This window comes from Pseudomonas peradeniyensis (assembly GCF_014268935.2).
GTDB classification, from domain to species: domain Bacteria; phylum Pseudomonadota; class Gammaproteobacteria; order Pseudomonadales; family Pseudomonadaceae; genus Aquipseudomonas; species Aquipseudomonas peradeniyensis.
The window spans coordinates 1,025,082-1,081,028 of the sequence record NZ_JABWRJ020000003.1; the positions used below are offsets into that span (position 1 = coordinate 1,025,082).

The window sequence follows — 55,947 nt, forward strand, 5'->3', positions numbered from 1 at the left end:
GACGGTGCAGTCGGCGTTGCTGGCCAGCGAGGAGCAGTGGATCGACAGCTCGGCGGCGGTGTCGCAGGCGCTGGTGGGGCTGTACAAGGCACTGGGTGGCGGCTGGCAGGCGTTCGATCAGGTCTGAACAGCATCGCGGGGCAAGCCCGCTCCCACGGGGGCTCCCAGGTATGCGTGGGAGCGGCGGTGCGCCGATGCGACTTGCCCCGCGATGACGTCAGAGCGGTCGCAACAAACCGAAGCGCTTGCGCAACACCCAATCCAGCAGGCGCTGCGGCAACAGGCGGGCCATCAACGGCAAGGTCGTGCTGCCATTGCCGATACGCACCAGCGCAGGCACAGGCGACTTGCGCGTCGCCGCCAGCAATCCCTGGGCGAACACCGCCGCCGACGTCGGCCGATCCTGCGACGCCCGAGCCCGGGCCTGTACCTGCTCGCGCAACGGCCACCACGGCGAATCGCTTGCCAACACCTGCTCGGCCTGCTGCTGCGCATTGCTGGCAAACTGCGAGGCGATCGCCCCCGGCTGCACCTCCATGACCCTGATCCCGAAAGGCGCCAGCTCCAGGCGCAGGGCATCGCTCAGCCCATGCACGGCGGCCTTGGAGGCACAGTAGGCACCGGCGAAGGGCGTCACCAGCACACCGGACACGCTACCGATGTTCACCACCAGCCCGCGGGAGCGGCGCAGCAGTGGGAACAGCGCCTGGGTCACGCCGACCAGGGCGAAGACATTGGTCTCGAATTGCTGGCGCATGGCCTCGACGCCGCCGTCGAGCAGTGGGCCCATGGCGCCGTAGCCGGCGTTGTTGATCAGGATGTCGAGGCTTTGCAGTTCTTCGGCCAGGCGGGCGAGGGCATTGGCGTCGTTCACATCCAGTTGCCGGGCATTGAAGCCGGCAGCGGCCAGTTGTTCGACATCCTGTGCCTTGCGGGCGGTGGCCCAGACTTCATGGCCGGCATCGCGGAAGGCGTCGGCCAGGGCGCGGCCGATGCCGCTGGAACAACCGGTGATCAGGACGGTGGGCATGGGGCGGGCCTGTGTTCAGTTGGACATGGGGGCGTGGCTACCGGCCTCATCGCGGGGCAAGCCCGCTCCCACGACACCGACTCAAGGCATAGTGGGAGCGGGCTTGCCCGCGATGAGGCGGGCTCAATTGGCGAATGTACCTTGCAGATGCTCGGCACGAAACTCCAGGGTTTGTGGCCGATAACCTGAGCGCAGTGGCGGCAATGGCAAGCAATCGCTCCATTCGGCGCCCGGCTGCAACTCACCGGGGCCACGATAGCGCGGGGCGGCGTAGGTGTTCTCGGCCAGGTTCACGGTATCGCCGGGGGCATAGGCGCCGACGCGCCAGCGCAGTTCGCTGAGCGGGGCCTTGTTGCCGTTCTTCATGCGCACCTGCAGGGCACGGTCGGCGGGACACTGGTCGGGGGCGTAGGCCAGGCGGATATCGAGGCGGGCCAGTTGCGAGGCTTCGCGGGTGTCCTGCCAGACCACGTACAGCGCCACCAGCCCCAGGCCACAGACGGCGGCCATGGATATCGGCAGGGCCTTGGCCGGGTAACGCAACAGCAGCACCAGCCAGGTGAGGATAAGAAAGGCACCGATGATCATGTGGTGAGTAGGCCTTGATTACACGAGGTTTGACCATCGTAGCGCCAAAATACATGAGCCCGAAAGGCCGGAGGGTGGCCCAAGTGGCATCGACGCTTTGCCTCCAGCGACCTGATAATTCTGCTAGTTGTTCAAGTTTTAGGGCGCCGATATGTTGTTCGGACGATGAATGTGATGGGGAGTATGTTGCTCGCATTGCGGCTGTCGTGGTTTGTAAGTCACCTGGGATTTCGCCGAGGAATGATCAATGAAAACGCAACATGATGATGAGGCTAAAAAACGGCTTGCTGAACTTGAAGGATATCAAAAAAAGGGCGATAGGTTGAAGGCGCTCACGGGTACGTCTGATGGAAAGTTTTCAGGCGACAAAGGATTTCGCGGTCGGCTGGAGTACGCTACGGACCAGCTTCGTAGTACTGGTGATACGCTGCCCTTGTTCGTGATTGCGCAGCAGGATTTTGAGGATGCTGGAGATTTTAGGGGGCTTCTGGGGGCGGCATTTTACATCGTCGGTACAGAACAGGAACCACGTGTGGTCAATGCTTTTTTGGTAGTTAAAAATGGCGCTCATATCGATACCACCCCAACAATAACTGAAATAGAAGTGGTAGGAAACGAGCTCAAGTTCAAGTTTGCATTTACTGTCAGAGTCGATACAGGGAGCGGGCACGAGCTTACCGTTGACGGGAATATGAGACTCCAACTACCGAATAGGTAAAATTTTGGCTTCATGGCGTGATGTATTTAAAACAGGCCCCGTCAAGGGGCCTGCTGGCTCTACTTATTGCGCAATAGTTTTCACAGATACCCCACGCTCAACCGGCGTGGATGTCCGCCCATACACATCCTCGAACCGTTCGATATCATCCTCGCCCAGGTAGCTCCCGGACTGCACCTCGATGATCTCCAGCGGGATCTTGCCCGGGTTGCGCAGGCGGTGCACCGAGGCGATGGGGATATACGTGGACTGGTTCTCGGTCAGCAGGAACACGTTCTCGTCGCAGGTCACCTCGGCGGTGCCGGACACCACGATCCAGTGCTCGGCGCGGTGGTGGTGCATCTGCAGCGACAGGCTGGCGCCGGGCTTGACGGTGATGTGCTTGACCTGGAAGCGCCCGCCCATGTCCACCGAATCGTACGAGCCCCACGGGCGGTACACCTCCAGGTGGTTCTGGGTTTCCGTGCGGCCCTGGGCGTCGAGGGTGTTGACCAGCTGCTTGACCCCCTGAACCTTGTCCTTGTGGGCGATCATCATGGCGTCCTTGGTCTCGACCACCACGATGTTCTCAAGGCCGATCACCGACACCAGCTTGCCGTTGCCGTGGATCATGCAGTTGCGGCTGTCCTGCACCACCACGTCACCCTTGGTGACGTTGCCGTCGGCGTCCTTCTCGTGCACGTCCCACAGCGACGACCAGCAGCCGACGTCGCTCCAGCCGGCCGACAGCGGCACCACGCAGGCGCGCTGGGTCTTCTCCATCACCGCGTAGTCGATGGAGTTGTCCGGGCAGCAGGCGAAGGTGGCTTCGTCGATGCTCAGCACATCGGCGTCCTCCTGGCTGCGCTCCAGGGCCAGCAGGCAGGTGTCGTAGATGTCCGGGTCGTGCTTTTTCAGCTCTTCGAGGAAGCGGCTGGCGCGGAACAGGAACATGCCGCTGTTCCAGAAGTAGCCGCCGGCGCGGACGAACTCGTTGGCGCGCTTCTCGTCGGGCTTCTCGACGAACTGCGCGACCCGCGCCACGCCTTCGGGCAGCAGCGCGTCCTGGCTGGAGCGGATGTAGCCGTAGCCGGTCTCGGGCTTGGTCGCCGGCACGCCGAACAGCACCATCTCGCCGCGTTCGGCGGCCACGGTGGCCAGGGCCAGGGCGCGCTGCAGGGCCTTTTGGTCCTCGATCACATGGTCGGCCGGCAGTACCAGCATCAGCTCGTCACGGCCCTCGTTGACCAGCTTCATCGCGGTCATGGCCACCGCCGGCGCGGTGTTGCGGCCGAACGGCTCCATGAGGATGGCCTGGGTTTCCAGCTTCAGCGCGTTCAGCTGCTCCTGGACGATGAACTTGTGGTCCTTGTTGCAGACCACGATGGGGGTGTCCATGCCGTCGAACACCAGGCGCTGGATGGTCTGCTGGAACAGGGTGTGCTCGCCGGTCAGGGCCAGGAACTGCTTGGGGAACTGCTTGCGCGACAGAGGCCACAGACGCGAACCGCTACCACCAGAAAGAATTACCGGGATCATGATGTTTCTCCAATAGTCGTTTAGAGGCAGGGGAATTAGTTGCTAGCCACGGGGCGAGTGACCCACACCGGCGACAGGCTGTTGCCGGAACCGGTGACATACAGCACGGCGGCTTCGCCGCGCGCCAGGGCGACGGGTTTGACGTCGCCGACTTTCTTGTCGCCTTGATACAGGGCCAGGTTGACCTTGACCGGGTTGATCTCGCGCTCGCCACGACCCTTGGCGGCCACCGGGCTGACCACTTCGGTCTTGCCGTCAGCGGTCTTCAGGGTCAGCGACTGGTCGCTGAGGTTCTGCACCCGCACCAGGGCCTTCTGCTTGTTCTTGAACGGCGGCTCTTCGATCAGCTGCGGGTTGCCGCTGCTGCTGTTGACCAGGGTGTAGTACTTGTCGGCGGCGAGCTTCACCGGGACGCTCTTGCCGCCGACCTGGGCGGTGTAGTCACCGCCGGGCAGGAAGCTGAAGTCGCTGCTGGCCTGGGCGCCAACCTGCTTGATCTGGGTGTTGCCGACCGACGCGGCGGTGGGGATTGCGGCGGCGTTGTACAGGCGCACGAAGGTCGAGCCCTTCGGCGCGCTCGGGCCATAGAGGGCGGCATCGGCGCCGGCGAAGGCCTGCAGCGAGGCCAGGGACAGGCCGGCGGCGAGGGTGAGGGCTTTGGCAATGGAAGTCTTGGTGGTCATGTGCGTATTCCTCTCTATCTTCAGTGGTCCGTCCGATTGGACGACAGGGCCAGGTTTTCTTCGGATTGGCGGGATTTCTTCAGCTGCGCGATCCACTGCGGATCGAAGGCGCTGAGGTCGTTTTTCATTGGCAGATACCGTTCGGGGAATTCCCACACCACGACCTGTGGCGGGGCGTTCTTGAAAGCGTCGCTCTGCAGGTACTTGAGCATCGGCAGCAGCGGGCCGTGGCCGTCCTCGGCGTAATTGGCGACGTCGCTGCGCAGCGCCTGCTGCAGGGCGCCGAGGAAGTTCCAGTGCGGGTTGGCGCTGTAGCTGGTGCCCACCAGCGCCACCGGGATCCGGCTGTCGGCGAACAGCGCGTCGTCGCCTTCGTCGTCGGCTTGCACCGGGTGGGTCTTGCGCTGCTGCAGGGTGTCCGGGGTCGGCAGCAGGTTGCTGAACAGCGGATCCAGTGGCAGGAAGTTGGTCAGGTCGCCCTTGTACGGCGCGGTGGCGCCGGCCTCGGTGATGAACGCCTGGGGTTCGCCGTCGAGCAGGTTCTGACGGCTGACCGCCTCGGCGATGGACTGCGCGACCACCTCGGCGCCCATGGGCGTCCAGTGGGTGTCGGTGCGCAGGAACACCTGGCCGCGGGCCTTGGCCTGCTCCAGTGGCGCCAGCAGGTCGGGGGCGAACACATTGGCCTGGCGCGCCTGGGCGTGGAAGCGGTTGAACAGCTCGTCGTGCAGGCTGGCCGGCGTCTCCTTGCCGATGTACTCGGCGTACAGGCGCGCCTTGGCCGGCACGATCGCCAGCACCAGCTGGCTGCCGTGGCGCTGCAGGGCGTCGCGGATGCCGCGCACCAACGCCAGGTTGTCCTGCATCAGCTGCTCGGCGCCGGCGGTGGGCTTGAACTCCTCGTCGCTGAACAGCCACTGGTCGCGGCCCAGCACCACGCCGGGACGGCCTTCGTTGAACAGCTTGAAGTCCAGCGCGGCCCACAGGTTGGTGCCCAGGCGCTTGATCGGGAACTGCTCGTCGTAGTGGGTCTCGGCGGCCTTGGCCAGCTTGCCGTCGAGCAGGGTCATGTGCCCGGTGCGGTTGAAGCTTTCCAGCCCGCCGAGTGAGGCCACGCCCAGGCCGACCAGCAGGCCCATGAACGACAGCGAATAGGTGATGCGAAGTGTCCGGTTCATGATCGGGGCCTCAGAACTGGAAGTAGAGGAACGGTGAGTAGCTCTGCGCCGAGAGCTTGAGCACCGAGGCGGCGAACAGCAGCAGGACCAGGGCGCGGGTCATGATCCGCGTCCAGTCCAGGCCCACCGAGCCGTCGGTGTTGACCTGCACCGGGGTGGCCTTGGGCGCTGGCGTTGCATTGCGGTAGAAGTCGCGCAGGCCGAAGAACGCCAGGGTCAGGTAGGCGACGATCAGCGTGGCCACCTGCAGGCCGGTGAGGTTGGCGCGGTTGAGTTCCGACAGCTGCCAGTCGCCGAAGCTGAACATGGCGCCGTACATGCGCGCCGCCACGTGCAGGTTCTCGGCGCGGAAGATCACCCAGCCGACCACCACCAGGAGGAAGGTGAAGGCCCATTTCACCGGGTTGAAACGCTGCGGGTTGGTGTCCAGGCCCAGCGCCCGTTCGATCGCCAGCCACATGCCGTGCCAGGCGCCCCAAATGATGTAGGTGAAGTTGGCGCCGTGCCACAGCCCGCCCAGCAGCATGGTCAGGAACAGGTTGCGGTAGGTGTTGAAGGTGCCTTTGCGGTTGCCGCCCAGGGTGATGTACAGGTAGTCGCGCAGCCAGGTCGACAGGCTGATGTGCCAGCGCCGCCAGAACTCGGTGATCGACTGGCTGATGTAGGGCTGCTTGAAGTTTTCCATGAAGCGAAAGCCCATCATCAGGCCCAGGCCGATGGCCATGTCGCTGTAGCCGGAGAAGTCGAAGTACAGCTGCGCGGTGTAGGCCAGCGCGCCGAGCCAGGCGTCACCGGTGGTGGGGTTCTCCAGGGCGAAGCAGTGGTCGGCGACCACCGCCAGGGTGTCGGCGATGAACACTTTCTTGATGAAGCCCTGCATGAAGCGGGTGCAGCCTTCGGAGAACTTGTCCAGGGTGTGGGTGCGGTTGTTGAACTGGTCGACCAGGTCCTTGAAGCGCAGCACGGGGCCAGCGATCAGGTGCGGGAAGATCGCCACGAAGGCGGCGAAGTCGATCAGGTTGCGGGTGGCCGGGGTGTCGCCGCGGTACACGTCGATGATGTAGCTGATCGACTCGAAGATGTAGAACGAGATGCCGATCGGCAGCAGCACGTGGGTGAGGATGAACGGCTCCAGCCCCATCGAGGTCATGATCGCGTTGAGGCTGTCGACGCCGAAGTTGGCGTACTTGAAGTAGCCGAGGATGCACAGGTCGACGCCCACGCCGAGCAGCAGCCAGCGCTGCGCGGGTTTGGTGCGTACGCCGGCGGCGCCGACTTTCAGGCCGATCCAGTAGTTCCACAGGGTGACCCCGGCGAACAGGGCGAGGAAGTCCACCCGCCACCAGGCGTAGAAGATGTAGCTGGCAACCAGCAGCAGCAGGTTGCGATAGCGGTTCCCGCTCACGTAGTACAAGCCGAGGAAAACCGGCAGGAACAGGAACAGGAACACGTTGGACGAGAAGACCATCCCGGTTCTCCTTGTTGTTCACAGCATCCGGGGCACAGCGCCCCCCAAACCCCCCACACGAATGTGGAAGATCACCATGGCGTGGGAGCGGCGGTGCGCCGATGCGACTTGCCCCGCGATGGCGTCGGCAGAGCCAACACCATTGCCCTTGCGGGCCTCATCGCGGGGCAAGCCCGCTCCCACGCAAACGACTTACTTTTTCTGTTCGGCTTGCGGGTCATAGACCCGCGTCACATCTCCACCCAGCCTGAAACTGTTGAACGGCTGCATGTCATGCTTGCGCTCCAGGGTGTCGCCGACGCACTGGTACAGCGCGCACCACGGCTCGAGCCAGGCGTACTTGCTGTCGATCTTCAGGTCCTTGAGGTCCTGCTTCACGCCGGCGCGGGTGTTGAAATGAACAGGATTGCGGGCACCGGCCAGCACGCCTTCACCGAGGCGCTGCAGGGCGAAGTTATTTTCCTTGCGCAGGTCCACGCCGTTGGCCTGGGCGAAGCTGGCGATCATCGCCAGCGGCGGCAGGGCATAGTTGTGGTAGGCCAGGGCGCGCTGGCGGCGCTTGAGCTCGTTGGGCAAAAAGCCCTGTTCATCGACCTGGTTGGCGCCGACCTTGTATTCCTTCACCGCCCAGTCGAAGAGGTCCTGGCGGTCGGTGGCCACCGCGGTGGCCATCACCGACCAGGCCGCCCAGTAGCTGTGGTTGTTGATCTTCTCCAGCGGCAGGTCGCTCCAGTCGCGCACGGTCTGCCGCGCCAGGCGCACGAACCATTTCTCAATCTGCTCGGCCTCGGCCCGGTGCGCCGCCAGCGGCTGTGAGTTGGAGAATTTCAGGCGCAGCCACGACCCGCTCATGCTGCCCAGCGCCCATTTGCGCATGGACTTGCCGGTGTGGTTGTAGTCGGTGGACATCAGCGCATCGGCGCGTGCCCAGGTGTCGAGCCAGGTCAGGGCGCAGTCCAGCTGCGCCGGGCGGCCGTCGCGCATGTACTGGCCGACCATCTTGCTCACGCCCTTCTCGAGGGTGGTGATGTCCTCGGTGGATTTGCGAAAGGCTTTCTCCGAGGCAGCATTGAGTGTCGCCCGGGCCTTGTCCGAACCTTCGTACTTGCTGCGGAACACCAGCGCGCCGGTGTAGGGCTTGGGCGCGGCCTCGCAGCGAAAATTGCCGTCGCCGGTCTTGAGTTTCTCGATGCCCTCGTAGTACCCCTGGGGCGGTACCAGCGCGGCCTGCGCCGCGCCGCCGAACAGGGCGAGGGCGAGCAGGGCGGGTGCGGTCTTGCGGTGGATGGCTGTCATGCTTGCCTCACTGGCCGGCCTGCGCGGTGTGCTGCGCGGGGCTGGCGAAGTTGTTGCGTTTGCAGAGTTTGGCTTCGACTTTCTGCGTGCCGCTTTCCGGCCCCTGGACCTCCAGGGCGAGCAGGTTCTGGCCTGCCCAGTCTTCGTCCTCGCGCATCTGGAAGACGAAGCGCCCATCGGTGTCGGAGGTCTCGGGCTTCTCGATCTTGATGTCCTCGTGGCGGCCGTTGAGGTACCACAGGGTGGCCTGCAGCACTTTCACCGAGGTGTCCTCGAACTTGATGTCGAGCTGGTGGTTGCGGTTGACCAGGTCCTTGATCACGCCACCCTTGCCGTTGACCATCAGCTCGTTCTTGCCGGGCTTGAGGGTGGCGCTGGCGCTCATCTGCGCGGGACGGTCGTCGCAGCCGTCGTCGAGCAGGCCGAGGATCTGCCGCCAGATGGTTTCCTGGTCGAGGCGGTAGAGCGGGGAGAACTCCCAGACCAGGATCTTCGGCGGGTTGTTCTGGAACTCCTCGCTGCCCAGGTACTGGATCATCGAGCCTTCCAGGCCGCCCCCGGGGAAGGCGACGTTGAGCACATCGGCACCGATGTACTGCTCGAGGAAGCCGGAGAAGTTGTAGTTCTTGCCACTGTGGCTGGTGCCGACCAGGGTGATCTGCGCGTTGCCCGAATCGCCGAACAGGTCGTCGCCGCCGCTGGCGCCGCCCTTGGGCTCGGTGGCGAACTGGTCCATGTACTGCACCGCATAGCTGGTGCCGCACAGCTGGCCGGCGACGTTGTGCAGGGTGCCGGTCTTGCCCATGCGTCCGGACTTCTTCGTCTCGAATTCCTTGCGCGGGATGCCTTCGAAGGCCGGCATCTGGTGCACGGTGTCGGCGACGATCTTCGCCGCGCGCTCGGCGCCGTAGGGCGTCCAGTGCTGGTCGCCGCGGAAGTAGAAGTCCTTGCCCTGGTCGGCCGCGGCCAGTTGCTCGTTGGTCAGCGGCGACAGGTCGGGCACGTTGTAGCCCATCTTGGCGAAGCGCTGGAGCATGGCCTGGTAGTTGCGCAGGGCCTTCTGGTAATCGAAGGCGGCCTTCTCTTCGGGCTTGAGCATGTTGCGGTTCACCAGGCCGCGGGTCGGCTGGTACACCACCACCAGCTCGACGCCGCGCTTCTTGAACGCGTCGTGCACCTGCTGCAGGCGCTTGTAGCCGCCCGGGGTGGTGTCGAATTCGGTGCGCAGGTCTTCGCGGGTGCGGAACAGCCAGTCGCCCTGGGCTTGCACCAGGGTGGTGAAGTTCTGCTGGTAGCGCGTGGTGTAGCGGCTGGCGTCGTGGGCCTCGGGGCACAGCTGGCAGCAGGGCTCGGCGCTGAAGGTCGGCGCCTTGACCTCATCGGCGCGCACGCCCTGGCTGATGGCCAGGAGGGCGGCGGACAGGCCCAGCAGTTTCATCAGGTGTGGAGTCATGGTCTGGGCTTCCTTAGTCGATCATTTCGGTCTGGCGTTCGACCGGGTCGATCAGCACGGCCTTCTGCTGGCGCACCAGCAGGTCGAGGATTTCGTCCTGGCGCTCGCCGAGCACACCGTTGAAGCTGATGCCGTTGGCCTTGCGCGGCATCAGCATCGACACCTTGTACAGCTCCACCGACAGCGGCGAATCGATCGACAGCGGGCCGGAGCCGTTGGCCGCCAGCTCTCCGCCGACCACGATCAGCGACACCTTGGTGTCGAACGGGTCGAGGGCGATGTCGCGGTCGGTGTCGGAGAGGTCCTTGATGTGCCCGTATACGCCCACCAGGCCGTTGGCCATGGCGACGTTCTCGTACAGGCGGATGTTCACGCTGTTGCGCACGCGGATGCCGTGGCGACGGTTGTTGATCAGCTTGTTGCCCCAGATCAGGTTGTCGCCGCTCTCGTACAGGGTGATGCCGTCGGTGTGGTTGCGGTAGATCTCGTTGTAGGCGATCAGGTTGTTGACGCTGTTGCGGTCGATCACCACGCCCGAGAGCTTGTTGTCGTAGCTCTTGTTGTTGATGATCCAGCTGTCGTTGACCTCACGCGAAACAATGATCCCGTGCTTCTTCTTGGTGCCGTAAACGGTGTTGCCGGCGATGATCAGGCGGTGCGAGCGGTCGTGGGGGTCGATGCCGTAGACGATGTTGTCGCGGTAGGTCGAGTCCTTGATCACGAAGTCCTGGGTCTCGTAGCAGTAGAAGCCGTACCACATGTCGCTGAACTCGGAGCCGATGATCCAGCCGGTGGGTTCCGGGCGGCCCATCTGCTTGGCCATGTTCGGCGTGTACTGCGAGATGCTCACGCCGTACGACTTGGACTTGGCATAGCCGAAGCTGGCCATCTTGCTGTTGACGATGTAGGTCTCGGTGCCGCCCCAGCTGAGCAGGAACGGGCGGAATTGGTCGGGCTTGCGGAAGGTCGCCGGGCCGTTGGCCTGCTCGCGCCAGCCGGTCACCCGGGTATCGCTGACGAACAGCTTGCCGTCGTTGACGATGAACGAGCCGGCCTCTTCGGACAGGCGCAGTTCCTTGACCTTGCCGTCAATCTCCAGCACGCCCTTGCGCCCGACCACGATCGGCAGGCGGGCGAGGTATACCCCAGGCGCGGTCTCGCGCAGGTACTGGTCGGGCACCTTTTTGCTCAGTTCGACCAGATCGACATGCCCGTCGTCGACGAAGATCGCCTGGGGAATGCCGTGCTGGCGACGCACCCACTCGGCGCCCTTGTTGTCGCCGCCGATGAACTCCTTGAGGGTGTCCTCCTGGAGCATGCGGCGCACGCTGACCTTGCCTTTGTGGCGGCGGTCGATCTTCTTCTGCACGGCCTCGGCGGTGTAGCCGGACAGGTCGGGCAGCTTGGGCGGGTCCATCAGCAGCGGCTCGATCGGCGCACTGGCAACGGTGTAGGTCTTGGCCTGTTGCAGCCCCTTGGCCATTTCCGGCTCGGCGGCCTGGGCCAGGCCCGCGGCCAGCAGCAGGGCGCTGGCCAGCAGGCTGTGGCGAAGGTTCGGGTGCAGGTTCATGTCAAATCCTCTCCCGGCCTCAGTAGCGCCAGATCACGTCGACGAAGGCGCGATGCATGTACGAGTCGGCCTCCTTGCCATAGGCGTCGCCCGGCTTGAACACGCCAGCGCGCAGGCGCACCAGCGCCGACGGCTCATCGATCGACTGGCTGATCGAGGCCGGCAGCAGGCCTTGCTTGAAGTACTTGGTGACGACCACGTCCATCTCCTGGCCCAGGTCTTTCTCACCCTGCACCAGCGGACGGCTGATGCCGCCGTCGTCGACCACCGCGTTGATGCCGCTGGAGCCGATGTTCTGCTTGCCGTCGACGCGCCAGAACTTGTGGTAGATGAAGCTGGCGTCGTAGTCGTCGCGCAGCTGCCAGGAGGCGAACAGGGTGGCCGCCTGCAGGTTGCCCAGCTCGCCGCGGAACGCTTCGCCGAAGCGGTGCACGCGCGAGCGGGTGCCGGTGAAGTTGGAGCGGTTGCTCTCAAGGCCGGTCTGCTCGAAGTTGTTCGAACCGTCGCTGCCGCCACCGCCGCTGCCCCGGGCATAGGCCGCGCCGACCTGCCATTGCGGGTCCAGGCGCAGGCGGATGCCGAGGTCGGTGGCCCAGGCGTTGACGTCGCCGCTCTGCTTGCCGGTGGCGACCTGGTCGTTGCCCACCGCCTGGCTGCTGAGGGTGTCGCGATCGCCGGTCAGCCAGGTGACGCTGCCCCAGTAGTTGACGGTATGGTCGTTGCGCCAGTTGTAGGCGTCGCTGTTGGCCTCCAGGCCCAGCCAGGTCAGGTCGCCCGTGCGGGTCTTGTCGAGGGCGTCGACGGTTTCGCCGGGGCTTTTCAGGCTGCCGCCGTCATGGCTGTGGTGGGCGCGCAGGCCGACCCAGTGGCCGGGTGTCCACTGCGTGGCGACGTTGCCATAGACGTGGGTGCGGTCCTTGTCCTCCGGGGCCAGCTCGGTGAGGTCGGTGCGGTATTCGCTGAAGCGCTGGGCCACGCCCAGGTCGGCCTTGAGCAGGGTGGTGTCGAAGGTCCAGTTCAGCGCCTCGATGTTGGTGTCGCGCCACATGCCGTCGTCGCTGCGCAGGCGCTGTCGGCCGAAGCGCAGCTGCTCGCCGGGGTAGGGGGTCAGGCCGCTGTAGCCGATCCAGAACTCGCGCATGGCCAGGTAGCTCTTGTCCGGCTTGCGGCTGTCGTCGCCGTTGTCGCTGGTGCTGCCGTCGTCGTTCTGGCGCAGGGTGTCGGTCTCGATGATGTCGGTGGCGGCCACCGCCTGGCCCATGGCGAAGGCGCTCCAGTGGCCGCGTTCGCCGTACACCCAGGGCCGCAGGTCCAGGCCCAGGCCGTTGACGTCGCCGCCGGAGCGGGTGCCCAGGTCGCGGTCGTCCTCGGACTGGCCGGTGATCTTCACGTCGAGGCCGAAGTTCTTCTGCGCGGTTTCGGCCGCCAGGGTCGGCATCGACCACAGCAGGGCGAAGCCCAGGCCGATGCCGGCTTTCACGAAGGGGTTGAGCGTCATAGCGAATCCTCGGCGTCTACGTCGTCTTTCTCGTCCTGCAGCGCTTCGATGGCCAGGGTGCTGTTGGCGCCCTGAGCCATGCTGCCGCGTGCCTGCTTCTCCTGCGCCAGCAGGTTCTGCGCCTGGCTGCGCTGGTCGGGCGTGAGCTGCTGGTCGAGCTGTTGCAGCAGTTCGGTCGACTGTGGGGTCGGGTTGACCTGTGACAGCTGGGCGAATACCCAGGCATTGGTCGGCGCCGGGCGGATGCCGTGACCTTCGCTGAACAGTTGGGCCAGGGCGTAGTCGGCGCTGTTCTGGCCGCCGCGGGCGGCGGCCAGCAGGTGGTCCACGGCCTTCTGCGGCTCGACCTGGCCCAGGTAGCCACGGCGGTAGAGCTGGCCGAGGTAGTAGTCGGCGCTGACCTCGCCGGCATCGGCGGCGGCCTGCAGGTGCTCCTGGGCTTTCTGGGCGTCGGCGGGCACGGTCTTGCCTTCGTAGTAGAGGCGGCCCAGCAGCAGTTCGGCGCGGGGTTGCTCGGCCTCGCGGCCCTTGTCGATGTAGGCCATCAACTGGTCGGTGTCGCCCAGCTCGGGGAAGTCGTAGAGCAGTTGCGCCAGGCTCACCCACGAGGCCGGGTTGGCCGGGGCGATGTGTTCGAGCAGGTCCTTGGCGGTCTTCTCGTCGGTCTGGCCGAGACTGCGGTCGGCCAGCACGCGGGCGACGCTGTCGACCCGGGTGGCTGGCACGGCGCCACGGGCATGGGCGGCCTTCAGTTGTTCGAGCAGGGCGGCCTGCTGGTCGGGCTGGGCGCGTTTCTGGTAGACGGTGGCGAGCTCCACGTAGCAGATGTCGGTGCTGGCCAGTGCCGCCTTGCAGATTTTCTCCACATCGCCCAGGTGCTGGTCGTAGGTGCCCTGGGTGCGGTACAGCAGGACCTGGGCAAGGCCCGCCTCGGGGTTGCCGGCAGCGCGCCACTGGTCGATCTGCTGCTGGGCGTTGACCTTGGGGAAGCTCTGCGGGTACTGCAGGTAGAGCATCGCCAGCGGGATCAGGGTGTTGCTTTCGCCCTGTTGTGCGGCGTGCTTGAGCAGGGTTTCGGCCTCCTCGCGTTCGGCCTGTGTGCTGTCGGGCTTGGCCACCAGCAGGCGGCCGAGACGCGCCTGGGCACGGGGCGAGGTGGTGGCGGCGGCGCGATAGGTGGCTTCGGCCTCCTCGAGTTTCGCCGGGTCGCGGGTGGCGACCTGGATATCGGCCAGGCCTACCTGGGCATCGCTGTAGCCGAGCTCGGCCAGGGCCTTGTAGTTGCGCTCGGCGGTGGCGGTGTCGCCGCGCTTGAGCGCTTCATTGGCCAGGCGCTGGTCGGGCAGGCCGGCGCAGCCGGCCAGGGTGATGGCCAGGGCCAGGGTGCATAACCCGAGGCTGAAGGAATCACTGTGGGAGCCGGCTTGCCGGCGATTGGCCAGTGCAGGCGCTACATCCGTTGGGCGAGTGCTGCGCACTCGATCGCCGGCAAGCCGGCTCCCACAGGTATCGGGGTGTCTGCTGGTCATCGGCATGATCCTCTTACAACCCACGGGCCACGGCCTTGTCGATCAGCCAGTTCAGCGACGGACCACGGTCGCTGTTGACCGCGGCCGGGCGCCCGGCAAGCTCGGCCGGCAGGCCGCCGTCGGGCTTGATCTGCACGCGGATGTCGGAGGCCAGGTTGTCGGTGTCCAGGCTCGAACTGCCGGTGATCCGTCCGGTGCGCACTTCGTCCTCGCCGGCGATCTGGAAGTTGACCCGGGTGCCCGGCTTCACTTCGTCGAACTGGCGATAGCTGAAGCGCGCCTCGATGGTCGGGACGCTGGTGCGCGGGATCAGCGCGAACACCGGCTGGCCCTTGCTGGCGTACTGGCCGTCATCCACCAGCTGGCGCGAGACCACGCAGTCGCACGGGCTGGTGAGGGTGCCGGAGAGCTGCTTGCCGAACAGCTCCTCGACCTTGGCCGGCTCCAGCTGCGAGTCGTCCAGGTGGCCCTTGAGCAGGTCGAGCATGCTGGTGTTGAAGGTCGCCAGCGGTGCGCCCTTGGCCACGGTCGCGCCGCTTTCCACCAGGCTCTGCAGACTGCCGTCGCGGGGCATGGTGACGTTGGTGGTGGGCACCGCGACCACGCCGGCCTCGGCATGGCTGACGAAGTACAACCCGTACAGCGACTTGGCGACGAAGCCGAAGGCCACCAGGCCGACCACGAACACCCCGGCTGTCACGCTGACCGCGCGCAGGCGGCCGAAGGCGGAAAGGCCCGAGCCACCGTCCTTCTGCTTGCGCGCCTTGGTGAAGTTGTCGCGCTGCAGGGTACTGAGCACATCGCCGACGCTGATCAGCTCGCCGGACAGGTGGCTGGTGATGATGTGGCGCAGGGTGGCGATGTCGCGCGGTTCGAGGTTCTGGAACTCGGCGCCGGTGCGGGCGGTCTCGCGGCTGCTGGTACGCACCAGCAGTTCGACGTCCATCGACAGGCCGAGGTTGTCGACCACGAACTGCAGGCGACCGCGCAGCACTTCGCCTTCAGGCAGCGGTTTCTTGGCGTGGAAGGACAGGCCTCCGGCGGACAGGTCGTCAACCTTCACCTCGTGCGCTTCGCGGTTGCCGTCCAGGTAGCGCAGCTTGGCGGGGATGCGCACCCGGGCGTGCTGGCGCTGCGCTTCGGATTCATGCACGACATTGACGTTCACGGCGGTATTCATGGCGATATTCGTTCCTGTTGTCCGATCCGGGGGCTCACACGACCATGAACAGCACGGCGACGAAGATGCTCGCGGCCGAGAAGGTCATGGTCCGCGAGGACCAGGTGTTGAACCATTGTTGAAAACTTGCGAGGTCGCGCTTGAGGGCAGTGGGCTGGCGGGTCCAGGACTGCCTGTCGAGGCGGAAGAACACGTAGATCTTCATCACCGCGCCGACGATCTGGTTGTAATAGAGAATCAGCGGGTAGGCCGGGCCGACGTTGTGGCCCGAGCACAGCAGCATGACGGTGAGGATCAGGCGGGTGATGCCGATCCACAGCAGGTACACCAGCAGGAACTGCAGGCCGAACTTGAAGCTGGCGATCACCGCCACGGTCAGGCCCAGCAGGCTGGTCCACATCGACACGCGCTGGTCGAGCAGCACGATGCTGGTGAACAGCCCCAGGCGATTGAGGCCCAGGCCCAGGGCGCGGGAGTTCTGCCGCAGGTTGTTGCCGTACCAGCGGTACATCAGCTTGCGGCTGGCCTTGACGAAGCTTTTTTCCGGCGGGTGCTCGACCGTGTTGATCGCGGCATCGGGCACGTAGAAGGTGTCGTAGCCCAGGCGCATCAGGCTGAACCAGCTGGACTTGTCGTCGCCGGTGAGGAACTTGAAGCGGCCCAGGCGCCAGTGCATCAGCGAGTCGCTCTCGACGTCGGCGATGAACTCGGGGTTGGTCACCACGCTTGCGCGGAACATCGACATGCGCCCGGTCATGGTCAGCACGCGCTTGGACAGGGCCATGGAGCACATGTTGATGTGGCGCTGGGCGAAGCGCAGCTTGTGCCACTCGCTCATGATGTAACCGCCGCGCACTTCGCAGAACTCGTTGGTGGTCAGGCCACCGACGTTGGGGTACAGGCGGAACCATGGCACGGTCTTGCGCACCACGCCCTCGGCCAGCACGGTGTCGCCGTCGATCACCGCCACTACGGCGTTTTCGTCCGGCAGCATCCGCGAGATGGCGCGGAAACCATAGGCCAGGCCGTCACGCTTGCCGGTGCCGGCGATGCGCACGATGTCGAGGGTCACGTGGGACGGCGGGTTGTACTTGGCCCACAGGCTTTTCACCAGCAGCTCGTCGGACTTCTCCACCAGCGAGCAGACCACGGTGGTGGGAAAGCCGCAGTCGATCGCCTCGCGGATCACCGAGCTGTACACCTGGGCGGTGGTCAGGGCCTCGATGCGAAAGCTGGTGACCATCAGGTACACGTGCGACGGGTCGGCGGCCTTGCCGAGTTTCTGCACCTTGCGGCGCAGGTAGGGGTACACGATGTACAGGAAGATCATGCCGCGGATGAAATGGGTGGCGCCCATGGAGTAGCGCCAGATGCCGACAGCGCCGACCAGGAAGATGAAGTGCTTCGACTGCGAGTCGAAGATATCGCTGGGCAGGGCCAGGGCGATCAGCATGAGCAGGCTCATGTAGAGCAGCCAGCCGGCGCATTGCAGCAGCATGGTCTGGAACCTTTGCATGTTCGGCATCCGTCGAGAATTCGGGGGAGGGCGGGCGGCGCGCTGGGGAGGGACGCGCCGCCCGGCCGGGTTTACCAGCAGATACCTTCGGTGCGGCTGGTGGCGCAGGTCGGCTTGCTCATGAAGCCGACCAGGTCGATCACCTGCTTGCCTTCCGGCGCCTGCTGGGCCAGGGCACGGAACTGCTCGTCACGGTTGCCCAGGATGATGATCTCGGCGTTGTCCACCACCTGCTCGAAGTTGGCGTTGAGCAAGGAGGAAACGTGGGGGATCTTCGACTCGATGTAGTCCTTGTTGGCGCCGTGGACACGGGCGTACTCGACGTTCTGGTCGTAGATGTCGAGCTGGTAGCCCTTGCCGATCAGGCGTTCGGCCAGCTCCACCAGCGGGCTTTCGCGCAGGTCGTCGGTGCCGGCCTTGAACGAAAGGCCGAGCAAGGCGACCTTGCGCTTGTCGTGGCTCTCGATGATGTCGAAGGCGTTCTGCACCTGGGATTCGTTGCTGCGCATCAGCGAGTCGAGCAGCGGGGCACGCACATCGAGGCTGGCGGCGCGGTAGGTGAGGGCGCGCACGTCCTTCGGCAGGCACGAACCGCCGAAGGCGAAGCCCGGGCGCATGTAGTACTGCGACAGGTTCAGCGCCTTGTCCTGGCAGACCACGTCCATCACCTCGCGGCCATCGACGCCGACGGCCTTGGCGATGTTGCCGATCTCGTTGGCGAAGGTGACCTTGGTCGCGTGCCAGACGTTGCAGGTGTACTTGATCATCTCGGCCACTTCGACCGGCTTGCGGATGATCGGCGCATCGAGTTCTTCGTACAGGGCCTGCAGCACGTCGCCGCTGGCGCTGTCCAGTTCGCCGATGACGGTCATCGGTGGCTGGTCGTAGTCCTTGATCGCGGTGCTTTCGCGCAGGAACTCAGGGTTGACCGCGACGCCGAAGTCGACACCGGCCTTCTTGCCCGAGCAGTCTTCCAGAATCGGAATGACCACGTTCTTCACGGTGCCCGGCAGCACGGTGCTGCGCACCACCACGGTGTGACGGCTGGCCTTGTCGCGCAGCACGTAGCCGATCTCGCGGCACACCGACTCGATGTACTCCAGGCCCAGGTCGCCGTTCTTCTTGCTCGGCGTGCCGACGCAGATCATCGACACGTCGCTGGCACGGATGGCCTCGGCGAAGTCGGTGGTGCCGCGCAGGCGGCCGTTGGCGATGCCTTGCTGCAGCAGCTCTTCCAGGCCCGGTTCGACGATGGGCGACTTGCCCTTGTTGATCAGGTCGATCTTGGTGCTGGACACGTCCACACCAATCACTTCGTGGCCTCGTGCCGACAGGCAACCTGCACAGACTGCACCCACATAACCCAAACCAAAGATGCTGATACGCATCGCATTCACCTCGTGTGTTTATCACGCCAGCCCTTCAGCGAAGAGCCGACCGGGTTGATTGACCAGCAGTTTTCGGGCGCACGGATCCATGGCGAATTGACACTTCACCGAACGCAGGCATGAATAAATCCGGAGCGCAAAAAGTTATGCACTCAAAGTTGGCAGTCAAAGGCCAGTATTAAAAGTGGCGTGCCCTGAAATGCAGCCGTCTTTATTGCAATTCACCGTTGGTGAAGTGCTGTGCTTGTTTTTTCAAGTGGATAAATCCTTTGAAATCAACCACTAGGACGAATTTTAGGGGCGCTTGTCTCCTGCATGGATCATGGCTTTTGGCACTTCCTGTACCGCCGTTGAAGTTTTCGGGCCGGTTGAGAATGGCGGCCCTTTGTCATCTGTAAGTCATCTCTCACGCCGGGCGCTTGAAACTCGTTACGGGTGCTATGAGCCATCTCCCTTGGCAGAAGTTCCGGGGGCGGTTTCGTCACGATGAAAGATTTCTAAATATTTTTTCAGAGGGAAATACTTTCAATCTGATAGCACGCAGCAGTTTCGTCCCCGTATATAAAGGGCGAAATCGCAGGGGGATGGTTATAGGCCAGCATGCGAAATTTTTTTTCAAATTTCGTCAAAAAACTACGAACGGTCTTATGGCGTTTTGCAATAAGGATGTGAGTGTTGGTTTTTTGGCGCTGAAAATTTGGCTTGATGGCAATTTGCAGCGCGCCCCGTTGCGGGGCTTAAGGCCTCATCGCGGGGCAAGCCCGCTCCCACGATGAGCCCTGGAACCTGAGGCGTAAATCGTGGGAGCGGGCTTGCCCCGCGATGAGTTGCGAAGCGGCTCTGAAAAATCAGCCCTCAGCGTGATCGCGCAGGAACACCAGATGATCCGGCTTCGACTGCTCGGCACTGTAGTAGTAACCCTGCACATCGAAGCGCTTGAGCTGCTCCGGATCGTTGATCCGCTCCTGGATCACGAAGCGGCTCATCATCCCGCGGGCCTTCTTGGCGTAGAAGCTGATGATCTTGTACTGGCCGTTCTTCAGGTCCTTGAAGTCGACATCGATCACCCGCGCCTTCAGCGCGCTCTTCTTCACCGCGCTGAAGTACTCGTTGCTGGCCAGGTTCAGCAGCACGTCGTCACCCTGGTCGGCCAGGGCCTGGTTCAGCCATTCGCTGATGCGCGTGCCCCAGAAGGCGTACAGGTCCTTGCCGCGGGCATTGGCCAGCTTGGTGCCCATTTCCAGGCGGTAGGGCTGCATCAGGTCCAGCGGGCGCAGCAGGCCATACAGGCCCGAGAGCATGCGCAGGTGGTCCTGGGCGTAGCTGAAGTCGTCCTCGCCCAGGCTCTCGGCGTCGAGCCCGGTGTATACGTCGCCCTTGAACGCCAGCAGTGCCTGCTTGGCGTTGGCCGGGGTGAAGTCCGGGGTCCAGCTGCCGAAGCGGGCGGCGTTGAGGCCGGCGAGCTTGTCGGAGAGGTGCATCAGCTCGGCGATCTGCGCCGGCGCCAGTTCGCGCAGTTGCACGATCAGTTCCTGGGAATCATCCAGGTACTGGGGCAGGGTGTGGCGCTGGGTTACCGGCGGGGTGTCGTAGTCGAGGGTCTTGGCAGGGGAAATCACCGTCAGCATCGGGTCGGCTCCTGGAATCGTCGGGCGAATTCTACGGGGCCGCTGGCACAACGCCAAACTATGGCGACGATAGTCACCGAACATCGCCACATTAAACCGCGGGCGGTCGCGCTATAGTGCGCGCCATGCCTTCAAGGAGATTGCTCATCGTGCGTATCGCGTTTGCCCTGTTCGCCGGGCTGCTCAGCCTGGGCGCGCAGGCGGCCCCGGCGGATTTCGTCAGTTTTGACCGTGAGCTGTGGCCCGAGCAGCTGGACAGCCCGACGCTGTTCGACGTGGCGTCGCGGGCGGAGATCCTGTCGTTCGCCCGGGTGTTGCACGAAAGCGAGATGCTCGACGAGCAGGCGCTCAAGGCCCGGTTGGGCCTGCGCCAGATCAACCTGACCGTCGTGCGGGCCGTACGGGCACGTCTGTGGCAGCGCCTGTGGACAAGTTATCAACAGGCGCAGAAGAGTTGCGAGCAGGATGCCTCGTTCTGCTACCCGGTCGAGTCCATGGCCGATCTGCGCACGCAGTCCGCCGTTTTCGCCGAGGATGTCGGCACGTTCTATACCGGATGGGTCGAGCCCAGTCACCAGTTCCACACTCGATACCTGGATGAGCAGTTGCGCAAGGCCGCGCTGTTCCCGCAGACCACCAGCGAGGTGGCCAAGCTGTCCGGTCGCGAGCGCAATGGCGAGGAGCTCAACGACCGGATGTTCCTCCTGACCTTCGCCGGCGGCCCGGGGCCCCAGGGCGGCAGCACCGATGCGGTGGCCGACTACCTGCGGCGGCAAAAGCTCGACGGGATTTTCTTCGTGCTCGGCAATCGCCTGCAGCAACGTCGCGACGCCGGCCCGGTGAGCGACCTGTATGCCGGCCAGTGCGTGGGTATCCAGGGTTGGGAGTACCGCTCCCACGCCCAGTGGCAGGACTGGCAGGACTCGCTGCGGCGCAGCCAGGCGCGGGTCCAGGCCGACCTGGCGGAGCAGTATGTGCCGTTGTTTCGTCCGCCCTACGGCCAGCGCCGCGCCGATGGCGAGGCATTCATGGACAGCCAGCAGATGCAGGTTTCGCTGTGGGACATCGATGCCCAGGATGACGGGCCGCTGACCGCCGAGGCCTCTGCACAGCGGGTGCTGACGCTGATGCTGCTGTGGCGCAAGGGCGTGATCCAGTTCCGCGACAATCAGCCCAAGACGCAGCCGGCGCTGGAGTGGTTGTTGCAGCACACGGCCCAGAGTGGGATCGGCTGGGAGAATTGCCGGGAGTATGCTCGGCGGGGGTAGGTTTGCGAGCGGTGGGGGCGTTGCGAGGTGTTCGGCGAGATTTCTGCAGCGCCTGGGAGATCGAGCGCCGCCCGCGCGGCGCATCGCGGATGAATCCGCTCCTACATTTGTCGCAACGTACCGAACCTGTCAGGCCATGGTTGTCAGCCTTGGCGCAAGGCTTGAGGCAGGTGGGGCGGCAGCAATGCCCACCGAGAAATTGCGTCGAGCGCACAAGGCTTACAACCATGGCCTATCAGGCATGGCCACGTTGCAACAAATGTAGGAGCGGATTTATCCGCGATGCGCCGCGCGGGCGGCGCTCGATCTCACGGATGTGGGAGGACTATCGTCGAACACTTCGCGTCCACATTGCGCCTCCCGCTGCATCGACTCCAGGTTACGTTCGATCGTCTCGCAGATCGTGTCCATCGGAATCTGGTGCTCGCTGAAGCGGAACGGGCTCTGCAAGTCCGTGCCGATCCGCTCGATGGCCAGCAGCATGAAGCCGACCACCGTCGAAGCTAGCGGTGTGAACCAGCCCAGCGACTCCACCAGCCCCACCGGCACGATCAGGCAGAACAACGTGATGAACAGCCGCGGGAAGTACACATAAGGGTAGGGCAGCGGCGTATTGGCAATCCGCTCCATCCCACCCTGGGCGTTGGACATGTCCACCAGGGTCGATTCCAGCCGCGCCAGGCGAATGCTGTCCAGCCGCCCAGCCTGGTATTCCTGGGCCAACAACGCCGCCGAGCCGCCGAGGATGTCATTGGCGAAATTGTTCGAACGATTGCGCCGCTCGAACTCCCCGGGCGGTATGAAGGCCATCAGCTCATCTGGGCATTTCTCGCCTTTGAGGTGCGCCGCCAGGCAGTTCACGTAGGCGATATGCCGGCGCAGCAAGGTCGCCTTCACCGGGTTCGGCCCGTCGGCCGGATCGTCGACCAGCGTCAGCACCTGCCGGGCGAAGCTGCGCGAACTGTTCACCAGCGCGCCCCACAGCGTGCGCGCCTCCCACCAGCGGTTGTAGGCGCTGCTGTTGCGAAAGCTCACCAGCACCACCAGCGCCGAGCCCAGCAAGGTGAGCGGGATCAACGGCAGGCTGAACTTGCTGTTGAAGAACAGCATGAAGTCGATGGTGACCAGCACGTCCCAGATCAGCAGCCAGAACAGCGACCAGCCGATGTAGCCGAAGGTCTTGACCACCAGGCGGTATTTGCGGGCGAGGAGGGCTTTCACGTGGGGGGAACCTCGATGCGGGGGATGCAGGTTCCGACGCGGGATCGGGGAGCAAGGTTCCTGAGTGGGGTGTTGCAAAAAATTTTCGAGACTTGGATGACGCGGACTTGGGAAGACTCCCTGTATTGGATCTGGTGCCACTCCTGCATTGTGAAGGCTCGCAAGGTACCCGACACATGGTTGCCTTCAGTATTGATAGTTAGTATCTATTCGGATACAGTTCGGAGGGCCTGGTGAGCTACGAAGTCGAACAAACGAAAAGCTTTGCCACCTGGTTGGCCAATCTACGGGACTTGCGTGCGCGAATCGCTATCGCCCGCAGGATTGAACGACTCTCACAGGGTAACCCTGGGGACTTCAAACCCGTTGGTGGTGGTATCAGTGAACTACGCATTGATGTATCAGGTGGATACCGCGTCTATTTCACCAGCAGGCAGGGCAGGTTGATTTTGCTTCTGGTGGGTGGAGGCAAGTCCTCGCAGGCGGGTGACATCCTCAAGGCAAAGGCACTGGCGAAGGAGCTGAAATGAACGAGAAACTCGTACCATTTGACATGGCTGATCTGTTGGACAGCGATGCTGCGATCAGTGAGTACCTGAGCCAAGTGCTTGCGGATGGGGACACTGACGAAATTCTTCGTGCGTTGGGTCATATTGCCAAGGCACGTGGTATGTCACAGATCGCCAAGGAGACGGGCTTGGGTCGTGAGAGCCTTTACAAGGCGTTCGGTCCTGGAGCCAAACCGAGATTCGATACGGTACTCAAGGTCATTCGCGCATTGGGAATCGATTTGCAGGCTCAGCCCCACGTCCTACCGCGTTGAGTCGTGAGGCGGCGCCCAGGCTGATGGCAGTTTCATCTGAATCAGCGCCACCCGGGACCCATCCGGCGCCCGCCGCTCCTCGATCCCGAACGGCACAAAACCGAGCTGTGGATAAAGCAGCAGCCCTGCGGTGTTGTGATTGAAACACGAGACCCAGACCTCCCGCGCCGCGAAGGCTTGGTGAGCCAAGTCGATCATGCACTGCACCAGATAACGTGCCACGCCCTGACCCCGCGCAGCCGGCGCCACGACCACATTACCCAGCGCGCAGACACCACCCTGTTCGGCTTTGTAGAAATTGGCGAAGCCAACGATCACCCCGTCAATTTCGACCACCGTTGAGCCGCTGCGCTGGGCAATGGCTTCGCTCAGTTGTGCGGGTGTGAGCGGGTAGGTGGCTTTGGGGAACATATAGAACAGTTCGTCCGAGCCCTGAGGGAAGCTACAGAGCGTGGCGATGTCGGCAGGTTGGACAGGGCGATGGCTTAGTGGCACGGGGAATGTTCCGATGGGACCAGAAGCTATTTACCCTGTGCGGCCGGTAACGTGAAGTCAATGCTGTGGCTCTACAGTAAATCGCACTAAGTGTGATTTTCTGTGCAGTCAGGAATGTCGCAAAGGCTTGGCTAGAGGCTAACGCGTAGGCGGGCGAGCCCACTCCCATAGGGCTTTGTCGAGCTTGTGGGAGCGGGCACAGCCGATTTAGACGGTAGACGTTGGGTCAGGGCTATTCAGTCGAGCCCCGTTGGCGACCCAGCTCCACATCATCCATCACCGCCTTGGCCATATCGCTCATCAAGTGCGCACCCCAGCCAAGGTTGGCCTCACCATCAGTGGCTGCGAGCAAAGTCATGCGCTTCACGCAGGCCATGATCGCAGAGGCTTGTTCCATGGCTGACTTTCCGTCCTGCCCCGGTTCGACCCGGAACAGTGGTTGCTCTCCATCGCCATAGCCGAATCCGGTCACGCCGGCAGTCTTGTCGTTCATTGTGTTTTCTCCCTGTTCAGTGCTTGATCTGCAGCTTGCTCAGTGCCAGCTCCACCAGCCCGCGTGCGGCCTCGATTTCGTGCATCGTTGCCATGGACATACCGCGCGCTGTGCTGGTGACCTGGGTGAGGGCGTTCTGGTGGGTGATGGAGAGGGCGCAGAACAGACGTTCCGAGATCTGGATGAGCAGGTCTTCGAGCGAGTGTGCTGTTTCGGGAGAAAGCGGTGGATCGGGGACAATCTTCAACATGGTGTGATCCTTACTGAAGGGCCGTCACCATTGCTGTCAAACAAGAGGGTGGCAGCGGTACGTGGGTTGACAGACCGGTCAGTAAGGAAACCCGGCGCACCCGAAGGTGCCCCACGTACAGCCGCCATAGGTGGCAAAGCTGTGCGAGTTAATTACTGGAGCGGCCTGTCAAAGCCGGTCGCTGATTTGGCAGCGACGGGTCGAGACTAGAGGCCGATCCAGACCATCGCAATGGCTTGAAAGGGGTTGGGAGTATGTTTGGGAAATGGACTACAGGGAATGGGGAAAGTCTTAAAGGACTGGGCGTGAAACGAGCCTGAAGTCGTAGCATTTGCCAGGGGCGCAGGTAGGAGCGGTACAAGACCGCTCCTTGAGGAGCGAGTAAGTCGAGCTAGCTGGTGTGGCAAGGATTACAGCAATAGTAACAACCATTAATCCTTAGGGTGGGGTTCGCAACTCGAGCGGTATTGACAGCACCGGTACACGATAGGTGGTTCCCGAGAGGTACCTGATTTTCCGGCTGCGGCATATAGCGGCAGCCAATCGTAGTGTTGTGCACTTCGTAGTCGCCGTTCGCTTGAACGTTTCTGTTAACGATAAATGATTGCATGTGCTAGTCCTTGCTTCCGTGTGTCGGATCGGTAATGACTTAACATCTATGCGCGGGTGATATGCTTTTTGGCTGCGAAATCACCAAGCATCGAGGAGGTTAGCTTGATGATGGCAAAAAGCAATCGAAGGGGAGCGCCAGTCATCCTGTGATTGCTTGAGGGGTGCGGGATCGGAACGCACACCGTCTTGACCTGTTGAAGCTGAATCAGATGTTTATTGGTCGAAAGTGTTGGATATGAACTGGTGGAGGTTGCACCGTTGTCGTGTCGTTCGCTTACGGTCTACCGCGCAAAAAACCTTCCAGCAGATCCTGCCGCCCGGGCTGAACCTGCCCCGGGGAGCGAAAGGGGACCAGTCTGACAGCACAATGAGGCCTGTCAGCAGCGAACGGATGCTGACTGGCCAACCGCGAGCAGCTCCAGAGCCACATCAGGAACGTGGACGACCACTCGACCGAGACAGTGGGCAGGGTGAAGAAGGTCAAGGCGTTGGGCGCGCTTAAGCTGCTGTCCGGCGGATATGCGAGCCTGGCCGCAGTCGATGACCTACATCAGGCCACCGGGCGCGACCTCATCCAGGTAAGTGGGGCAGAAGCTCAACGCGACGGTGAGCTGCGGTGTCCAGGAGCGCATCGAGGGATTGCGGAAAAGCGTGGCGGGCGTCAGTCAGCGCCTGCAGGCGCCGAAGACGTTGCTGGGTTCGGAAGGGGTGAACGTGCTGCAGGTGCTGTGTGACCTGCTCGACCTGGTCCAAGAGATGAACACCCAGCTGGTTGAGCACGTTCATGGACCGACGCCGCTGCCGAGCAATGCCGTTGCGTTTGGTATTGCGGCAGCTTCACCACTTACCATGGGTACGAAGCTGAAGTTAAAAAAACGCCAATTTGGCGGCTTTGTCGGTCTGCGGTGAAGACGAAGTATTGCTACTCTTCAAGGTTTGTGAGCTCACAAATATCCCTGATAGTAGATGCAAATTCTTTAGCAAAGAGCAAGACTGCGTGACGTGTTTCGATGAAATAGATTTCGTATGTCTCGCCGAGTGTCACGAATGCGATGGCGGCCGGGGGTTTTTCTTGGTGCTGGTTTATATGTATCTCAAGTTCTGCTAGATGCTCCCGCCCAATGTGAATGGCAGGGTGGTAGTTGAGTGAAATTAAGACGTCCTCAATGTGATTTTTGCCAGACTATTTAAGAAAGTTGTACGATATTTCTGGCAGGACTTCGGTGATCACTCCTGAGTTCTTAACGTATAGCATTGTTTTCCTACCTCTCCCATCAGCGAAGTCATTTTCATGTTAGCTCTGTCAGCCAGTCAGATGAGGTTTTCTACAAATACCCTTATGGTTAAGAGAAAGCAGTCAGTATGGGGGTGATCTAGCCGATATGTTCATCGAATAATAAGTTAAGCCCATATTATGCTATTTTTTGTTTATAGGAATTCAGTTCGTCATAAAGAAATTCAGCTATGCCCGAGCATAGCTTGATAATTTGATCACAAAATCCGCTGAGTTCTGCAGGTGTGACCTGCTCACCCCAATTTTCGCCATGAGCGATTTTGTTTCTTTTTTTAAGCAGTTCCTGAATCACACCAACATAGCCCACGTCTCGACGTTGTTTTTTTGGAGTCCATTTGTTGTCTATTATTTCAAATATCTTCTGGCTAGAAGCCAAATCCCCGCCTAGGGCAGCCTCAATATGTCTCTGCAACTGCTGGCTATGACTAACTGTCACATATGTGTTGTCAAGCGAGAAGTCTCTCACGCTTAATTTATCTATGATCTCAGGGATGCCCAGCCGTAGAAAAAGGCTTTCTACGTTATCAACGCTCGGATTTCCACCGGTTTTTCCCGCGGTCTCAAGCATTAGGGGATAGTGCCCATCTCCAGCAATACAAGATTTCAACTCCATTGCCTTCGGCATCGTCTTTGCTCGATCTACACCTATACTGTGCTGGAGCACTGATAAAAGAAGCTCATCTCCCGCCAAGTTAAGAGGAAGTTCGAGATCGTTGAGCTCCCCAACAAATTCTTCAATAAGCTTTTTTAAGAATCCTTCAAAGTATCCGGTAAGCAGTACGAGTGCCGCTTTGGTCATAGTATTAGCTGTTGACCTCCGACAAGGAGCTTCGGCCATTTCACCCAGTACATTGCCGATCTCGGGGCCATCAAGAATTGTTTTTGCAAGCTTTGCAGTAAGTTTAATTTCCGATATTTTTAGATCAAGTTCCGTCACGCACCGAAAATTCATGCCGACAATCCTTTACGACAGGAGGAATTTTGTAAGATCTTCGGTACGGCGCAATGCTGTAGCCTTTTTGGCTGTGCTTTGGAATAGCGTACCCCAGTATCGCTCTTCTTCGAACGCAGCTATCACTTTTTCTTTGCTAATACGATCAATAATCCCTTGCTCAATGGCTCGGGAGAAAACGATCATCTGCGACTCATATATAGCACCGTTTATCGAGGTGTGAGCAAATTTTACGACACCATCTTTAGAAACGGGACGACGGAATGCTGTTCCAGGCCCCAATATTTCCCAGACTGCATTCACAGTCGATTCATATAAGCTACGCAGCTCATCAAGACGATTCTGAGTCAGGGAGCGATTCTCCTCCATGTATTTATTCAAATACTCAGTGTAGTTTCCAAGGTACTCTGTAGCGTCGGTTAAATCCCTATATGCAAAGAATCGCAGAATCAGCTCCTCGGCCTTCATGTTTTTTTTGTTTTGTTCGGGTAAGGCAATCATCTCTAAGAATTTCTGGTTGCGAGCCAAAAGTTTTATCAGGTCATTAAAATTGCCATGATAAATAGAGTTCCTAACCTCCTGTTCTGTAAGCTTTGAGCTGCCGGTGTTCAGTCGTTCAAAAACCTCAAATTTCAATGTTTGGTCAGATTCGTTAAGGACGACGATGCAACGGATAGGTCGTTTAACTAGAGCGGAGCGATCGACCCTATTTAGTTCGTTGAAACTCATGCCATTTAAATCAGGCCTCAGCTGAAGTCCAGTCAATACCAGTCCTTCACCCTCATTCGGGCGAATAAAGTTCAAAAGTGATGTAAGTCTCTGTTGTCCATCAATAACACTAAAGACTCCGTTTGCTTCCTCTGCAAAATAAACCACCGGGACCGGGATGTTCATCAAGATGGATTCTATAAATCTAGAGGCCTTGTCGGGTGACCATCGGTATTGACGCTGATAATCAGGGTCTAAAATCAAATCGCCTTCAACGATTTGATCGACTAATTGCCGCACCGCGTAGTCGTACTGTTGAATCAAAACTTTACGTTCATTAACTGGCGAATAAGGTGCTACGTCAGGGACTTCCAGGCTGTCTGGCATTTCCTCTTCAATTTTATTTTCACTCATAAATTACTCGTAATTTTCGGATTGCTATAAAAGGTTCTGGGATGCATGGTAGCAAAATGTAACCAGGCATGCGCTCCTAGTCGCATGCACGCCTATGGCTGAATGCGTTAACCATGGATCAAGCCACATGGAAGGACATGCTGAAAAGGAGCAACTCGCAAAAAGTATGCAACAAAAATTCACTTATCCCCTTCTGGCGCGACGAGCCTTTCGTGGTGAGCAAGTGCAATCCAGCGGTGGGGGCGACGCTAGCTGCAGGTCGCGCGGTCTGCGGGCTCTTGCAAGAAGGTGGCTATTTCACACGGTGACAGGAAGTGACAGGTTTTGCAGGTGTGGCTGTACTGTGCGGCGAGGGGAGCGGAGCGGGCCGGGTCGGGTCGGCTATAGGCCATGGAATCCCGGGGTTAGCGGTGAAAAAATCTCGTTTTGCCGGGTTTCCTTAGACATGGTCATTTGAACCAATGCAGAGCGCACCAAGCGTAGACGGCTGATACGCCTCGAGTCCCTCTGTGGTGGGGGCTTGGCGTTTCGTCAGCTTGTCACAGCACTTCAGTCCTGCTGAGCTGCTACGAAGCGAAGCGGAGGTTGGGACGGTTAGCTTCCTTTTTCAGGCGCTGACATTCATTGGCGACGATTGGGGGCAGCAGGCGATCGAGGGAATCACGCAGTTGTATGGCCTGGCCTTCATCCTGATGTTTCACGGTTCCGGTACATCCGCTTGCACTGCACACCTTGGACCGCATCAGGGCCACCAAGTGATGGTTGAGGCCCTTGCAGCGCCTGGTGGCCCCCACTCGATCAATAACCCCGCGCCAAAAGACCCTGAAAGGGATGATCCTAGAGGCAGATTGAAGAACTTGGCACGAGTTAACCGAATTTTCTGGATGAGGTGCTGGTTTGCTTCAGCGCGGGGCAAGCCCGCTCCCATGCACGTGACGGGCAGCAAAACAACAGGCACAAAAAAACCGACCATAAGGTCGGTTTTTTCTGGATCTTGGTGCCCCGAGGGAGACTCGAACTCCCACTCCTTTCGAAAACGGATTTTGAATCCGCCGCGTCTACCAATTCCGCCATCAGGGCTTGTGGCGCCGCAGTATAGAGAGGTGCCTTGGGTCGGTCAATCGGCTTTCATGGTCAATTTTCACGCATTGGGCTAAACTTTGCGGCCCTGTCGAACCGAACATCATCATGCGCGTCGCCGATTTTTCTTTCGAACTCCCCGATTCCCTGATCGCCCGCCATCCGCTGGCCGAGCGCCATGGCAGCCGCCTGCTGGTGCTCGATGGCCCCAGCGGCGAGCTGGCCCACAAGCAGTTCACCGATCTGCTCGAGTACCTGCGCCCGGGCGACCTGATGGTGTTCAACAACACCCGGGTGATTCCGGCGCGCCTGTTCGGCCAGAAAGCCTCCGGCGGCAAGCTGGAAGTGCTGGTCGAGCGCGTGCTCGACAGCCACCGCGTGCTGGCCCATGTGCGTGCCAGCAAGGCGCCTAAAGAAGGCACGCAGATCCTCATCGATGGCGGTGGCGAGGCCGAGATGGTCGCGCGTCACGACACGCTGTTCGAACTGCGCTTCAGCGAAGAGGTGCTGCCGCTGCTCGAGCGCGTCGGCCACATGCCGCTGCCGCCGTACATCGACCGCCCCGACGAGGGCGCCGACCGCGAGCGCTACCAGACCGTCTACGCCGAGCGCGCCGGCGCCGTGGCCGCGCCTACCGCCGGCCTGCACTTCGACGAAGACCTGCTGGCGAAGATCGCCGCCAAGGGCGTCGAGCGCGCCTTCGTCACCCTGCATGTGGGCGCCGGCACCTTCCAGCCGGTGCGGGTCGACAAGATCGAAGACCACACCATGCATAAAGAGTGGCTCGAAGTGAGCCAGGATGTGGTCGACGCCGTCGCCGCGTGCCGCGCCCGTGGCGGCCGGGTGATCGCCGTGGGCACCACCAGCGTGCGTTCGCTGGAGAGCGCGGCGCGCGATGGCGAGCTCAAGGCCTTCAGCGGCGACACCGACATCTTCATCTTCCCGGGCCGGCCGTTCCATGTGGTCGATTGCCTGGTCACCAACTTCCACCTGCCGGAGTCCACGCTGCTGATGCTGGTCTCGGCCTTCGCCGGTTACCCCGAGACCATGGCCGCCTACGCGGCGGCGGTCGAGAACGGGTACCGCTTCTTCAGTTACGGTGATGCCATGTTCATCACCCGCAATCCGGCGCCACGCGGCCCAGAGGATCAAGCATGAGTCGCACCTGTCGAATGTCGTTCGAACTGCTGGCCACCGACGGCAAGGCCCGTCGTGGCCGGCTGACCTTCCCCCGTGGCACCGTCGAGACCCCGGCCTTCATGCCGGTGGGCACCTACGGCACGGTCAAGGGCATGCTGCCGCGCGACATCGAGGCCATCGGCGCCGAGATCATCCTCGGCAACACCTTCCACCTGTGGCTGCGCCCGGGTACCGAGGTCATCAAGAAACACAACGGCCTGCATGACTTCATGCAATGGAAAGGCCCTATCCTCACTGATTCCGGTGGTTTCCAGGTGTTCAGCCTGGGCGCCATGCGCAAGATCAAGGAGGAAGGCGTGACCTTCGCATCGCCAGTGGACGGTTCCAAGGTGTTCATGGGCCCCGAGGAGTCCATGCAGGTCCAGCGCGACCTGGGCTCGGACATCGTGATGATCTTCGACGAGTGCACCCCGTATCCGGCCGAGCACGACGTGGCGCGCACCTCCATGGAGCTGTCGCTGCGCTGGGCCCAGCGCTCGAAGAACGCCCACGGCGACAACACCGCGGCGCTGTTCGGCATCGTCCAGGGCGGCATGTACCAGGACCTGCGCATGCGCTCGCTGGAAGCGCTGGTCAACATCGACTTCGATGGCCTGGCCATCGGCGGCCTGTCGGTGGGCGAGCCCAAGCACGAGATGATCAAGGTGCTGGACTACCTGCCGGAACAGATGCCGGCTGACAAACCTCGTTACCTTATGGGGGTAGGCAAGCCGGAGGATCTTGTAGAGGGTGTGCGCCGCGGCGTCGACATGTTCGACTGCGTGATGCCCACGCGCAATGCGCGCAACGGCCATCTGTTCGTCGACACCGGGGTGATCAAGATCCGCAACGCGTTCCATCGCCACGATGAATCGCCGCTGGATCCGACCTGCGATTGCTATACCTGCACCAACTTCTCCCGCGCTTATCTGCATCACCTGGACAAGTGCGGCGAAATGTTGAGCAGCATGCTGAATACCATCCACAACTTGCGCCATTACCAGCGCTTGATGGCCGGTTTACGCGAGGCTATTCAACAGGGTAAATTGGCCGCCTTTGTCGACGCCTTCTACGCCAAGCGCGGGCTGCCTGTGCCGCCCTTGGACTGACTGTTCGCATCCATTATTAGAAAATATCCATTAGGAGTGCCCAATGAGCTTCTTGATTCCCGCCGCTTACGCGGACGCAGCAGCCCCAGCCGCCGGCCCAGCCGGTACCGGCTTCGAGTGGATCTTCCTGGTCGGCTTCCTGGTCATCTTCTACCTGATGATCTGGCGCCCGCAGGCCAAGCGTGCCAAAGAGCAGAAAAACCTGCTGAGCAACCTGCAAAAAGGTGACGAAGTGGTCACCACCGGCGGCATCGCCGGCAAGATCGTCAAGGTCGCCGACGACTTCGTGGTCCTGGAAGTGTCCGACAACGTCGAGCTGAAGTTCCAGAAGGGCGCCGTGGCGGCGACCCTGCCGAAAGGTACGCTCAAGGCTATCTGAGTTACCGGTTTCATTTTTCCAGTCGGGGCGCGCAAAGCGCCCCGCGTCTTGAACGGGCGGCGTGATGCTGAACAAATACCCTCTGTGGAAATACCTGCTGATCGTGGTGGTACTGGCGGTCGGCTTCATTTATTCCGCACCCAACCTCTATCCGGATGATCCGGCGGTGCAGATCAGCGGCGCCAGTTCCGCCCTGCATGTCAGCCAGGCCGACCTCGATCGCGTGACCAAGGCGCTGACCGATGCCGGTATCGCCGTCAAAGGCGGCAGCCTGGGTGAGAAGGGCAGTGCGCTGGTGCGCCTGACCAACCAGGAAGCACAGCTGCCGGCCAAGGATGTGGCGCGCAAGACCCTCGGCGACGACTATGTCGTGGCCCTGAACCTGGCCCAGACCACCCCGCAGTGGCTGCGCAACCTGGGTGCCAGCCCGATGAAGCTGGGCCTGGACCTGTCCGGTGGTGTGCACTTCCTGCTGGAAGTGGACATGGACAAGGCCATGACCGCTCGCATGAAAGTCTACGAAGGCGAGGTCAAGACCTTGCTGCGCAAAGAGCGCGTCCGCTACCGCAGCCTGCCCCAGCAGGACGGCGGCATCATGCTGGGCTTCGCCGACGATGCTACCCGCGAACAGGCCCGCAGCCTGATCCGCAAGAATTTCAATGACTTCGACCTGACCACCACCGAGCGCAACGAGCTCGCCGTGCTGCGTCTGGCGCTGACCCAGGCGAAAGTCGCCGAGATCCGCGAATACTCGATCAAGCAGAACCTGACCACCGTGCGCAACCGGGTCAACGAGCTGGGCGTGGCCGAGCCGCTGGTCCAGCGCCAGGGCGCCAACCGCATCGTGGTCGAGCTGCCGGGCGTGCAGGACACCGCCGAGGCCAAGCGTATCCTCGGCAAGACCGCCAACCTGGAGTTCCGCTTCGGTGCCGAGCCGGGTGCGTCCAAGGCCACCACCGAGGTGTTCGAGTTCCGCGAAGGCGGCCGCTCCGCTGCGGTCGAGCGTGGCCTGATCATCACCGGTGACCAGGTCACCGACGCCCAGGCCAGCTTCGACGAGCACGGTCGCCCGCAGGTGAACATTCGTCTCGACGGTCACGGCGGCGAGCTGATGAGCCGCGCCACCCGTACCAACGTCGGGCGCAGCATGGCGGTGATCTTCATCGAGCAGAAGCCGGTCACCCGCTACCAGAAGCAGGTGGTCGACGGCGTCGAGAAAGAAGTCGCGGTGCAGACCTTCCAGGAAGAGAAGAAGATCATCAGCCTGGCGACCATCCAGTCGCCGCTGGGCAGCCAGTTCCGCATCACCGGCCTGAACGGCCAGGGCGAATCGTCCGAACTGGCCCTGCTGCTGCGTGCCGGTGGTCTGGCCGCGCCGATGTACTTCGCTGAAGAACGTACCATTGGCCCAAGCCTGGGTGCCGACAACATCACCAAGGGTATCGACGCGTCCCTGTGGGGCATGCTGTTCGTCTCGCTGTTCATCATCGCCATCTACCGCGCCTTCGGCGTGCTGGCGACCATCGCCCTGGCGGGCAACATGGTCCTGCTGCTGGCGTTGATGTCGCTGCTGGGCGCCACCCTGACCCTGCCGGGCATCGCCGGTATCGTGCTGACCATGGGCATGGCGGTGGACGCCAACGTGCTGATCTTCTCGCGTATTCGCGAAGAGATCGCCGCCGGCATGTCGGTGCAGCGCGCCATCCACGAAGGTTTCAACCGCGCCTACTCGGCGATCGTCGACGCCAACCTGACCACCCTGCTGGTCGGCGGCATCCTGTTCGCCATGGGCACCGGCCCGGTCAAGGGCTTCGCGGTCACCATGTCCCTCGGGATTTTCACCTCGATGTTCACCGCCGTCATGGTGACCCGCGCACTGGTCAACCTGACCTGCGGCGGGCGTGACATCAAGAAGCTGTGGGTTTGAGGGAGCTGCGATGAAAACCATCAACTTCATGGGCGTGCGCAATGTCGCGTTCGCCATTACCGTGCTCCTCACCGTGCTGGCGCTGTTCAGCTGGTGGCACAAGGGCCTGAACTTCGGCCTGGACTTCACCGGCGGCACGCTGATCGAGCTCACCTACGAGCGTCCTGCGGACCTGGAAAAGGTCCGTACCGAGCTGGTCGGCTCCGGCTTCCACGATGCCGTGGTGCAGAGCTTCGGCGCCACCACCGACCTGCTGGTGCGCATGCCGGGCGATGACCCGCAGTTGGGCAACCGCGTGGCCGAGGCGCTGCAGAAGATCGGCGGCGACAACCCGGCCACGGTCAAGCGCGTCGAGTTCGTTGGCCCGCAGGTGGGCGAGGAACTGCGTGACCAGGGCGGCCTCGGCATGCTCCTGGCGCTGGGCGGTATCCTCATCTACCTGGCCTTCCGCTTCCAGTGGAAGTTCGCCGTGGGCGCGATCATCTCGCTGATCCACGACGTGGTGGTCACCCTGGGCATCCTGTCGTTCTTCCAGATCACCTTCGACCTGACGGTACTGGCGGCGGTGCTGGCGATCATCGGCTACTCGCTCAACGACACCATCGTCGTGTTCGACCGGGTGCGCGAGAACTTCCGTGTGCTGCGCAAGGCTTCGCTGATCGAGAACATCAACATCTCGACCACCCAGACCCTGCTGCGGACCGTCGCCACCTCGGTGTCGACCTTGCTGGCCATCGCCGCGCTGCTGTTCTTCGGCGGCGACAACCTGTTCGGCTTCTCCCTGGCGCTGTTCATTGGCGTCATGGCGGGTACCTACTCGTCGATCTACATCGCCAACGTGGTGCTGATCTGGCTGAACCTGAGCAGTGAAGACCTGATCCCGCCGGTCAAGACCGAGGGTGTGGACGAGCGTCCGTAAGGCTTGTCCCGCGCCATTTGGCGCAAAGAGAGGCGCGAGTGTTGAACTCGCGCCTTTTTTTTTGCTCCAAGGCAGGGAGAAGGCGGGCCGGAGCCCGCGGGTACGATCAGGAGGTTCACGTGAACAAATCAATGCTGGTGGGTGCGGTTCTGGGTGCTGTCGGTGTGACTGCCGGAGGTGCTGTGGCGACCTACAGCTTGGTGAACAAAGGGCCTGAGTACGCCCAGGTCACCGACGTGCAGCCGATCAAGCAGCAAGTGAAAACGCCGCGTGAGGTCTGCAAGGATGTCACCGTGACGCGCCAGGCGCCGGTCAAGGATCAGCATCAGATCGCCGGTACGGTGGTTGGTGCCATTGCCGGTGGCCTGCTGGGCAACCAGATCGGTGGCGGTACCGGCAAGAAGATTGCCACCGTGGCCGGTGCGGTCGGTGGCGGTTACGCCGGCAACAAGGTGCAGGAAGGCATGCAGGAGCGTGATACCTACACCACCACGCAGACGCGCTGCAACACGGTCAATGACATCAGCGACAAGGTGGTGGGCTACAACGTGACCTATTCCATCGGTGACCAGGTGGGCAAGGTGAAGATGGATCACGAGCCGGGCTCGACCATCCCGCTGGACAAGAATGGCAAGTTGATCCTGGGGCAGAACCAGCCGGGGCAGTGATCTCGGCACGGGCTGCTTTCTGTAGGAGCGGCCTTGAGTCGCGATAGGGGTGCGAAGCGCCCCCAGGATTTTCGCTCTATCTGAAATCCCCGGGGCTGCTTTGCAGCCCTTTCGCGACACAAGGCCGCTCCTACAGGGGGATCGCACTCCTGGCTGGATTGCAGGCACAAAAAAGCACCTCGAGAGGTGCTTTTTTTGTGCTCGCAATCAGCGCTTAGCGCTTCATGTGCTCTGGCAGGTGCGGCTGGATGGCAGTCAGCACGGCCTTGAAGCACTTGATGTTGCCCGCGACGATGTGGCCCTTCTCGAGGAAGTCGTGGCCACCGTTGAAGTCGCTCACCAGGCCACCGGCTTCCTGGATCAGCAGTACGCCCGCGGCCATGTCCCACTCGGACAGGCCTGACTCCCAGAAGGCGTCGAAACGGCCGGCGGCTACATAAGCGAGGTCCAGGCTGGCGGAGCCGGCGCGGCGGATGCCGGCGGTCTGGCCGGTCAGGGCGCGGAACATGCCCAGGTAGTTGTCCAGGTCGGCCATCTGGTTGTCACGGAACGGGAAGCCGGTGCCCAGCAGCGCGCCTTCCAGGCTGGTGCGCGAGCTGACGCGCAGGCGGCGGCCATTGAGCTGGGCGCCACGGCCACGGCTGGCGGTGAATTCTTCCTGGCGAACCGGGTCGACGATCACGGCGTGCTCGAGGCGGCCACGGTATTTGCAGGCGATGCTGACGGCGAAGTGCGGAACGCCACGCAGGAAGTTGGTGGTGCCGTCCAGCGGATCGATGATCCACAGGTAATCCTTGCCTTCTTCACCGGTGCCGGCGTGCAGGCCGGTCTCTTCGCCTTGGATCGAGTGGTTCGGGTAGGCCTTGCGCAGGGCCTCGACGATGACCTTCTCGGCGGCGCGGTCCACCTCGGACACGTAGTCCTTGGCCTGCTTTTCGTCGACTTTGATGCTATCCAGGCGTTCGATGGAGCGGAAAATCAGTTCACTGGCGCTGCGAGCGGCGCGCAGGGCGATATTCAGCATAGGCTGCATGGGAAGGTCACCTGGAGATGTTAAAGAGGAAAGCCGATCATTCTAGCAGAAATCTTTGACGACAGAAGTGTCACATTTGCTTTCATGGCGTTACGCTGGTCGGTTCTGTAAGATCGAACCCTCCTGTTTCCGCATCCGAGAGCACGACACCTTGCTGCAAAATATTCGTGTTGTTCTGGTCAATACCAGCCACCCCGGCAACATCGGCGGCGCTGCGCGAGCCATGAAAAACATGGGCTTGTCACGCCTGGTGCTGGTGCAGCCAAAAGAGTTTCCGGCCGCGGACGCCAGCGCCCGCGCCTCGGGCGCCGACGACGTGCTGGGCAACGCCCAGGTGGTCGACAGCCTTGAACAGGCGCTGGTCGGCTGCAGCCTGGTCATGGGTACCAGTGCCCGTGAGCGCAGCATCCCCTGGCCGCTGATCGACCCGCGCGAGTGCGGGGCCAAGGCCGTGGCCCAGGCCATGGGCGGCGAAGAGATCGCCCTGGTGTTCGGGCGCGAGCACGCCGGCCTGACCAACGAAGAACTGCAGCGATGTCACTTCCACGTGCACATTCCCTCGAACCCCGACTTCAGCTCGCTGAATCTGGCCGCCGCCGTCCAGGTGCTCTCCTATGAGGTGCGCATGGCCTGGCTGGCAGGGCAGGGCAGTGCGGTGAAGGTCGAGAAGGTCGACGCCAGCGAGCTGGCGACCATGGACGAAATGGAGCTGTTCTACGACCACCTGGAAAAGACCCTGGTGGACATCGGCTTCCTCGATCCCGAGAAACCCAAGCACCTGATGGCGCGCCTGCGCCGGCTGTATGGGCGAAGCTCGGTCGAGCGTCCGGAAATGAGCATTTTGCGCGGCATTCTTACCGAGACCCAGAAGGTCGCACGGGGCGAGCCGCATAAAAGGAAGGACTGACAGATGTTCGAGCGTCTGCGTGAAGATATCCAGAGCGTTTTCCATCGTGACCCGGCGGCGCGCAACGCCTTCGAGGTCCTGACCTGCTACCCGGGGATGCATGCCATCTGGCTGCACCGCCTGGGCAATGCCCTGTGGCGGCGCGACTTCAAGTGGCTGGCGCGGCTGGTGTCGAACTTCGGTCGCTGGATGACCGGCATCGAGATCCACCCGGGCGCGACCATCGGCCGGCGCTTCTTCATCGACCACGGCATGGGCATCGTCATCGGCGAGACCGCCGAGATCGGCGACGACGTGACCCTCTACCAGGGCGTCACCCTCGGTGGCACCAGCTGGAACAAGGGCAAGCGTCACCCGACCCTGGAAAACGGTGTGGTGGTCGGTGCCGGGGCCAAGGTGCTGGGCCCGTTCACGGTCGGCGCCGGGGCCAAGATCGGCTCCAACGCGGTAGTTACCAAGGCGGTGCCGGCCGGCGCCACGGCGGTGGGCATCCCGGGGCGGATCATCGTCAAGACCGAGGATGACGCCGTCGAGGCCAAGCGCAAGGCCATGGCCGAGAAGATCGGCTTCGATGCCTACGGCGTCAGCGGCGACATGCCGGACCCGGTGGCCCGCGCCATCGGCCAGATGCTCGACCACCTGCAGGCCGTCGACGAGCGCCTGGAGGGCATGTGCGGCGCGCTGACCCGGATGGGCAGTGACTACTGTGCCAAGGAGCTGCCGGCGCTGCCCGACGACGACTTTGCCGCGGCCTGCGCCGAGCTGAAGCAGGGCGACACTCAGTCGCATTGATTGCGCCGGTCCGACACAAGGGGCGTGTGCTTGCGCCCCTTGTCTGCTACACTCGCGCCCGCCTCCCGCATGCATACCCGACTAAAGCACTAGGTCTAATAGTTGACTTAAATGCTCGGGAATCGCATACTCGCACACATCCTGTAACTCCCGTGGTACCCATACGCCATGCGACTGACTACCAAAGGCCGATACGCCGTGACCGCCATGCTCGACCTGGCGTTGCACGCGCAGCATGGGCCGGTGTCTTTGGCCGACATTTCCGAGCGCCAGGGCATTTCCCTCTCTTATCTGGAACAGCTGTTCGCCAAGCTGCGCCGCAGCAGCCTGGTATCCAGCGTTCGCGGTCCGGGCGGCGGCTACCAGCTGTCGCGGGGCATGGAAACCATCCAGGTGGCCCAGGTCATCGACGCGGTCAACGAATCGGTCGATGCCACCCGTTGCCAGGGCCTGGGGGACTGCCACGCCGGTGATACCTGCCTGACTCACCACCTGTGGTGCGACCTGAGCCAGCAGATCCATGAATTCCTCAGTGGCATCAGCCTGGCCGACCTCGTCATGCGCCGCGAGGTGCAGGAAGTCGCCCAGCGCCAGGACCTGCGCCGTGTCGCAGGCCGAGTTGCCCAGCTGGACAAGATTGAGACGTCCGCCGTCGACTGAAACCGCAGCGACGAGCGACGCCACCGCCTGATAGGAGATACTCAATGAAGTTGCCGATCTACCTCGATTACTCCGCGACCACGCCGGTCGATCCCCGTGTCGCCCAGAAGATGGCCGAGTGCCTGCTGGTCGACGGGAACTTCGGCAACCCGGCCTCGCGCTCCCACGTGTTCGGCTGGAAGGCCGAGGAAGCAGTCGAGAACGGCCGCCGCCAGGTCGCCGAACTGATCAACGCCGACCCGCGCGAGATCGTCTGGACCAGCGGTGCCACCGAGTCCGACAACCTCGCCCTGAAGGGCGTGGCGCACTTCTATCAGACCAAGGGCAAGCACATCATCACCTCCAAGATCGAGCACAAGGCGGTCCTGGACACCGCTCGCCAGCTCGAGCGTGAAGGTTTCGAAGTCACCTACCTCGAGCCCGGCGAAGACGGCATCGTCACCCCGGCCATGGTCGAGGCGGTGCTGCGCGACGACACCATCCTGGTCTCGCTGATGCACGTGAACAACGAAGTCGGCTCGATCAACGACATCGCCGCCATCGGTGAACTGACCCGCTCGCGCGGCGTCTTGTTCCACGTCGATGCCGCCCAGTCGGCCGGCCGCGTCGAGATCGACCTGCAGAAGCTCAAGGTCGACCTGATGTCGTTCTCCGCGCACAAGGTCTACGGCCCGAAAGGTATCGGCGCGCTGTACGTCAGCCGCAAGCCGCGGGTACGCCTGGAAGCCATCATTCACGGTGGTGGCCACGAGCGCGGCATGCGTTCGGGCACCCTGCCGACCCACCAGATCGTCGGCATGGGCGAAGCCTTCGCCATCGCCAAGCAGGAAATGGCCGCTGAAAACGTGCGCATCAAGGCCCTGAGCGACCGCTTCTTCAAGCAGGTCTCGGACCTCGAAGAGCTGTACGTCAACGGCAGCCAGACCCAGCGCGTGCCGCACAACCTGAACCTGAGCTTCAACTACGTCGAGGGCGAGTCGCTGCTGATGTCGCTGAAGGACATCGCCGTTTCGTCCGGTTCGGCCTGCACCTCCGCTTCGCTCGAGCCGTCCTACGTCCTGCGCGCCCTGGGCCGCAACGACGAACTGGCGCACAGCTCGATCCGCTTCTCCTTCGGCCGCTTCACCACCGAAGAAGAAGTCGACTACGCCGCGCAGAAAGTCTGCGAAGCCGTGAACAAGCTGCGTGAATTGTCGCCGCTGTGGGACATGTACAAAGACGGCGTCGACATCTCCAAGATCGAGTGGGCCGCCCACTAAGCAGTCGCCGGCAAGAGCGGCTCCCTGATGAGGAAGGAATTGCACCATGGCATACAGTGAAAAGGTCATCGACCACTACGAAAACCCGCGCAACGTCGGCAAGATGAACGCCGACGATCCGGATGTCGGCACCGGCATGGTCGGCGCCCCGGCTTGCGGCGACGTGATGCGCCTGCAGATCAAGGTCAACGAGCAGGGCGTCATCGAAGACGCCAAGTTCAAGACCTACGGCTGCGGTTCGGCCATCGCCTCCAGCTCCCTCGCCACCGAGTGGATGAAGGGCAAGACCCTGGACGAGGCCGAGACCATCAAGAACACCCAGCTGGCTGAAGAGCTGGCACTGCCGCCGGTCAAGATCCACTGCTCCGTGCTCGCCGAAGATGCCATCAAGGCCGCTGTTCGCGATTACAAGCAGAAGAAAGGCTTGATCTAAGTCGACTGTCGCGAGGTAAGGAGTTCCGATGGCTATCAGCATGACAGAAGCCGCCGCCAACCACATTCGCCGTTCCCTCGACGGGCGCGGCAAGGGTGAGGGCATTCGCCTGGGCGTGCGCACCACCGGCTGCTCGGGCCTGGCCTACGTGCTGGAGTTCGTCGACGAGCTCGCCGCCGAAGACCAGGTGTTCGAGAACCATGGCGTGAAGGTCATCATCGACCCGAAAAGCCTGGTCTACCTCGATGGCACCGAGCTGGACTTCGTCAAGGAAGGGTTGAACGAAGGCTTCAAGTTCAACAACCCCAACGTGCGCGGTGAGTGTGGCTGCGGCGAAAGCTTCAACGTCTGAGGCTGGCCGTGGGTACTCCCTGTCATTTCGCCCTGTTTGAGCTGCAACCCGGTTTTCGCCTGGACCTCGACAAACTGGCCGTTCGCTACCGCGAGCTGGCCCGCGAGGTCCATCCGGACCGTTTCGCCGACGCTTCCGAGCGCGAGCAGCGCGTAGCCCTGGAAAAGTCGGCGGCCCTCAACGACGCCTACCAGACCTTGCGCAGCGCGCCGCGCCGGGCCCGCTACCTGCTGGCCATCGGCGGCCACGAGGTGCCCCAGGAAGTCACGGTGCACGACCCGGACTTCCTGCTGCAGCAGATGCAGTGGCGCGAAGAGCTCGAAGACCTGCAGGACGAAGCCGACCTCGACGGTGTCGCCGTGTTCAAGAAGCGCCTCAAGGTCGCCCAGGACACGCTGAACGAGGATTTCGCCGCCTGCTGGGATGTTGCTGCGCAGCGTGAGCAGGCCGAGCGCCTGATGCGCCGCATGCAGTTCCTCGACAAGCTCGCCCAAGAAGTGCGCCAACTCGAAGAGCGCCTCGACGATTAACCCCGGCGTTGCCCGTGATGACGCCTAAGGTACTCAGATAAGCATGGCCCTACTGCAGATCGCCGAACCCGGTCAGAGCCCCCAGCCGCACCAGCGCCGCCTGGCGGTGGGCATCGACCTGGGCACCACCAATTCTCTCGTCGCCGCCGTGCGCAGCGGGCGCAGCGAACCGCTGCCCGATGCCCGGGGCAGTGTCATCCTGCCTTCCGCCGTGCGTTATCTCGACAACGCTGTCGAAGTCGGCCTGGCCGCGCGCGAGGCTGCCCCCAGCGACCCGCTCAACAGCATCCTGTCGGTCAAGCGCCTGATGGGGCGTGGCCTGGCGGACGTCAAGCAGCTGGGCGAGCAACTGCCGTACCGCTTTGTCGGCGGTGAATCGCACATGCCGTTCATCGACACGGTCCAGGGCCCGAAAAGCCCGGTGGAAGTGTCGGCCGATATTCTCAAGGTGCTGCGTCAGCGTGCCGAGGAAACCCTCGGTGGCGAGCTGGTTGGCGCGGTGATCACCGTCCCGGCCTATTTCGACGACGCCCAGCGCCAGGCGACCAAGGACGCCGCCAAGCTGGCCGGCCTCAATGTCCTGCGCTTGCTCAACGAGCCGACCGCGGCAGCCGTGGCCTATGGCCTGGACCAGGATGCCGAAGGCGTCGTGGCGATTTTCGACCTGGGCGGCGGCACCTTCGATATCTCCATCCTGCGCCTGACCGCCGGTGTCTTCGAAGTGCTGGCCACCGGTGGCGACACCGCCCTGGGTGGCGATGACTTCGACCATGCGATCGCTGGCTGGATCATCGAGCAGGCCGGCTTGTCCGCCGACCTCGATCCGGCCACCCAGCGCCTGCTGCTGCAGACCGCTTGCGCGGCCAAGGAAGCCTTGACCGATAGTGAAGCGGTCAGCGTCCAGCATGGTGCCTGGCAGGGCGAGCTGACCCGTGCCGCCTTCGAAGCCATGATCGAACCGATGATCGCCCGCAGTCTCAAGGCCTGCCGCCGCGCTGTGCGCGACAGCGGCGTCGAGCTGGAAGAGGTCGGCGCGGTGGTCATGGTCGGTGGTTCGACCCGCGTGCCGCGTGTGCGCGAGGCGGTCGGCGCGCTGTTCGGCCGTACCCCGCTGACCTCGATCGACCCGGACCAGGTGGTGGCCATCGGTGCCGCCATCCAGGCCGACACCCTCGCCGGCAACCGCCGCGAAGGCGGTGAGCTGCTGCTGCTCGACGTCATCCCGCTGTCCCTGGGTCTTGAGACCATGGGCGGGCTGATGGAGAAGGTGATTCCGCGCAACACCACCATTCCGGTGGCTCGCGCCCAGGAATTCACCACGTATAAGGATGGCCAGTCGGCCATGATGATCCACGTGCTGCAGGGCGAGCGCGAGCTGATCAGCGACTGCCGTTCCCTGGCGCGCTTCGAACTGCGCGGCATCCCGGCCATGGTCGCGGGCGCGGCGAAGATCCGCGTGACCTTCCAGGTCGACGCCGACGGCCTGCTCAGTGTCGCGGCCCGCGAACTGGGTTCGGGCGTGGAATCGAGCATCCAGGTCAAGCCGTCCTACGGCCTGACCGACGGCGAGATCGCCCGCATGCTCAAGGACTCCTTCGAGCACGCTGGCTCCGACAAGCATGCGCGCCAGCTGCGCGAGCACCAGGTCGACGCCGAGCGCCTGCTCGAGGCGGTGCAGGGCGCCCTGGGCGCCGATGGCGAGCGCCTGCTCAGCAGTGACGAGCGCGATGCGATCGAATTCCAGATGCAAGAACTACGTGATTTGCTGACCGGCACCGATGGCGCCGCCATCGAGCAACAGACCAAGCGTCTGTCGCAGGTGACCGATGCATTTGCCGCCCGTCGCCTTGATTCGACGGTCAAAGCCGCACTGGCCGGGCGCAACCTGAATGAGATCGAGGAGTAACCGATGCCGCTGGTGACATTCCTGCCGCATGAGAAGTTCTGCCCCGAGGGCTTGACCGTGGAAGTGCCGACCGGGACCAACATCCTGGAACTGGCCCACGACCATCACATCGAGATGGAAAGCGCCTGCGGCGGCGTCAAGGCCTGCACCACCTGCCATTGCATCATCCGCAAGGGCTTCGACTCCCTTGAAGAAGCGGACGAGCTCGAAGAGGACATGCTGGACAAGGCCTGGGGCCTGGAGGCGCAGTCGCGCCTGGGTTGCCAGGTGGTCGTCGGTGATGAGGACCTCACCATCGAGATCCCCAAGTATTCGCTCAACCACGCCGCCGAAGCGCCGCACTGAGGGCCTGTACATGAGTCTGAAATGGGTTGATGTACTTGAGATCGCCATCCAGCTTGCGGAAAGCAAGCCCGAGGTCGATCCTCATTACGTGAATTTCGTCGATCTGCGCGCTTGGGTCATGGCCCTGCCGGACTTCGATGACGATCCGTCGCGTTGCGGCGAGAAGGTTCTCGAGGCCATCCAGGCGGCCTGGATCGAAGAAGCCGACTGAGCGCACGCCGCAGGTTAGGCAATCCCCTGGAACCCGCGTATAATTCGCGGGTTTAATTTTTCGCAACACTCAATATTCTGGAGTTTTCCATGGCTGTTCAACGTACTTTCTCGATCATCAAGCCTGACGCCGTCGCTAAAAACGTCATCGGCAAGATCACCACTCGCTTCGAAGAAGCCGGCCTGAAAATCGTCGCCTCGAAAATCAAGCAACTGTCCAAGGCCGAAGCCGAAGGCTTCTACGCCGAGCACAGCGCTCGTGGTTTCTTCGGTGACCTGGTTGCCTTCATGACTTCGGGCCCTGTCGTTGTTCAGGTTCTGGAAGGCGAAAACGCCATCGCTCTGAACCGTGAGCTGATGGGCGCCACCAACCCTAAAGAAGCTGCTCCAGGCACCATCCGCGCCGACTTCGCCGAGTCGATCGACGCCAACGCCGTTCACGGTTCGGACTCCGAAGCCGCCGCTGCTCGCGAAATCGCTTACTTCTTCGCTGCTACCGAGGTAACCACTCGCTAAGCGAAAGCTTACGGGTGAGGGTGAATCCATGACGACATCGACTGACAAGATCAACCTGCTGGGGCTTACCCTGGCGGAAATGGAACAGTTCTTCGACTCAATCGGGGAGAAGCGCTTCCGTGCCGGTCAGGTGATGAAATGGATTCACCATTTTGGCGTCGATGATTTCGCCGCCATGACCAATGTCGGCAAGGTCTTGCGCGAAAAGCTCGAGGCCGTTGCCGAGATTCGGGGCCCGGAAGTGGTCAGTGAAGACATTTCCGCCGACGGCACCCGCAAGTGGGTGGTCCGCGTTGCCTCTGGCAGCTGCGTCGAGACCGTCTACATCCCCACCGACGATCGCGGCACCCTGTGCGTGTCGTCGCAAGCCGGCTGTGCCCTGGACTGCAGCTTCTGCTCCACCGGCAAGCAAGGCTTCAACAGCAACCTCACCGCCGCCGAAGTGATCGGCCAGGTGTGGCTTGCCAACAAATCCTTCGGGACCGTTCCGGCCAAGATCGACCGCGCCATCACCAACGTGGTCATGATGGGCATGGGCGAACCCCTGCTGAATTTTGACAATGTCATCGCCGCCATGAAGATCATGATGGAAGATCTAGGCTATGGCATTTCCAAGCGTCGCGTCACCCTGTCCACCTCGGGCGTGGTGCCGATGATCGACGAGCTGGCCAAGCACATCGACGTGTCGCTGGCCCTGTCGCTGCACGCGCCGAACGACGAACTGCGCAACAAGCTGGTGCCGATCAACAAGAAGTACCCGCTGAAGATGCTGCTGGAGTCGTGCATGGGCTACATGTCCACCCTCGGCGGCAAGCGCGTGCTCACCATCGAGTACACCCTGCTCAAGGACGTCAACGACCAGCCCGAGCATGCCGCGCAGATGATCGAGCTGCTGCGTGATGTGCCGTGCAAGATCAACCTGATCCCGTTCAACCCGTTCCCGCACTCGGGCTACGAGCGACCGAGCAACAATGCCATTCGTCGCTTCCAGGACCTGCTGCACCACGGCGGCTTCAACGTGACCACGCGCACCACCCGCGGTGACGACATCGATGCCGCCTGCGGTCAGCTGGTGGGTCAGGTCAACGACCGTACCCGCCGCAGCGAGCGCTACATCGCCGTGCGCCAGCTGGCTGCCGACGAGCCGCAAGACAGCGCCGCGCGCCCCTGACGAGCACCTGCCCCATGAGCCTGCGCGCCGCGCTGTCGATCCTGACGCTTTCGCTGCTGGCCGGCTGCGTGTCCGGCGGCGCGGGCGACCCCCTGGCCAGCCGCCAGGGGCGTGAGGCGGCGGGGCAGGCCTACGTGCAGTTGGGGCTGGGGTATTTGCAACAAGGTTTGACCGAGCGCGCCAAGGCGCCGCTGGGCAAGGCCTTGGCCCTGGACGCCCGTGACGGCGAGGCTCATGCGGCACTGGCCCTGGTGTTCCAGGCCGAGGATGAGCCCGCACTGGCCGGCGAGCACTTCGCCAAGGCCTTGGCCATCCGCCCGGATGACACACGAATCCGCAACAATTACGGCAGTTTCCTATATGCTCAGGGCCGTTTCGACGAAGCCCGGGCGATGTTCCTCCAGGCTGCCGCCGATACCCTGTATCCTGAGCGTTCCCGCGTGTACGAGAACCTGGGGCTCACCGCCCGGAAGCAGGGGCAGGGTGATCAGGCGCGTGCCTACCTGGAAAAAGCCCTTCGGCTCAATCAGCGGCAACCGAAGGCATTGCTCGAAATGGCTGAGTTGTCCTACGAAAACAGGCATTATGTGCCGGCCCAGGATTACTACGATCGATTCAGCCAGCTGAGCGACCAGGATGCCCGTAGCCTGTTGCTGGGCCATCGCCTGGCACTCGCCCTCGACGAACAGGGCACCGCGACCCGTTTGGGCCAGCAAATACAACGACTTTATCCCGGTACGCCGGAATATCAGCAATACCTGTCGGAGCAACGATGAAAGCCGCGCACACTGAAGTAGCAGCAGCGACTCGCCAGAACCCCGGTGATGTCTTGCGCCAGGCCCGCGAAAAACGCGAATGGAGCCAGGCCGAGGTCGCTCGCAAGCTCAACCTCACGGTATCTTCGCTGAACAACCTGGAAAACGGCGCCTTCGACAAGCTGCCCGGGCACACCTTCGCCCGTGGCTACATCCGTGCCTACGCCAAGCTGATGGACATGGACCAGGCGCCCCTGGTCGAGGCCTTCGACCAGATCACCGGCACCCACGCCCAGGGCAGCGAAGTGCACGCCCTCGGCCGTATCGAAGAGCCGGTGCGCCTTTCGCACAATATCCTGCGAGTGGTCAGCCTGTTGCTGCTGGTCGCGGTGGTCGGCGGTGGCTTCTTCTGGTGGCAGGACCAGAGCAGCCTGCGCGGCAAGGACCTGGCCAAGATCGCCCTGGAGCACGTCGAGGTCGAGAGCGCCGACGGCACCACGCAGATTCATCCGCTGGACGAGCCGGAAGACCAGGCCGTAAGCGAAGGCCAGCAGGCTGAGGGCCAGGTCCTGCCACTGGAGCCGAACGCTACCGAGCAGGCGCCGGTCGCCGAGACCCAGGCGCCAGTCGCGGCCGTGGCACCCGCCGCGCCAGCCACCAGCACCGCGCCGGCAGCGGCCGCCGTCGCACCTGTGGCACCGGCTGCCGCGCCAACCGCTCCTGCCGTGGTTACGCCCAGCGTGCCTGTTGCCGCAGCGCCAGTCGCACCGGTCGCGTCGACCGCGCCAGTCGCAGCGCCTGCGCCCGCTGACGCCGCACCGGCCCCGGCCGGCAGCGCCAAGGTCCATATCCAATTCACCGCCGATTGCTGGACCCAGGTCACCGACGGCAACGGCAAGGTGCTGTTCAGCGCCATCAAGCGCAAGGGCGACAGCCTGGAACTGACCGGCAAGCCACCGTTCGCGGTGCGCCTGGGCTTCGCCCGCGGCGCCCAGGTGAGCTACAACGGCCAGGCGGTCGATGTCGCCCCGTTCACCAGTGGCGAAACCGCTCGCCTGAAGTTGGGACAGTAAGTCATGCACGGCGAATCTCCGATCAAACGTCGCGAATCCCGCAAAATCTGGGTCGGCAATGTGCCGGTGGGTGGTGATGCGCCCATCGCGGTGCAGAGCATGACCAACACCGACACCAACGATGTCGCCGCCACCGTGGCGCAGATCCAGCGCCTGGTCGATGCCGGCGTGGACATCGTGCGGGTCTCGGTGCCGGACATGGACGCCGCCGAGGCGTTCGGCAAGATCAAGAAGCTGGTCAGCGTGCCGCTGGTCGCCGACATCCATTTCGACTACAAGATCGCCCTGCGCGTGGCTGAGCTGGGCGTCGACTGCCTGCGCATCAACCCGGGCAACATCGGTCGTGAAGACCGTGTGCGCGCCGTGGTCGACGCGGCCCGCGACCGTGGCATCCCGATCCGCATCGGCGTCAACGCCGGTTCCCTGGAAAAGGACCTGCAGAAGAAGTACGGCGAGCCCACCCCGGCGGCGCTGGTCGAGTCGGCGCTGCGCCATGTCGAGCACCTCGACCGCCTGGACTTCCAGGACTTCAAGGTCAGCGTCAAGGCCTCCGACGTGTTCATGGCCGTCGAGGCCTACCGTCTGCTGGCCAAGCAGATCATTCAGCCGCTGCACCTGGGGATCACCGAAGCCGGCGGCCTGCGTTCGGGGACGGTGAAATCCGCCGTCGGCCTAGGTATGCTGCTGGCCGAAGGCATCGGTGACACCATCCGCATCTCCCTGGCCGCCGATCCGGTCGAGGAAGTGAAGGTCGGCTACGACATCCTCAAGTCGCTGCACCTGCGTTCCCGTGGCATCAACTTCATCGCCTGCCCGAGCTGCTCGCGGCAGAACTTCGATGTGGTCAAGACCATGAACGAACTGGAAGGGCGCCTGGAAGACCTGCTGGTACCGCTGGACGTGGCGGTAATCGGTTGCGTGGTCAACGGCCCGGGCGAGGCCAAGGAATCGCACGTGGGCCTGACCGGCGGCACGCCGAACCTGGTCTACATCGATGGCAAGCCATCGCAGAAACTGAACAACGACAACCTGGTCGACGAGCTGGAAAAGCTCATCCGCCAGAAAGCGGCCGAGAAGGCCGAGGCCGACGCGGCGCTGATCGCCCGCGGCTGAGACACAGATTCGTAAGGACTACTCGTGAGCAAATCGCTGCAAGCCATCCGTGGCATGAACGACATCCTGCCCGACCAGTCGCCGCTGTGGCGCTATTTCGAGGGCACCGTGGCCGGCTTGCTGGACAGCTACGGCTACAGCCAGATCCGCACGCCGATCGTCGAGTTCACCGAGCTGTTCAAGCGCTCGATCGGTGAAGTCACCGATATCGTCGAGAAGGAAATGTACACCTTCCAGGACAACAAGGACTCGCTTACCTTGCGCCCGGAAGGCACCGCCGCCTGCGTGCGTGCAGTGCTCGAACACGGCATCATCGGCAATGGCCAGGTGCAGAAGCTCTGGTACGTGGGCCCGATGTTCCGTCACGAGCGCCCGCAATTGGGACGCTACCGTCAGTTCCACCAGATCGGTGTCGAGGTGTTCAACCTGGCCGGCCCCGATATCGACGCCGAACTGATCATGCTCACCTGGCGCCTCTGGGCGTTGCTGGGTATTCAGGACGCGGTGACCCTGGAGCTCAACAGCCTGGGTACCAGCGAAGCCCGCGCGCGCTATCGTGATGCACTGGTGGAATTCCTGTCCCAGCGCATTGATCAGCTGGACGAAGACAGCCAGCGTCGCCTGAAGAGCAATCCGCTGCGCATCCTCGACAGCAAGAACGAAGGCACCCAGGCCGCCTTGGTAGGCGCGCCAAAGCTCGAAGAGTACCTGGACGAAGAGTCCCGCGTGCACTTCGATGGCGTGAAGGCCCGTCTTGACGCTGCCGGCATCCCGTTCGTGATCAACACCAAGCTGGTGCGCGGCCTGGATTACTACAGCAAGACCGTATTCGAGTGGGTCACCGACAAGCTCGGCGCCCAGGGCACGGTCTGCGCTGGCGGGCGCTACGATGGCCTGGTCGAGCAGATGGGTGGCAAGCCGACCGCCGGCGTTGGCTTTGCCATGGGGATCGAGCGTCTGCTGCTGCTGATCGAAACCCTGGGCCAGGTGCCTGAGTCGATCAGCCGTACCATCGACGTTTACCTGTGCGCCTTTGGCGAGCAAGCGGAGCTGGCTGGCCTGAAGATCAGCGAGCAACTGCGCGATCGTCTGCCGAACCTGCGCCTGGCAGTCAATGCCGGTGGCGGCAACTTCAAGAACCAGTTCAAGAAGGCCGACAAGAGCGGCGCGCTGTTCGCGCTGATTCTGGGCGACGACGAGCTCGAGAAGCAGCAGATCGGCCTGAAGCCCCTGCGTGGCCAGGGCGAACAACAGAACATTGCCTGGGATGCGCTTGCCGCGCACCTGGAAACCGCGATCGCCCAGGCGTGACGCGGTCTGACAACGAATAGGCGAATAGGAGTATTGGGGTGTCGAGTACCGATGATGAGAGCCTGGCAGCAGCCAAGGACTGGTGGAATCGCAACGGCAAGCCGCTGCTGACCGGCGCCCTGCTGGCTGGCGTGGTGGTGTTGGGCTGGCAGACCTGGCACAAGTACAAGGCCAACCAGTCCCAGGGCGCCTCGGTGCTGTACCAGGCGCTGCTGGAAACCTCGTTGACGCCTGACGGCAAGCCCGACGCGAGCAAGGTCGCCGAGCTGTCCGGCAAGCTCAAGAGCGAGTTCGGCGGCACCGCCTACGCCCAGTACGGCAGCCTGTTCGTGGCCAAGGTCGCGGTCGAGAGCGGCAAACTGGACGATGCGGCCAGCGAGCTGAAGAGCGTGCTGGACAAGCCGGCCGACGCCACCCTCGGCGAGATCTCGCGCCAGCGCCTGGCCCGCGTGCTCGCGGCCCAGGACAAGGCCGAGGACGCGCTCAAGCTGCTCGACGGCGACACCGACAAGGCTTTCCTGGCCAGCCGCGAAGAGCTCAAGGGCGACCTGCTGGTACAGCTGGGCCGCGCCGACGACGCGCACAGCGCCTACGAAAAAGCCAAGGCCGCGCTGTCCGACGACGCCGCGATCGGTGGCCTGCAACTGAAGCTGGATGACCTGGCCAAAGGGGACGCCTGAAGTGAAGGGTTGGAAACAAGCAGCAGTGCTCACCCTCGCCGTGCTGGCGGCGGGTTGCAGCAGCAACAGCAAGAAGGAACTGCCCCCGGCCGAGCTGACCAAGTTCACCGAGGAAGTGGTGCTGAAGAAGCAGTGGAGCCGTTCGATCGGTGACGGCCAGGGCGAGACCTACAACACCCTGGTGCCGGCCATCGAGAACGACCGCATCTACGCCTCCGACGTCAACGGCGAGGTCTTCGCGCTGAACCGCATCACCGGCGACGTGGTGTGGAAGAAGGACCTCGAGCTGCCGGTATCCGGCGCCGTGGGCGTGGGCTACGGCCTGGTCATGCTGGGTACCCTCAAGGGCGAGGTCATTGCCCTGGATTCCAGCACCGGCGAGGAGCGCTGGCGCTCACGCGTCAGTAGCGAAGTGCTGGCGCCGCCGGCCAACAACGGCGACGTGGTGGTGGTGCAGACCCAGGACGACCGTCTGGTCGGCTTCGACGCCGCCACCGGCGACCGTCGCTGGATCTACGAGAACAGCCCGGCCGTACTGACCCTGCGTGGCACCGGCGCGCCGGTGGTGACCAACCGCCTGGCCGTGGCCGGCCTGTCCACCGGCAAGGTGGTGGCGGTCGATATCAGCAACGGCGTGCCGGTGTGGGAGAGCCGCGTGGCGATTCCGCAGGGCCGTTCCGAGCTGGACCGGGTGGTGGACATCGACGGCGGCCTGCTGCTGTCCGGTGGCACCCTGTACGTCGGCACCTACCAGGGCCGCGTCGCCGGCCTGGAGCTGGAAAGTGGCCGCGTGCTGTGGCAGCGCGATGCCTCCAGCTACGTGGGTGTCGCCCAGGGCTTCGGCAACGTCTACGTGAGCGAAGCGTCGGGTACCGTGCAGAGCGTCGACGAGCGTTCTTCCAGCTCGCTGTGGAGCAACGACTCGATGGCCCGCCGTCAGCTGTCGGCGCCGGAAGTGTTCTCCAGCTATGTGGCGGTGGGCGACTTCGAGGGTTACCTGCACCTGCTCAGCCAGGTCGATGGCCGCTTCGTCGGCCGTGAGCGTATCGACAGCGATGGCCTGCGCGCCCGACCCCTGGTGGTCGGCGACACCATCTACGTCTTCGGCAACAGCGGCAAGCTCGAGGCACTGACCATCCGCTGAAGCTATGCTTGAGCTCGCTCGCGGGCTCAGGCCGCGGCGCATGACGCGCCGCCCGAACTCCGGCCGCTGCCTTGCAGCGGCCTTTGCATTTTCAAGAATTCAAGAGTGGAGAGCCGCATGGTTCCCGTAATCGCCCTGGTGGGCCGGCCGAACGTCGGTAAATCCACCATGTTCAACCGCCTGACCAAGACCCGCGACGCCATCGTCGGCGACCTGTCGGGCCTGACCCGTGACCGCCAGTACGGCGATGCCAGCTGGCAGGGTCGTTCCTACATCCTGATCGACACCGGCGGTATCACCGGTGACGAAGTGGGCATGGACGAGAAGATGGCCGAGCAGTCGCTGATGGCCATCGAGGAAGCCGACTACGTGCTGTTCCTGGTCGATGCCCGTGCCGGCATGACCGCCGCCGACCAGATGATCGCCGATCACCTGCGCAAGCGGAACAAGGAAGCGATCCTGGTCGCCAACAAGATCGACAACATCGATCCCGATATCGCCCGCGCCGAGTTCTCGCCGCTGGGCATGGGCAACGCCATCCCGGTGGCGGGCTCCCAGGGCCGCGGTATCAACGCCCTGATGGAATCGCTGCTCGGCCATATTCCCCGTGATCCCGAGGAAGAAGCCCTCGACGAAGATGTCGCCGAAGGCGAGGAAGCCACGCGCATCCCCGGCCCGAGCGAGAAAGACGGCATCAAGATCGCCATCATCGGCCGCCCCAACGTGGGCAAGTCGACCCTGGTCAACCGCATGCTCGGCGAAGAGCGCGTGGTGGTGTACGACCAGCCAGGTACCACCCGCGACAGTATCTACATTCCGTTCGAGCGTGATGGCGAGAAGTACACCTTCATCGACACCGCTGGCGTGCGCAAGCGCGGCAAGATCCACGAGGAAGTCGAAAAGTTCTCGGTGGTGAAGACCCTGCAGGCGATCAAGGACGCCAACGTGGTGATCTTCGTCATGGACGCCCGCGAAGGCGTGGTCGACCACGACCTCAACCTGCTGGGCTTCGCCCTGGACGCCGGCCGCGCCGTGGTCATCGCCCTGAACAAGTGGGATGGTATGGAGCCGGGCGAGCGCGACTACGTGAAGACCGAGCTGGAACGCCGGCTGTTCTTCGTCGACTTCGCCGACATCCACTTCATCTCGGCGCTGCACGGCACCGGCGTGGGCCACTTGTACAAGTCGGTGCAGGCCGCGTTCAAGTCGGCGGTCACCCGCTGGCCGACCAGCCGCCTGACGCAGATCCTCGAAGACGCCATCAGCGTGCACCAGCCGCCGCTGGTCAACGGTCGCCGCATCAAGCTGCGCTATGCCCACCTCGGTGGCGCCAACCCGCCGCTGATCGTGATCCACGGCAACCAGACCGACAAGATCCCCAACTCCTACTCGCGCTACCTGGAGAACACCTACCGCCGGGTGCTCAAGCTGGTCGGCACGCCGATCCGCATCGAGTACAAGGGCGGTGACAACCCGTTCGAGGGCAAGAAAAACACCCTCACCGATCGCCAGGTCAACAAGAAGCGCCGCCTGATGTCGCACCACAAGAAGGCCGAGAAGAAGCGCCGCGACAAGCGTTAGTAACAACGCTTGCAGAACCCTCGTTGGGAGGGGCCTCGTGGGAGCGGGCTTGCCCCGCGATGAGATTGTTCAGGTCAATTGACTGCCTGATCTGACCTCATCGCGGGGCAAGCCCGCTCCCACGCTTCATTCTGCTGTTGGGTTGCAACGGTTGACCCACCGCAATCCCCCTATTGTTTCAACCTTTTTCCTGACTGCTTGATCCGCTATGCTCGGACCCAACCCCGTGCCGGACAAACCCCAGGAAAGAGGGCTCCATGATCCGCAGCAAACTGCCGAACGTCGGCACGACCATCTTCACCACCATGTCGCAACTGGCCATGCAGACCGGTGCGCTCAACCTCTCCCAGGGCTTCCCTGATTTCAACGGTCCCCAGGCCTTGCTCGATGCCGTCGGTCGCCATGTGGCCGCCGGGCACAACCAGTATTCGCCCATGACCGGCCTGCCGGCACTGCGCCAGCAGGTGGCGGCGAAAATCGCCCGGTTGTACGGCGCGAATGTCGATGCCGACCAGGAGGTGACCATCACCCCGGGTGCCACCGAGGCGATCTTCTGCGCCATCCAGGCGGTCATCCATGCCGGCGACGAGGTGATCGTCTTCGACCCCAGCTACGATAGCTACGAGCCCTCCGTGGAACTGGCCGGCGGGCGCTGCGTGCATGTGCCGCTGGCCGACGGCAGTTTCAGCATCGACTGGCAGCGTTTCAGCGATGCCCTGAGCCCGCGCACGCGCATGGTCATCCTCAACTCGCCGCACAACCCCAGCGGTGCGCTGATCAGCCGTGACGACCTGGACCAGTTGGCCAGGCTGATCGGCGACCGCGATATCTACCTGGTCAGCGACGAGGTCTACGAACACCTGATCTACGACGGCGTGCGCCATGCCAGCGTGCTGGCCCACCCGCAGCTCTATTCGCGGGCGTTCGTGGTCAGCTCGTTCGGCAAGACCTACCACGTCACCGGCTGGAAGACCGGCTATGTGGTCGCCCCGCCGGCATTGAGCGCGGAACTGCGCAAGGTGCACCAGTACGTCAATTTCTGTGGCGTGACGCCGTTGCAGTGCGCGCTGGCCGACTTCATGGCCGAGCACCCTGAGCATATCGACGAGCTGCCGGCCTTCTACCAGGCCAAGCGGGACCTGTTCTGCGACCTGCTGCAGGCCTCGCGTTTCACCTTCACCCGCACGCCGGGCACCTATTTCCAACTGGTGGACTATTCGCAGATTCGGCCCGACCTGAACGATGTCGACATGGCCCTGTGGCTGACCCGTGAGCATGGCGTGGCCAGCATCCCGGTGTCGGTGTTCTACCAGCAACCCATCCCCGAGCAACGCCTGGTGCGCCTGTGCTTTGCCAAACGCGAGGAGACGCTGCGCCAGGCAGCGGAGAAACTATGCGCGATCTGAGCCAACTGCCGAACCTGAAAATCGCCCTGGTGCAGACCACCCTGGCCTGGCACGACCGCGAGGCCAACTACGCGCACTTCGAGGAGCTGATCGGCCAGGCCGGCGAGGTGGACCTGGTGGTCCTGCCGGAAATGTTCACCACCGGCTTCTCGATGGAGTCCGAAAGCCTGGCGGAGCCTGAGAACGGCCCGACCTACAAGTGGCTCAAGGCCCAGGCGAAGAAAGCCAACGCGGTGATCACCGGCAGCGTGATCATCCAGGCCGCCGACGGCAGCCACCGCAACCGCCTGCTGTGGGCGCGGCCCGACGGTGAGATCCTGCACTACGACAAGCGCCACCTGTTCCGCATGGCTGGAGAGCACAAGCACTACACCCCGGGCGAGCGCCAGGTGCAGTTCGAGCTCAAGGGTTGGCGGATCCGCCCGCTGATCTGCTACGACCTGCGCTTCCCGGTGTGGAGCCGCGATGCCCAGGACACCGACCTGCTGCTGTACACTGCCAACTGGCCTGCGGCGCGGCGCCTGCACTGGAACCGCCTGCTGCCGGCGCGGGGCATCGAGAACCTGTGCTTCGTCGCGGCGGTTAACCGGGTGGGCACCGATGGCAAGGGCTTCGCCTATTCCGGCGACAGCCAGGTGCTGGACTTCCAGGGCGAGAGCCTGCTGAGCGCGGGCGAGGCCGACGGCGTGTTCACCGTGGTGCTGCGGGCGGCGGAATTGGCGGCGTACCGGGCGCGGT

At 62.8% G+C, this 55,947-nt stretch carries 54 protein-coding genes, 1 tRNA gene and 1 pseudogene (2 of these 56 running past the window's edge); 33 read left to right on the forward strand and 23 right to left on the reverse strand.

The genetic code is table 11. The annotated features are described in order from the left end of the window. Nucleotides 1–127: the final stretch of an efflux transporter outer membrane subunit gene (locus HU751_RS19590; RefSeq protein WP_186733553.1), read on the forward strand. 1,268 nt of this gene lie to the left of the window's left edge; only the last 127 of its 1,395 coding nucleotides appear in the window; its start codon lies off the left edge, out of view; the stop codon is at nucleotides 125–127. Nucleotides 128–217: 90 nt separating this feature from the next. Here the strand turns inward: HU751_RS19590 and HU751_RS19595 are convergent, their stop codons facing one another. Both HU751_RS19595 and HU751_RS19600 read right to left on the reverse strand, forming a co-directional pair. Then, entirely contained in the window at nucleotides 218–1,030 is an 813-nt protein-coding gene (locus HU751_RS19595) for an SDR family oxidoreductase (RefSeq protein ID WP_186733501.1), read from the reverse strand. Nucleotides 1,031–1,153: 123 nt separating this feature from the next. Next, nucleotides 1,154–1,618 carry a multidrug transporter gene (locus HU751_RS19600; protein WP_186733502.1) on the reverse strand — a complete coding sequence of 155 codons (465 nt, stop codon included), beginning with the start codon at nucleotides 1,616–1,618 and terminating at the stop codon, nucleotides 1,154–1,156. A 247-nt stretch (nucleotides 1,619–1,865) separates the two neighbouring features. Between HU751_RS19600 and HU751_RS19605 the strand changes: the two genes are divergently transcribed. Continuing rightward, entirely contained in the window at nucleotides 1,866–2,336 is a 471-nt protein-coding gene (locus HU751_RS19605) for a hypothetical protein (RefSeq protein ID WP_186733503.1), read from the forward strand. 63 nt (nucleotides 2,337–2,399) lie between these two features. Here HU751_RS19605 and HU751_RS19610 read toward each other — a convergent pair whose 3' ends face one another. The 13 genes from HU751_RS19610 to yaaA all read right to left on the reverse strand — a co-directional run bounded on the left by HU751_RS19610 (nucleotide 2,400) and on the right by yaaA (nucleotide 20,241). Beyond that, nucleotides 2,400–3,854, reverse strand: a complete 1,455-nt coding sequence (locus HU751_RS19610; protein WP_186733504.1) for a mannose-1-phosphate guanylyltransferase/mannose-6-phosphate isomerase — start codon at nucleotides 3,852–3,854, stop codon at nucleotides 2,400–2,402. Nucleotides 3,855–3,889: 35 nt separating this feature from the next. Further along, the gene (locus tag HU751_RS19615) at nucleotides 3,890–4,537 is read right to left on the reverse strand and encodes an alginate O-acetyltransferase AlgF (RefSeq protein WP_186733505.1); all 648 of its coding nucleotides are present in this window, start codon (nucleotides 4,535–4,537) and stop codon (nucleotides 3,890–3,892) included. A 20-nt stretch (nucleotides 4,538–4,557) separates the two neighbouring features. Further along, nucleotides 4,558–5,715 carry an alginate O-acetyltransferase gene (locus HU751_RS19620; protein ID WP_186733506.1) on the reverse strand — a complete coding sequence of 386 codons (1,158 nt, stop codon included), beginning with the start codon at nucleotides 5,713–5,715 and terminating at the stop codon, nucleotides 4,558–4,560. A gap of 10 nt (nucleotides 5,716–5,725) precedes the next feature. Further along, nucleotides 5,726–7,183 (reverse strand): MBOAT family O-acyltransferase, encoded by a 1,458-nt coding sequence (locus HU751_RS19625; protein WP_186733507.1) that lies wholly within the window; start codon nucleotides 7,181–7,183, stop codon nucleotides 5,726–5,728. Between the two features lie 192 nt (nucleotides 7,184–7,375). Next, nucleotides 7,376–8,479 carry a mannuronate-specific alginate lyase gene (locus tag HU751_RS19630; protein WP_186733508.1) on the reverse strand — a complete coding sequence of 368 codons (1,104 nt, stop codon included), beginning with the start codon at nucleotides 8,477–8,479 and terminating at the stop codon, nucleotides 7,376–7,378. Nucleotides 8,480–8,486: 7 nt separating this feature from the next. Further along, a complete protein-coding gene (locus tag HU751_RS19635; RefSeq protein ID WP_186733509.1) occupies nucleotides 8,487–9,932 on the reverse strand; it encodes an alginate O-acetyltransferase in 1,446 nt (481 codons plus the stop codon). Between the two features lie 13 nt (nucleotides 9,933–9,945). Then, the gene (algG, locus tag HU751_RS19640; RefSeq protein ID WP_186733510.1) at nucleotides 9,946–11,502 is read right to left on the reverse strand and encodes a mannuronan 5-epimerase AlgG; all 1,557 of its coding nucleotides are present in this window, start codon (nucleotides 11,500–11,502) and stop codon (nucleotides 9,946–9,948) included. 19 nt (nucleotides 11,503–11,521) lie between these two features. Next, the gene (locus HU751_RS19645) at nucleotides 11,522–13,000 is read right to left on the reverse strand and encodes an alginate export family protein (protein ID WP_186733511.1); all 1,479 of its coding nucleotides are present in this window, start codon (nucleotides 12,998–13,000) and stop codon (nucleotides 11,522–11,524) included. After that, the gene (algK, locus tag HU751_RS19650) at nucleotides 12,997–14,535 is read right to left on the reverse strand and encodes an alginate biosynthesis TPR repeat lipoprotein AlgK (RefSeq protein ID WP_437181055.1); all 1,539 of its coding nucleotides are present in this window, start codon (nucleotides 14,533–14,535) and stop codon (nucleotides 12,997–12,999) included. Before algK ends, HU751_RS19645 begins: the two co-directional genes overlap by 4 nt. Nucleotides 14,536–14,542: 7 nt before the next feature. Continuing rightward, the gene (locus HU751_RS19655) at nucleotides 14,543–15,709 is read right to left on the reverse strand and encodes an alginate biosynthesis protein Alg44 (RefSeq protein ID WP_050704343.1); all 1,167 of its coding nucleotides are present in this window, start codon (nucleotides 15,707–15,709) and stop codon (nucleotides 14,543–14,545) included. Between the two features lie 34 nt (nucleotides 15,710–15,743). Beyond that, nucleotides 15,744–17,225 (reverse strand): glycosyltransferase family 2 protein, encoded by a 1,482-nt coding sequence (locus HU751_RS19660; protein WP_186733512.1) that lies wholly within the window; start codon nucleotides 17,223–17,225, stop codon nucleotides 15,744–15,746. A gap of 71 nt (nucleotides 17,226–17,296) precedes the next feature. After that, nucleotides 17,297–18,613: a nucleotide sugar dehydrogenase gene (locus HU751_RS19665; RefSeq protein WP_050704345.1), complete on the reverse strand. Its 1,317-nt coding sequence runs from the start codon at nucleotides 18,611–18,613 to the stop codon at nucleotides 17,297–17,299. An 848-nt stretch (nucleotides 18,614–19,461) separates the two neighbouring features. Then, nucleotides 19,462–20,241, reverse strand: coding sequence for a peroxide stress protein YaaA (gene yaaA, locus HU751_RS19670; RefSeq protein ID WP_050704346.1), 780 nt, complete (start codon nucleotides 20,239–20,241; stop codon nucleotides 19,462–19,464). 149 nt (nucleotides 20,242–20,390) lie between these two features. On the opposite strand from yaaA, the gene HU751_RS19675 reads away from it, so the two are divergent. Beyond that, entirely contained in the window at nucleotides 20,391–21,509 is a 1,119-nt protein-coding gene (locus HU751_RS19675; RefSeq protein WP_186733513.1) for a polysaccharide deacetylase family protein, read from the forward strand. Nucleotides 21,510–21,782: 273 nt separating this feature from the next. On the opposite strand, the gene HU751_RS19680 is transcribed toward HU751_RS19675, so the two are convergent. After that, complete coding sequence (locus HU751_RS19680; protein ID WP_367616971.1) at nucleotides 21,783–22,730, reverse strand: bestrophin family protein; 948 nt, start codon at nucleotides 22,728–22,730, stop codon at nucleotides 21,783–21,785. A 233-nt stretch (nucleotides 22,731–22,963) separates the two neighbouring features. Between HU751_RS19680 and HU751_RS19685 the strand changes: the two genes are divergently transcribed. Together HU751_RS19685 and HU751_RS19690 are read left to right on the forward strand one after the other, a co-directional pair. Continuing rightward, a complete protein-coding gene (locus HU751_RS19685) occupies nucleotides 22,964–23,260 on the forward strand; it encodes a type II toxin-antitoxin system RelE/ParE family toxin (protein ID WP_186733514.1) in 297 nt (98 codons plus the stop codon). Beyond that, complete coding sequence (locus tag HU751_RS19690) at nucleotides 23,257–23,553, forward strand: addiction module antidote protein (RefSeq protein ID WP_186733515.1); 297 nt, start codon at nucleotides 23,257–23,259, stop codon at nucleotides 23,551–23,553. Before HU751_RS19685 ends, HU751_RS19690 begins: the two co-directional genes overlap by 4 nt. Here HU751_RS19690 and HU751_RS19695 read toward each other — a convergent pair. The 3 genes from HU751_RS19695 to HU751_RS19705 all read right to left on the reverse strand — a co-directional run bounded on the left by HU751_RS19695 (nucleotide 23,542) and on the right by HU751_RS19705 (nucleotide 24,791). Then, entirely contained in the window at nucleotides 23,542–24,048 is a 507-nt protein-coding gene (locus tag HU751_RS19695) for a GNAT family N-acetyltransferase (protein ID WP_186733516.1), read from the reverse strand. The genes HU751_RS19690 and HU751_RS19695 overlap by 12 nt on opposite strands. A 232-nt stretch (nucleotides 24,049–24,280) precedes the next feature. Further along, on the reverse strand, nucleotides 24,281–24,541 hold the full coding sequence (locus HU751_RS19700) for a DUF3077 domain-containing protein (protein WP_084941971.1): 261 nt from the start codon (nucleotides 24,539–24,541) through the stop codon (nucleotides 24,281–24,283). A gap of 16 nt (nucleotides 24,542–24,557) precedes the next feature. Next, a complete protein-coding gene (locus tag HU751_RS19705; protein ID WP_084941970.1) occupies nucleotides 24,558–24,791 on the reverse strand; it encodes a hypothetical protein in 234 nt (77 codons plus the stop codon). A gap of 860 nt (nucleotides 24,792–25,651) precedes the next feature. Here HU751_RS19705 and HU751_RS19710 point away from each other — a divergent pair. After that, nucleotides 25,652–26,312, forward strand: a pseudogene (locus HU751_RS19710) (hypothetical protein); the annotation flags it as partial. 503 nt (nucleotides 26,313–26,815) lie between these two features. On the opposite strand, the gene HU751_RS19715 reads toward HU751_RS19710, so the two are convergent. From HU751_RS19715 to HU751_RS19725, 3 genes are all read right to left on the reverse strand, one after another. Continuing rightward, nucleotides 26,816–27,649: an MAE_28990/MAE_18760 family HEPN-like nuclease gene (locus HU751_RS19715; RefSeq protein ID WP_186733517.1), complete on the reverse strand. Its 834-nt coding sequence runs from the start codon at nucleotides 27,647–27,649 to the stop codon at nucleotides 26,816–26,818. Between the two features lie 12 nt (nucleotides 27,650–27,661). Then, a complete protein-coding gene (locus HU751_RS19720; protein WP_186733518.1) occupies nucleotides 27,662–28,771 on the reverse strand; it encodes a DUF262 domain-containing protein in 1,110 nt (369 codons plus the stop codon). A 995-nt stretch (nucleotides 28,772–29,766) separates the two neighbouring features. Next, nucleotides 29,767–29,851: transfer RNA gene (locus HU751_RS19725), tRNA-Leu, on the reverse strand. A gap of 108 nt (nucleotides 29,852–29,959) precedes the next feature. On the opposite strand from HU751_RS19725, the gene queA reads away from it, so the two are divergent. The 6 genes from queA (at nucleotide 29,960) to HU751_RS19755 (ending at nucleotide 36,032) form a co-directional block, all read left to right on the forward strand. Beyond that, entirely contained in the window at nucleotides 29,960–31,009 is a 1,050-nt protein-coding gene (gene queA, locus HU751_RS19730) for a tRNA preQ1(34) S-adenosylmethionine ribosyltransferase-isomerase QueA (protein ID WP_186599302.1), read from the forward strand. A 14-nt stretch (nucleotides 31,010–31,023) separates the two neighbouring features. After that, on the forward strand, nucleotides 31,024–32,139 hold the full coding sequence (gene tgt, locus HU751_RS19735) for a tRNA guanosine(34) transglycosylase Tgt (RefSeq protein ID WP_186713014.1): 1,116 nt from the start codon (nucleotides 31,024–31,026) through the stop codon (nucleotides 32,137–32,139). 43 nt (nucleotides 32,140–32,182) lie between these two features. Then, entirely contained in the window at nucleotides 32,183–32,518 is a 336-nt protein-coding gene (gene yajC, locus HU751_RS19740; protein WP_050704350.1) for a preprotein translocase subunit YajC, read from the forward strand. 64 nt (nucleotides 32,519–32,582) lie between these two features. Next, entirely contained in the window at nucleotides 32,583–34,445 is a 1,863-nt protein-coding gene (gene secD, locus HU751_RS19745; RefSeq protein ID WP_050704351.1) for a protein translocase subunit SecD, read from the forward strand. Between the two features lie 10 nt (nucleotides 34,446–34,455). Continuing rightward, the gene (gene secF / locus HU751_RS19750; RefSeq protein ID WP_110735797.1) at nucleotides 34,456–35,364 is read left to right on the forward strand and encodes a protein translocase subunit SecF; all 909 of its coding nucleotides are present in this window, start codon (nucleotides 34,456–34,458) and stop codon (nucleotides 35,362–35,364) included. A gap of 119 nt (nucleotides 35,365–35,483) precedes the next feature. Continuing rightward, the gene (locus HU751_RS19755) at nucleotides 35,484–36,032 is read left to right on the forward strand and encodes a glycine zipper 2TM domain-containing protein (RefSeq protein ID WP_046854247.1); all 549 of its coding nucleotides are present in this window, start codon (nucleotides 35,484–35,486) and stop codon (nucleotides 36,030–36,032) included. A gap of 214 nt (nucleotides 36,033–36,246) precedes the next feature. On the opposite strand, the gene suhB is transcribed toward HU751_RS19755, so the two are convergent. After that, nucleotides 36,247–37,065 (reverse strand): type III secretion system regulator SuhB, encoded by an 819-nt coding sequence (suhB, locus tag HU751_RS19760; RefSeq protein ID WP_028689585.1) that lies wholly within the window; start codon nucleotides 37,063–37,065, stop codon nucleotides 36,247–36,249. A gap of 151 nt (nucleotides 37,066–37,216) precedes the next feature. Between suhB and trmJ the strand changes: the two genes are divergently transcribed. From trmJ to HU751_RS19865, 21 genes are all read left to right on the forward strand, one after another. After that, complete coding sequence (trmJ, locus tag HU751_RS19765; protein ID WP_186733519.1) at nucleotides 37,217–37,972, forward strand: tRNA (cytosine(32)/uridine(32)-2'-O)-methyltransferase TrmJ; 756 nt, start codon at nucleotides 37,217–37,219, stop codon at nucleotides 37,970–37,972. Nucleotides 37,973–37,975: 3 nt separating this feature from the next. Then, nucleotides 37,976–38,764 carry a serine O-acetyltransferase gene (gene cysE / locus HU751_RS19770; protein WP_028689587.1) on the forward strand — a complete coding sequence of 263 codons (789 nt, stop codon included), beginning with the start codon at nucleotides 37,976–37,978 and terminating at the stop codon, nucleotides 38,762–38,764. 168 nt (nucleotides 38,765–38,932) lie between these two features. Continuing rightward, complete coding sequence (gene iscR, locus HU751_RS19775; protein WP_050704358.1) at nucleotides 38,933–39,424, forward strand: Fe-S cluster assembly transcriptional regulator IscR; 492 nt, start codon at nucleotides 38,933–38,935, stop codon at nucleotides 39,422–39,424. A 44-nt stretch (nucleotides 39,425–39,468) separates the two neighbouring features. After that, nucleotides 39,469–40,683 carry an IscS subfamily cysteine desulfurase gene (locus HU751_RS19780; RefSeq protein ID WP_046854251.1) on the forward strand — a complete coding sequence of 405 codons (1,215 nt, stop codon included), beginning with the start codon at nucleotides 39,469–39,471 and terminating at the stop codon, nucleotides 40,681–40,683. A 46-nt stretch (nucleotides 40,684–40,729) separates the two neighbouring features. Beyond that, the gene (iscU, locus tag HU751_RS19785; RefSeq protein WP_011532337.1) at nucleotides 40,730–41,116 is read left to right on the forward strand and encodes a Fe-S cluster assembly scaffold IscU; all 387 of its coding nucleotides are present in this window, start codon (nucleotides 40,730–40,732) and stop codon (nucleotides 41,114–41,116) included. A gap of 28 nt (nucleotides 41,117–41,144) precedes the next feature. Beyond that, a complete protein-coding gene (gene iscA, locus HU751_RS19790; RefSeq protein WP_023630636.1) occupies nucleotides 41,145–41,468 on the forward strand; it encodes an iron-sulfur cluster assembly protein IscA in 324 nt (107 codons plus the stop codon). A gap of 8 nt (nucleotides 41,469–41,476) precedes the next feature. Beyond that, a complete protein-coding gene (gene hscB, locus HU751_RS19795; RefSeq protein ID WP_186733520.1) occupies nucleotides 41,477–41,998 on the forward strand; it encodes a co-chaperone HscB in 522 nt (173 codons plus the stop codon). A gap of 43 nt (nucleotides 41,999–42,041) precedes the next feature. Further along, nucleotides 42,042–43,904, forward strand: coding sequence for a Fe-S protein assembly chaperone HscA (hscA, locus tag HU751_RS19800; protein ID WP_186733521.1), 1,863 nt, complete (start codon nucleotides 42,042–42,044; stop codon nucleotides 43,902–43,904). A gap of 3 nt (nucleotides 43,905–43,907) precedes the next feature. Beyond that, the gene (gene fdx / locus HU751_RS19805) at nucleotides 43,908–44,249 is read left to right on the forward strand and encodes an ISC system 2Fe-2S type ferredoxin (RefSeq protein ID WP_028689592.1); all 342 of its coding nucleotides are present in this window, start codon (nucleotides 43,908–43,910) and stop codon (nucleotides 44,247–44,249) included. 10 nt (nucleotides 44,250–44,259) lie between these two features. Further along, nucleotides 44,260–44,460 carry a Fe-S cluster assembly protein IscX gene (gene iscX / locus HU751_RS19810; RefSeq protein WP_028689593.1) on the forward strand — a complete coding sequence of 67 codons (201 nt, stop codon included), beginning with the start codon at nucleotides 44,260–44,262 and terminating at the stop codon, nucleotides 44,458–44,460. A gap of 89 nt (nucleotides 44,461–44,549) precedes the next feature. Next, on the forward strand, nucleotides 44,550–44,975 hold the full coding sequence (ndk, locus tag HU751_RS19815; protein WP_011532343.1) for a nucleoside-diphosphate kinase: 426 nt from the start codon (nucleotides 44,550–44,552) through the stop codon (nucleotides 44,973–44,975). A 28-nt stretch (nucleotides 44,976–45,003) separates the two neighbouring features. Beyond that, on the forward strand, nucleotides 45,004–46,146 hold the full coding sequence (gene rlmN / locus HU751_RS19820) for a dual-specificity RNA methyltransferase RlmN (RefSeq protein WP_028689594.1): 1,143 nt from the start codon (nucleotides 45,004–45,006) through the stop codon (nucleotides 46,144–46,146). 14 nt (nucleotides 46,147–46,160) lie between these two features. Beyond that, nucleotides 46,161–46,922, forward strand: a complete 762-nt coding sequence (gene pilW, locus HU751_RS19825) for a type IV pilus biogenesis/stability protein PilW (RefSeq protein WP_186733522.1) — start codon at nucleotides 46,161–46,163, stop codon at nucleotides 46,920–46,922. Beyond that, a complete protein-coding gene (locus HU751_RS19830) occupies nucleotides 46,919–47,974 on the forward strand; it encodes a RodZ domain-containing protein (protein ID WP_186733523.1) in 1,056 nt (351 codons plus the stop codon). Before pilW ends, HU751_RS19830 begins: the two co-directional genes overlap by 4 nt. Before the next feature lie 3 nt (nucleotides 47,975–47,977). Continuing rightward, nucleotides 47,978–49,087 (forward strand): flavodoxin-dependent (E)-4-hydroxy-3-methylbut-2-enyl-diphosphate synthase, encoded by a 1,110-nt coding sequence (ispG, locus tag HU751_RS19835; protein ID WP_011532347.1) that lies wholly within the window; start codon nucleotides 47,978–47,980, stop codon nucleotides 49,085–49,087. Nucleotides 49,088–49,111: 24 nt separating this feature from the next. Further along, a complete protein-coding gene (gene hisS, locus HU751_RS19840) occupies nucleotides 49,112–50,398 on the forward strand; it encodes a histidine--tRNA ligase (RefSeq protein WP_186712888.1) in 1,287 nt (428 codons plus the stop codon). A gap of 38 nt (nucleotides 50,399–50,436) precedes the next feature. Beyond that, a complete protein-coding gene (locus tag HU751_RS19845) occupies nucleotides 50,437–51,078 on the forward strand; it encodes a tetratricopeptide repeat protein (protein ID WP_186733524.1) in 642 nt (213 codons plus the stop codon). Then, nucleotides 51,053–52,222, forward strand: coding sequence for an outer membrane protein assembly factor BamB (gene bamB, locus HU751_RS19850; protein ID WP_189656930.1), 1,170 nt, complete (start codon nucleotides 51,053–51,055; stop codon nucleotides 52,220–52,222). Before HU751_RS19845 ends, bamB begins: the two co-directional genes overlap by 26 nt. A 117-nt stretch (nucleotides 52,223–52,339) precedes the next feature. Further along, entirely contained in the window at nucleotides 52,340–53,803 is a 1,464-nt protein-coding gene (gene der, locus HU751_RS19855) for a ribosome biogenesis GTPase Der (RefSeq protein WP_023630727.1), read from the forward strand. A 257-nt stretch (nucleotides 53,804–54,060) separates the two neighbouring features. Beyond that, nucleotides 54,061–55,209, forward strand: coding sequence for a pyridoxal phosphate-dependent aminotransferase (locus HU751_RS19860; protein ID WP_186733525.1), 1,149 nt, complete (start codon nucleotides 54,061–54,063; stop codon nucleotides 55,207–55,209). Further along, a protein-coding gene (locus tag HU751_RS19865) for an amidohydrolase (RefSeq protein WP_050704052.1) crosses the window boundary here: on the forward strand, nucleotides 55,197–55,947 show its 5' portion. It continues 41 nt past the right edge of the window; 751 of the gene's 792 nt are visible here — the first part of the coding sequence; its start codon is at nucleotides 55,197–55,199; the stop codon falls past the right edge of the window. Before HU751_RS19860 ends, HU751_RS19865 begins: the two co-directional genes overlap by 13 nt.

What these genes read in the sequence shown, in the direction of transcription:
- yaaA (WP_050704346.1), bottom strand. Translation starts at nt 20,241, where the DNA reads ATGCTGACGGTGATTTCCCCTGCCAAGACCCTCGACTACGACACCCCG.
- fdx (WP_028689592.1), top strand. Translation starts at nt 43,908, where the DNA reads ATGCCGCTGGTGACATTCCTGCCGCATGAGAAGTTCTGCCCCGAGGGC.
- cysE (WP_028689587.1), top strand. Translation starts at nt 37,976, where the DNA reads ATGTTCGAGCGTCTGCGTGAAGATATCCAGAGCGTTTTCCATCGTGAC.
- iscU (WP_011532337.1), top strand. Translation starts at nt 40,730, where the DNA reads ATGGCATACAGTGAAAAGGTCATCGACCACTACGAAAACCCGCGCAAC.
- HU751_RS19600 (WP_186733502.1), bottom strand. Translation starts at nt 1,618, where the DNA reads ATGATCATCGGTGCCTTTCTTATCCTCACCTGGCTGGTGCTGCTGTTG.
- HU751_RS19830 (WP_186733523.1), top strand. Translation starts at nt 46,919, where the DNA reads ATGAAAGCCGCGCACACTGAAGTAGCAGCAGCGACTCGCCAGAACCCC.
- HU751_RS19615 (WP_186733505.1), bottom strand. Translation starts at nt 4,537, where the DNA reads ATGACCACCAAGACTTCCATTGCCAAAGCCCTCACCCTCGCCGCCGGC.
- HU751_RS19645 (WP_186733511.1), bottom strand. Translation starts at nt 13,000, where the DNA reads ATGACGCTCAACCCCTTCGTGAAAGCCGGCATCGGCCTGGGCTTCGCC.
- HU751_RS19660 (WP_186733512.1), bottom strand. Translation starts at nt 17,225, where the DNA reads ATGCAAAGGTTCCAGACCATGCTGCTGCAATGCGCCGGCTGGCTGCTC.
- queA (WP_186599302.1), top strand. Translation starts at nt 29,960, where the DNA reads ATGCGCGTCGCCGATTTTTCTTTCGAACTCCCCGATTCCCTGATCGCC.
- HU751_RS19595 (WP_186733501.1), bottom strand. Translation starts at nt 1,030, where the DNA reads ATGCCCACCGTCCTGATCACCGGTTGTTCCAGCGGCATCGGCCGCGCC.
- HU751_RS19610 (WP_186733504.1), bottom strand. Translation starts at nt 3,854, where the DNA reads ATGATCCCGGTAATTCTTTCTGGTGGTAGCGGTTCGCGTCTGTGGCCT.
- HU751_RS19665 (WP_050704345.1), bottom strand. Translation starts at nt 18,613, where the DNA reads ATGCGTATCAGCATCTTTGGTTTGGGTTATGTGGGTGCAGTCTGTGCA.
- tgt (WP_186713014.1), top strand. Translation starts at nt 31,024, where the DNA reads ATGTCGTTCGAACTGCTGGCCACCGACGGCAAGGCCCGTCGTGGCCGG.
- iscR (WP_050704358.1), top strand. Translation starts at nt 38,933, where the DNA reads ATGCGACTGACTACCAAAGGCCGATACGCCGTGACCGCCATGCTCGAC.
- hscA (WP_186733521.1), top strand. Translation starts at nt 42,042, where the DNA reads ATGGCCCTACTGCAGATCGCCGAACCCGGTCAGAGCCCCCAGCCGCAC.
- ispG (WP_011532347.1), top strand. Translation starts at nt 47,978, where the DNA reads ATGCACGGCGAATCTCCGATCAAACGTCGCGAATCCCGCAAAATCTGG.
- HU751_RS19635 (WP_186733509.1), bottom strand. Translation starts at nt 9,932, where the DNA reads ATGACTCCACACCTGATGAAACTGCTGGGCCTGTCCGCCGCCCTCCTG.
- HU751_RS19715 (WP_186733517.1), bottom strand. Translation starts at nt 27,649, where the DNA reads ATGAATTTTCGGTGCGTGACGGAACTTGATCTAAAAATATCGGAAATT.
- secD (WP_050704351.1), top strand. Translation starts at nt 32,583, where the DNA reads ATGCTGAACAAATACCCTCTGTGGAAATACCTGCTGATCGTGGTGGTA.
- HU751_RS19630 (WP_186733508.1), bottom strand. Translation starts at nt 8,479, where the DNA reads ATGACAGCCATCCACCGCAAGACCGCACCCGCCCTGCTCGCCCTCGCC.
- HU751_RS19720 (WP_186733518.1), bottom strand. Translation starts at nt 28,771, where the DNA reads ATGAGTGAAAATAAAATTGAAGAGGAAATGCCAGACAGCCTGGAAGTC.
- suhB (WP_028689585.1), bottom strand. Translation starts at nt 37,065, where the DNA reads ATGCAGCCTATGCTGAATATCGCCCTGCGCGCCGCTCGCAGCGCCAGT.
- ndk (WP_011532343.1), top strand. Translation starts at nt 44,550, where the DNA reads ATGGCTGTTCAACGTACTTTCTCGATCATCAAGCCTGACGCCGTCGCT.
- iscA (WP_023630636.1), top strand. Translation starts at nt 41,145, where the DNA reads ATGGCTATCAGCATGACAGAAGCCGCCGCCAACCACATTCGCCGTTCC.
- HU751_RS19860 (WP_186733525.1), top strand. Translation starts at nt 54,061, where the DNA reads ATGATCCGCAGCAAACTGCCGAACGTCGGCACGACCATCTTCACCACC.
- algG (WP_186733510.1), bottom strand. Translation starts at nt 11,502, where the DNA reads ATGAACCTGCACCCGAACCTTCGCCACAGCCTGCTGGCCAGCGCCCTG.
- iscX (WP_028689593.1), top strand. Translation starts at nt 44,260, where the DNA reads ATGAGTCTGAAATGGGTTGATGTACTTGAGATCGCCATCCAGCTTGCG.
- pilW (WP_186733522.1), top strand. Translation starts at nt 46,161, where the DNA reads ATGAGCCTGCGCGCCGCGCTGTCGATCCTGACGCTTTCGCTGCTGGCC.
- yajC (WP_050704350.1), top strand. Translation starts at nt 32,183, where the DNA reads ATGAGCTTCTTGATTCCCGCCGCTTACGCGGACGCAGCAGCCCCAGCC.
- der (WP_023630727.1), top strand. Translation starts at nt 52,340, where the DNA reads ATGGTTCCCGTAATCGCCCTGGTGGGCCGGCCGAACGTCGGTAAATCC.
- HU751_RS19605 (WP_186733503.1), top strand. Translation starts at nt 1,866, where the DNA reads ATGAAAACGCAACATGATGATGAGGCTAAAAAACGGCTTGCTGAACTT.
- HU751_RS19655 (WP_050704343.1), bottom strand. Translation starts at nt 15,709, where the DNA reads ATGAATACCGCCGTGAACGTCAATGTCGTGCATGAATCCGAAGCGCAG.
- HU751_RS19780 (WP_046854251.1), top strand. Translation starts at nt 39,469, where the DNA reads ATGAAGTTGCCGATCTACCTCGATTACTCCGCGACCACGCCGGTCGAT.
- HU751_RS19625 (WP_186733507.1), bottom strand. Translation starts at nt 7,183, where the DNA reads ATGGTCTTCTCGTCCAACGTGTTCCTGTTCCTGTTCCTGCCGGTTTTC.
- HU751_RS19690 (WP_186733515.1), top strand. Translation starts at nt 23,257, where the DNA reads ATGAACGAGAAACTCGTACCATTTGACATGGCTGATCTGTTGGACAGC.
- secF (WP_110735797.1), top strand. Translation starts at nt 34,456, where the DNA reads ATGAAAACCATCAACTTCATGGGCGTGCGCAATGTCGCGTTCGCCATT.
- HU751_RS19705 (WP_084941970.1), bottom strand. Translation starts at nt 24,791, where the DNA reads ATGTTGAAGATTGTCCCCGATCCACCGCTTTCTCCCGAAACAGCACAC.
- HU751_RS19700 (WP_084941971.1), bottom strand. Translation starts at nt 24,541, where the DNA reads ATGAACGACAAGACTGCCGGCGTGACCGGATTCGGCTATGGCGATGGA.
- rlmN (WP_028689594.1), top strand. Translation starts at nt 45,004, where the DNA reads ATGACGACATCGACTGACAAGATCAACCTGCTGGGGCTTACCCTGGCG.
- algK (WP_437181055.1), bottom strand. Translation starts at nt 14,535, where the DNA reads ATGCCGATGACCAGCAGACACCCCGATACCTGTGGGAGCCGGCTTGCC.
- HU751_RS19620 (WP_186733506.1), bottom strand. Translation starts at nt 5,715, where the DNA reads ATGAACCGGACACTTCGCATCACCTATTCGCTGTCGTTCATGGGCCTG.
- bamB (WP_189656930.1), top strand. Translation starts at nt 51,053, where the DNA reads ATGACCTGGCCAAAGGGGACGCCTGAAGTGAAGGGTTGGAAACAAGCA.